54 protein-coding genes, 2 pseudogenes and 1 riboswitch (2 of these 57 cut by a window edge) are annotated in these 55371 nt (G+C 72.7%); of the genes and pseudogenes, 30 read left to right on the top strand and 26 right to left on the bottom strand.

The genetic code is table 11. From position 1 onward, the window contains the following. A protein-coding gene (locus ACFY5B_RS28340; protein ID WP_389974351.1) for a sugar ABC transporter ATP-binding protein crosses the window boundary here: on the bottom strand, positions 1-11 show its start. 1585 nt of this gene lie to the left of the window's left edge; only the first 11 of its 1596 coding nucleotides appear in the window; its start codon is at positions 9-11; its stop codon lies off the left edge, out of view. 10 nt (positions 12-21) lie between these two features. Continuing rightward, a complete protein-coding gene (locus ACFY5B_RS28335; RefSeq protein ID WP_389974348.1) occupies positions 22-1032 on the bottom strand; it encodes a sugar ABC transporter substrate-binding protein in 1011 nt (336 codons plus the stop codon). A gap of 202 nt (positions 1033-1234) precedes the next feature. Between ACFY5B_RS28335 and ACFY5B_RS28330 the strand changes: the two genes are divergently transcribed. Continuing rightward, complete coding sequence (locus ACFY5B_RS28330) at positions 1235-2266, top strand: response regulator transcription factor (protein WP_389974345.1); 1032 nt, start codon at positions 1235-1237, stop codon at positions 2264-2266. Positions 2267-2340: 74 nt separating this feature from the next. Here the strand turns inward: ACFY5B_RS28330 and ACFY5B_RS28325 are convergent, their stop codons facing one another. Beyond that, positions 2341-3282, bottom strand: coding sequence for a TIGR03619 family F420-dependent LLM class oxidoreductase (locus ACFY5B_RS28325; RefSeq protein ID WP_389974342.1), 942 nt, complete (start codon positions 3280-3282; stop codon positions 2341-2343). Between the two features lie 124 nt (positions 3283-3406). Between ACFY5B_RS28325 and ACFY5B_RS28320 the strand changes: the two genes are divergently transcribed. Then, on the top strand, positions 3407-3979 hold the full coding sequence (locus ACFY5B_RS28320) for a MarR family winged helix-turn-helix transcriptional regulator (protein ID WP_389974340.1): 573 nt from the start codon (positions 3407-3409) through the stop codon (positions 3977-3979). A 110-nt stretch (positions 3980-4089) separates the two neighbouring features. Here ACFY5B_RS28320 and ACFY5B_RS28315 read toward each other — a convergent pair whose 3' ends face one another. From ACFY5B_RS28315 to ACFY5B_RS28270, 10 genes are all read right to left on the bottom strand, one after another. Beyond that, positions 4090-4785 carry a gamma-glutamyl-gamma-aminobutyrate hydrolase family protein gene (locus ACFY5B_RS28315; RefSeq protein ID WP_389974337.1) on the bottom strand — a complete coding sequence of 232 codons (696 nt, stop codon included), beginning with the start codon at positions 4783-4785 and terminating at the stop codon, positions 4090-4092. Next, a complete protein-coding gene (locus ACFY5B_RS28310) occupies positions 4782-6272 on the bottom strand; it encodes an aldehyde dehydrogenase (protein ID WP_389974334.1) in 1491 nt (496 codons plus the stop codon). The genes ACFY5B_RS28315 and ACFY5B_RS28310 overlap by 4 nt, the downstream gene beginning before the upstream one ends. A gap of 94 nt (positions 6273-6366) precedes the next feature. Next, positions 6367-7818 (bottom strand): APC family permease, encoded by a 1452-nt coding sequence (locus tag ACFY5B_RS28305; protein WP_389974331.1) that lies wholly within the window; start codon positions 7816-7818, stop codon positions 6367-6369. Positions 7819-8109: 291 nt separating this feature from the next. Beyond that, positions 8110-8712, bottom strand: coding sequence for a TetR/AcrR family transcriptional regulator (locus ACFY5B_RS28300; RefSeq protein ID WP_389974328.1), 603 nt, complete (start codon positions 8710-8712; stop codon positions 8110-8112). A 58-nt stretch (positions 8713-8770) separates the two neighbouring features. Further along, entirely contained in the window at positions 8771-9616 is an 846-nt protein-coding gene (locus ACFY5B_RS28295; protein WP_389974325.1) for a fumarylacetoacetate hydrolase family protein, read from the bottom strand. Continuing rightward, complete coding sequence (locus ACFY5B_RS28290) at positions 9609-10538, bottom strand: 3,4-dihydroxyphenylacetate 2,3-dioxygenase (RefSeq protein WP_389974322.1); 930 nt, start codon at positions 10536-10538, stop codon at positions 9609-9611. The genes ACFY5B_RS28295 and ACFY5B_RS28290 overlap by 8 nt, the downstream gene beginning before the upstream one ends. Further along, the gene (locus tag ACFY5B_RS28285) at positions 10531-11994 is read right to left on the bottom strand and encodes an aldehyde dehydrogenase (RefSeq protein WP_389974320.1); all 1464 of its coding nucleotides are present in this window, start codon (positions 11992-11994) and stop codon (positions 10531-10533) included. Before ACFY5B_RS28285 ends, ACFY5B_RS28290 begins: the two co-directional genes overlap by 8 nt. 95 nt (positions 11995-12089) lie before the next feature. Further along, positions 12090-12902 carry an acetoacetate decarboxylase family protein gene (locus tag ACFY5B_RS28280; RefSeq protein WP_389974317.1) on the bottom strand — a complete coding sequence of 271 codons (813 nt, stop codon included), beginning with the start codon at positions 12900-12902 and terminating at the stop codon, positions 12090-12092. Continuing rightward, a complete protein-coding gene (locus ACFY5B_RS28275) occupies positions 12899-14110 on the bottom strand; it encodes an NAD(P)/FAD-dependent oxidoreductase (protein WP_389974314.1) in 1212 nt (403 codons plus the stop codon). Before ACFY5B_RS28275 ends, ACFY5B_RS28280 begins: the two co-directional genes overlap by 4 nt. Position 14111: 1 nt before the next feature. Then, positions 14112-14300 (bottom strand): ferredoxin, encoded by a 189-nt coding sequence (locus tag ACFY5B_RS28270; protein ID WP_031108213.1) that lies wholly within the window; start codon positions 14298-14300, stop codon positions 14112-14114. A gap of 340 nt (positions 14301-14640) precedes the next feature. Here ACFY5B_RS28270 and ACFY5B_RS28265 point away from each other — a divergent pair, with 340 nt between their 5' ends. The 4 genes and pseudogenes from ACFY5B_RS28265 to ACFY5B_RS28250 form a co-directional block, all read left to right on the top strand. Then, entirely contained in the window at positions 14641-15990 is a 1350-nt protein-coding gene (locus ACFY5B_RS28265) for a glutamine synthetase family protein (protein WP_389974310.1), read from the top strand. Positions 15991-16018: 28 nt separating this feature from the next. Beyond that, entirely contained in the window at positions 16019-17305 is a 1287-nt protein-coding gene (locus tag ACFY5B_RS28260; protein ID WP_389974307.1) for a cytochrome P450, read from the top strand. Positions 17306-17441: 136 nt separating this feature from the next. Further along, positions 17442-18824 (top strand): FAD-binding oxidoreductase, encoded by a 1383-nt coding sequence (locus ACFY5B_RS28255; protein ID WP_389974304.1) that lies wholly within the window; start codon positions 17442-17444, stop codon positions 18822-18824. A 5-nt stretch (positions 18825-18829) separates the two neighbouring features. Beyond that, positions 18830-19501 (top strand): annotated as a pseudogene (locus ACFY5B_RS28250) (alpha/beta fold hydrolase); the annotation flags it as partial. A gap of 73 nt (positions 19502-19574) precedes the next feature. On the opposite strand, the gene ACFY5B_RS28245 reads toward ACFY5B_RS28250, so the two are convergent. Together ACFY5B_RS28245 and ACFY5B_RS28240 are read right to left on the bottom strand one after the other, a co-directional pair. Next, a complete protein-coding gene (locus ACFY5B_RS28245; RefSeq protein WP_389974301.1) occupies positions 19575-20213 on the bottom strand; it encodes a sigma-70 family RNA polymerase sigma factor in 639 nt (212 codons plus the stop codon). Positions 20214-20430: 217 nt separating this feature from the next. Next, on the bottom strand, positions 20431-21105 hold the full coding sequence (locus tag ACFY5B_RS28240) for a hypothetical protein (protein ID WP_389974298.1): 675 nt from the start codon (positions 21103-21105) through the stop codon (positions 20431-20433). A gap of 143 nt (positions 21106-21248) precedes the next feature. Between ACFY5B_RS28240 and ACFY5B_RS28235 the strand changes: the two genes are divergently transcribed. Next, positions 21249-22388 (top strand): winged helix DNA-binding domain-containing protein, encoded by a 1140-nt coding sequence (locus tag ACFY5B_RS28235; protein WP_389974295.1) that lies wholly within the window; start codon positions 21249-21251, stop codon positions 22386-22388. A gap of 183 nt (positions 22389-22571) precedes the next feature. Here the strand turns inward: ACFY5B_RS28235 and ACFY5B_RS28230 are convergent, their stop codons facing one another. Continuing rightward, complete coding sequence (locus ACFY5B_RS28230; protein WP_389974292.1) at positions 22572-22934, bottom strand: hypothetical protein; 363 nt, start codon at positions 22932-22934, stop codon at positions 22572-22574. Positions 22935-22995: 61 nt separating this feature from the next. After that, positions 22996-23472 carry a DUF4396 domain-containing protein gene (locus tag ACFY5B_RS28225; RefSeq protein ID WP_389974289.1) on the bottom strand — a complete coding sequence of 159 codons (477 nt, stop codon included), beginning with the start codon at positions 23470-23472 and terminating at the stop codon, positions 22996-22998. A gap of 124 nt (positions 23473-23596) precedes the next feature. Between ACFY5B_RS28225 and ACFY5B_RS28220 the strand changes: the two genes are divergently transcribed. The 15 genes from ACFY5B_RS28220 to ACFY5B_RS28150 all read left to right on the top strand — a co-directional run bounded on the left by ACFY5B_RS28220 (position 23597) and on the right by ACFY5B_RS28150 (position 38685). After that, a complete protein-coding gene (locus tag ACFY5B_RS28220) occupies positions 23597-24439 on the top strand; it encodes an SDR family NAD(P)-dependent oxidoreductase (RefSeq protein WP_389974286.1) in 843 nt (280 codons plus the stop codon). A 109-nt stretch (positions 24440-24548) separates the two neighbouring features. Then, positions 24549-25346 (top strand): VOC family protein, encoded by a 798-nt coding sequence (locus tag ACFY5B_RS28215; RefSeq protein WP_389974283.1) that lies wholly within the window; start codon positions 24549-24551, stop codon positions 25344-25346. Between the two features lie 71 nt (positions 25347-25417). Beyond that, positions 25418-25954, top strand: coding sequence for a GNAT family N-acetyltransferase (locus ACFY5B_RS28210; RefSeq protein ID WP_389974280.1), 537 nt, complete (start codon positions 25418-25420; stop codon positions 25952-25954). A gap of 23 nt (positions 25955-25977) precedes the next feature. Further along, positions 25978-27489, top strand: coding sequence for an ABC transporter substrate-binding protein (locus ACFY5B_RS28205; RefSeq protein WP_389974277.1), 1512 nt, complete (start codon positions 25978-25980; stop codon positions 27487-27489). Between the two features lie 86 nt (positions 27490-27575). Then, the gene (locus ACFY5B_RS28200; protein ID WP_389974274.1) at positions 27576-29384 is read left to right on the top strand and encodes an ABC transporter permease subunit; all 1809 of its coding nucleotides are present in this window, start codon (positions 27576-27578) and stop codon (positions 29382-29384) included. After that, positions 29381-30673 carry an MDR family MFS transporter gene (locus ACFY5B_RS28195; protein WP_389974271.1) on the top strand — a complete coding sequence of 431 codons (1293 nt, stop codon included), beginning with the start codon at positions 29381-29383 and terminating at the stop codon, positions 30671-30673. Before ACFY5B_RS28200 ends, ACFY5B_RS28195 begins: the two co-directional genes overlap by 4 nt. A gap of 230 nt (positions 30674-30903) precedes the next feature. Further along, positions 30904-32349 carry a serine/threonine-protein kinase gene (locus ACFY5B_RS28190; protein WP_389974702.1) on the top strand — a complete coding sequence of 482 codons (1446 nt, stop codon included), beginning with the start codon at positions 30904-30906 and terminating at the stop codon, positions 32347-32349. A gap of 128 nt (positions 32350-32477) precedes the next feature. Beyond that, positions 32478-32663, top strand: a riboswitch (cobalamin riboswitch). 29 nt (positions 32664-32692) lie between these two features. Further along, positions 32693-33400 carry an energy-coupling factor ABC transporter permease gene (locus tag ACFY5B_RS28185; RefSeq protein WP_389974268.1) on the top strand — a complete coding sequence of 236 codons (708 nt, stop codon included), beginning with the start codon at positions 32693-32695 and terminating at the stop codon, positions 33398-33400. Continuing rightward, the gene (locus ACFY5B_RS28180; RefSeq protein ID WP_389974265.1) at positions 33397-33765 is read left to right on the top strand and encodes an energy-coupling factor ABC transporter substrate-binding protein; all 369 of its coding nucleotides are present in this window, start codon (positions 33397-33399) and stop codon (positions 33763-33765) included. Before ACFY5B_RS28185 ends, ACFY5B_RS28180 begins: the two co-directional genes overlap by 4 nt. 6 nt (positions 33766-33771) lie before the next feature. Continuing rightward, the gene (gene cbiQ / locus ACFY5B_RS28175) at positions 33772-34521 is read left to right on the top strand and encodes a cobalt ECF transporter T component CbiQ (protein WP_389974262.1); all 750 of its coding nucleotides are present in this window, start codon (positions 33772-33774) and stop codon (positions 34519-34521) included. Next, a complete protein-coding gene (locus tag ACFY5B_RS28170; RefSeq protein WP_389974260.1) occupies positions 34518-35372 on the top strand; it encodes an energy-coupling factor ABC transporter ATP-binding protein in 855 nt (284 codons plus the stop codon). The genes cbiQ and ACFY5B_RS28170 overlap by 4 nt, the downstream gene beginning before the upstream one ends. Positions 35373-35500: 128 nt before the next feature. Beyond that, complete coding sequence (locus tag ACFY5B_RS28165; protein WP_389974257.1) at positions 35501-36157, top strand: maleylpyruvate isomerase N-terminal domain-containing protein; 657 nt, start codon at positions 35501-35503, stop codon at positions 36155-36157. Between the two features lie 73 nt (positions 36158-36230). Then, positions 36231-37034: an alpha/beta fold hydrolase gene (locus ACFY5B_RS28160; protein WP_389974254.1), complete on the top strand. Its 804-nt coding sequence runs from the start codon at positions 36231-36233 to the stop codon at positions 37032-37034. After that, positions 37034-38356: a PP2C family protein-serine/threonine phosphatase gene (locus tag ACFY5B_RS28155; protein WP_389974699.1), complete on the top strand. Its 1323-nt coding sequence runs from the start codon at positions 37034-37036 to the stop codon at positions 38354-38356. The genes ACFY5B_RS28160 and ACFY5B_RS28155 overlap by 1 nt, the downstream gene beginning before the upstream one ends. Further along, positions 38353-38685, top strand: coding sequence for an STAS domain-containing protein (locus tag ACFY5B_RS28150; RefSeq protein ID WP_389974251.1), 333 nt, complete (start codon positions 38353-38355; stop codon positions 38683-38685). The genes ACFY5B_RS28155 and ACFY5B_RS28150 overlap by 4 nt, the downstream gene beginning before the upstream one ends. On the opposite strand, the gene ACFY5B_RS28145 is transcribed toward ACFY5B_RS28150, so the two are convergent. Together ACFY5B_RS28145 and ACFY5B_RS28140 are read right to left on the bottom strand one after the other, a co-directional pair. Beyond that, positions 38680-39690, bottom strand: a complete 1011-nt coding sequence (locus ACFY5B_RS28145; protein ID WP_389974248.1) for a zinc-binding dehydrogenase — start codon at positions 39688-39690, stop codon at positions 38680-38682. The genes ACFY5B_RS28150 and ACFY5B_RS28145 overlap by 6 nt on opposite strands. Next, positions 39683-40114, bottom strand: a complete 432-nt coding sequence (locus ACFY5B_RS28140) for a 4-oxalocrotonate tautomerase family protein (protein ID WP_389974245.1) — start codon at positions 40112-40114, stop codon at positions 39683-39685. The genes ACFY5B_RS28145 and ACFY5B_RS28140 overlap by 8 nt, the downstream gene beginning before the upstream one ends. Positions 40115-40234: 120 nt before the next feature. Between ACFY5B_RS28140 and ACFY5B_RS28135 the strand changes: the two genes are divergently transcribed. Beyond that, entirely contained in the window at positions 40235-40825 is a 591-nt protein-coding gene (locus ACFY5B_RS28135; RefSeq protein ID WP_389974242.1) for a TetR/AcrR family transcriptional regulator, read from the top strand. A gap of 288 nt (positions 40826-41113) precedes the next feature. Further along, positions 41114-42928, top strand: a complete 1815-nt coding sequence (locus ACFY5B_RS28130; RefSeq protein ID WP_389974240.1) for an ABC transporter ATP-binding protein — start codon at positions 41114-41116, stop codon at positions 42926-42928. Between the two features lie 12 nt (positions 42929-42940). Here ACFY5B_RS28130 and ACFY5B_RS28125 read toward each other — a convergent pair whose 3' ends face one another. Next, positions 42941-43642 (bottom strand): TetR/AcrR family transcriptional regulator, encoded by a 702-nt coding sequence (locus ACFY5B_RS28125; RefSeq protein ID WP_389974236.1) that lies wholly within the window; start codon positions 43640-43642, stop codon positions 42941-42943. A gap of 337 nt (positions 43643-43979) precedes the next feature. Between ACFY5B_RS28125 and ACFY5B_RS28120 the strand changes: the two genes are divergently transcribed. Further along, the gene (locus tag ACFY5B_RS28120; protein WP_389974233.1) at positions 43980-45476 is read left to right on the top strand and encodes an APC family permease; all 1497 of its coding nucleotides are present in this window, start codon (positions 43980-43982) and stop codon (positions 45474-45476) included. Between the two features lie 21 nt (positions 45477-45497). Next, a complete protein-coding gene (locus tag ACFY5B_RS28115; protein WP_389974230.1) occupies positions 45498-47159 on the top strand; it encodes an amidohydrolase in 1662 nt (553 codons plus the stop codon). 87 nt (positions 47160-47246) lie between these two features. Here ACFY5B_RS28115 and ACFY5B_RS28110 read toward each other — a convergent pair whose 3' ends face one another. Further along, a complete protein-coding gene (locus ACFY5B_RS28110; protein ID WP_389974227.1) occupies positions 47247-48761 on the bottom strand; it encodes an MFS transporter in 1515 nt (504 codons plus the stop codon). 231 nt (positions 48762-48992) lie between these two features. Between ACFY5B_RS28110 and proP the strand changes: the two genes are divergently transcribed. The 3 genes and pseudogenes from proP to ACFY5B_RS28095 all read left to right on the top strand — a co-directional run bounded on the left by proP (position 48993) and on the right by ACFY5B_RS28095 (position 51004). After that, entirely contained in the window at positions 48993-50489 is a 1497-nt protein-coding gene (gene proP, locus ACFY5B_RS28105) for a glycine betaine/L-proline transporter ProP (RefSeq protein ID WP_389974224.1), read from the top strand. A gap of 114 nt (positions 50490-50603) precedes the next feature. Beyond that, positions 50604-50696, top strand: a pseudogene (locus ACFY5B_RS28100) (SRPBCC family protein); the annotation flags it as partial. Continuing rightward, a complete protein-coding gene (locus tag ACFY5B_RS28095) occupies positions 50696-51004 on the top strand; it encodes a hypothetical protein (RefSeq protein WP_389974221.1) in 309 nt (102 codons plus the stop codon). The pseudogene ACFY5B_RS28100 and the gene ACFY5B_RS28095, both read left to right, overlap by 1 nt. Positions 51005-51093: 89 nt before the next feature. Here ACFY5B_RS28095 and ACFY5B_RS28090 read toward each other — a convergent pair whose 3' ends face one another. The 4 genes from ACFY5B_RS28090 to ACFY5B_RS28075 form a co-directional block, all read right to left on the bottom strand. Then, positions 51094-52275, bottom strand: a complete 1182-nt coding sequence (locus tag ACFY5B_RS28090) for a Rieske 2Fe-2S domain-containing protein (protein WP_389974218.1) — start codon at positions 52273-52275, stop codon at positions 51094-51096. Between the two features lie 146 nt (positions 52276-52421). Continuing rightward, the gene (locus ACFY5B_RS28085; protein ID WP_389974215.1) at positions 52422-52967 is read right to left on the bottom strand and encodes an AAA family ATPase; all 546 of its coding nucleotides are present in this window, start codon (positions 52965-52967) and stop codon (positions 52422-52424) included. Position 52968: 1 nt separating this feature from the next. Next, positions 52969-53439 (bottom strand): hypothetical protein, encoded by a 471-nt coding sequence (locus ACFY5B_RS28080; RefSeq protein WP_389974213.1) that lies wholly within the window; start codon positions 53437-53439, stop codon positions 52969-52971. Positions 53440-53497: 58 nt separating this feature from the next. After that, entirely contained in the window at positions 53498-54028 is a 531-nt protein-coding gene (locus ACFY5B_RS28075) for a GNAT family N-acetyltransferase (protein ID WP_389974210.1), read from the bottom strand. A 182-nt stretch (positions 54029-54210) separates the two neighbouring features. On the opposite strand from ACFY5B_RS28075, the gene ACFY5B_RS28070 reads away from it, so the two are divergent. Beyond that, positions 54211-54687 (top strand): SRPBCC family protein, encoded by a 477-nt coding sequence (locus ACFY5B_RS28070; RefSeq protein WP_389974207.1) that lies wholly within the window; start codon positions 54211-54213, stop codon positions 54685-54687. A gap of 56 nt (positions 54688-54743) precedes the next feature. Here the strand turns inward: ACFY5B_RS28070 and ACFY5B_RS28065 are convergent, their stop codons facing one another. After that, positions 54744-55371: the 3' portion of a hypothetical protein gene (locus ACFY5B_RS28065; protein ID WP_389974204.1), read on the bottom strand. It continues 2312 nt past the right edge of the window; the window shows 628 of its 2940 coding nt (coding positions 2313-2940); the start codon falls outside the window, past its right edge; its stop codon occupies positions 54744-54746.

The raw sequence follows: 55371 nt of genomic DNA, 5'->3' as shown, positions 1-55371 counted from the left end.
GTGGTCGTCATGACGCCCGCCCTAGGAGTTCTGGGCGAGCAGGGCGTCGATCCGGGCGGTGTCGGCGCGCTGGACGAGCGTGATCGGCACCTGGGCGCTCGGGGTGGCCTTCCCGGCGGCGACCGCGCGCGGCACGTCGACGACGGCGGCCGCGATGTCCTTCGGGGCGAGGGCGGCGGAGGCCCGGTAGAACGTGCCCTGCTTGACGGCGAGGAGGGAGGGGACGGCGCCGTCCTGGCCGCCGACGAAGGTCCTGGCGTCGTCCTTGTCCCGGCCCGCCTGCTGGAGGGCCTTGAACCCGCCGTACGCGGCGGCGTCGGTGACGCCGAGGACGAGGTTGAGGTCGGGGTGCTTGGCGAGGATCGCCTTCGTCTTGGACAGGCCCGTGTCCGGGTCGATGGACTGCTCCCGCGCCACCACGTCGACACCGGGTGCCGCCTTGGTGAACGCGTCGATCATGCCCTTGGTGCGTTCGCGGCCCAGCTCGATGGTGTCGTCCGTGAGGAAGGCGATCTTGCCCTTGCCGCCGAGGTGCTCCTGGGCCCACTTCGCGGCCGCCGCGCCGAGCAGGGTGCCGCCCTCGCGGAAGCTGAACCGGATGTCGGCGCTCTGGTGTTGCAGGGAGCCGCCGTAGGTCACCCAGATCAGTCCGGCGTCGAGGGCCGCCTCGGCGATGGGTTCGGCTGCCTCGAACACCATGGGAAAGGACACGATCGCCGGGACCTCGCGGGCGACCCAGGTGTTGAGGTTGGTGGCCTGGGTGTCGGCACTGGCGTTGTCGCTCGTCGTCAGCACTGAGATGCCGTGCCGCTTCGCCTGTGCGGTGGAGAGTTTCACCAGCGTGGAGTAGAGCGGGAGCTGGGTGAAGGGGTAGTCGAGGCCGATCTTCGTCAGGCGGGTGCCGGCGGAGGGTGAGGGCTTGGCCGAGGCGGCCGTGTTCTCCGGTGCCGAGCATCCGGCGGCCGTCAGGGCGGTGGCGGCGGACAGGGCGAGGAAGTGTCTGCGCGAGGCGGTGTACGAGGGTGGGGTCATGGCGGGGACTCTCCGAGGGGCGGGCCCGACTGGGGCGTCCGGCTGTGCCGAACAGGAAAGACCCGCCGGGCCCGCCGCACCATCCGTACAAATACCGACTGCGGGATGGGAGGACTCCGGTGAGCACCTTGCCGGACACGGACGCGAGCCCTATCGTTAGGCCCCAAACGACATTGCTGTCCGAGCCGCCCGGAGGCTCGCCATGACCCGCCACCACCAGATCGCGGCAGCCGCCCGCATCGGCATGCTCACCCGCGAGCGCGACACGACCTCGGCCTCCGCTCAGGCGCTGCGCGAACTCGCCCGGGCGCTGCCCCTGGACGCGGCGACCCTGCTCACGATCGACCCGCTGACCGGCTCCCACGTGCAGATCGCGAGCATCGGCTACACGGCCGAGGCCTCGCAGGCCATGGCCGGGGAGTTCGTCGCCACCCCGTGGTACCGCAACGTCGTACGGCGGGAGCTGCCGCCGTCCATCTCGGAAGACGCGGAGGACGCCGAGGACGCCGGGCTCCGTTTCCGGCACGGCTGGTTCTACGCCGAGCGGGTCCGCCCGGCCGGTTTCCGGGACGGTGTCACGGGTGCGCTGCGGCAGCGGGGCCGGCTGGTGGGTCTGGTGCACCTGTCCACCGAGAGCGCGGACGCCTACGACACCGACGCGCGGCGGCTGCTCGCCTCCGTGATCCCCGCCCTGGCGGCCTTCGCCGACCCTCTGACGCACGCCGGCGACCTGCACGGCCTGGCGGGAGAGGACGCGGCGTGCCTGGTCACCGGCGACGGCCGCGTCCTCGACCTGCCCGGCCGCGACCGGCCCCGGGTGCTGCGGGAGGAAGACGGGTTCGGTGCGCTGCTCAGCGCCTTCGCCGGCGCCGGCGGGCAGCGGCTGAGGCTGTTGTGGCCGGCCGGCGGAGTCTGGCGGCGGGTCGTGCTGCACCGGCACCCCGCCGGACCCGGCCTTGCCGCGGACGCGGTGCTGGTGCGCGAGACGCCCACGGAACTGCCGTACGGGCTGAGCCCCCGGGAGCTGGAGGTGCTCACGCGGGCGGCCACGGGGCAGACGAACCAGGCGATCGCGCAGGCCCTGTTCCTGTCCCCCCGGACCGTGCACAGCCATGTCGAGCACCTGCTGCGCAAGACCGGCTGCGCCTCGCGGGCCGAGGCCACCGCGCTCGCGGTGCGCGACGGGCTGTTGCGGCCCGACCCGGATCACCTCGCGCGGTTCGTCGAGCGGTGATCCGGGCGTCCGGGAGGCGGCCCGAGCCCGGACACGGCACGGCTCGCACCGCATCCGGCGACCCGGCCGGCGCGTCAGGACGTCAACGCCTCGACGCGCCGCACGACCTCACGGCAGAACTCCCCCACACCGTCGGGGTCGTCGATGAACTGGTTCGGCTTGACACAGAACGTGGTGAAGCCCTGCTCCACCTGTTCCGGGATCACGGACAGCGCCGCGCCGAGGTCCGCCGGTGAGCGGTCGTCGGGGAAGACGGCCTGCGTACCGCCGATCATCTCCAGGTCGGCGACGTCCCGCCCGGCCGCGGACATCGCCTCCTTGAGCCCTCGCAGGTCCTCGGGCGTGGGCCGGCCGAGCGGGTGGAAGCCGTGGCCGTGGGCGACGAGGCGGCGCAGGACCGGGCCGTGCAGGCGCTGGCCGCCGAACCAGAGCCGGGGGCCGTCGGGGCGGTGGGCCTTGGGTTCGAAGTACACGTCCCGGAAGGGGTAGTGCGGCCCGTCGTGGGAGACCGGGGACGGCCCCCAGGCTTTCGCCCAGATCTCCAGGTGCTCGTCGAGGAGCCGCCCGCGCCGGGTGAAGGGCACGCCGAGGGCGTCGTACTCGTCCTTGCTCCAGCTCACCGTGGGCTGTACGACGAGCCGGCCCTCGCTGATCAGGTCGAGGGTGCCGAGTTCGCGGGCGAGCAGCAGGGGGTGACGCAGCGGGGCGAGGACGGCCGCGGCGGCCAGGCGCAGCCGGGAGGTGACGGAGGCGATGGCTCCGAGCAGCAGCAGGGAGCTCGGCCAGGGGGTGTACGGGTCCTGGTTGCCCGGGAGGGCGTAGTCGCGGGGGTTGCCCATGATGCCGGCGGCCGCGGCGTCGGGGCCGAGGACGATGTGCTCGCTGACCATGACCGCGTCGAAGCCGGCGTCCTCGGCCTCGCGGGCCCAGCGGACGGCGGCGGGCAGATCGGCCCGGCCGCCGGTGAGGGTCCAGTTCTCGCTGAGGACGAGGAGCATGCGGGGAGGGCTGGGCATGACGGGGTTTTCCTTTCGGCTCGTACAATTTGAATCCGAACGATCGGGCGGCGGGTCGAGCCGCCCGTGTGTGACGCGTCGCGACCGGACGAAGGCCAGTCGCGACCAGACGAAGGAGCCGCCCGTGCCGGGGCACCGATCCATCACCGAAGCCGAGAAGCTCGCCGCGGCGAAGCTGGGCGGCATTCCGATCCGCCGGGAGCAGATGGCGGCGGTGGCGAACATCTACCGGGCCGCGTCCGCCGTGCGGCAGCACCTGGAGAACTCGGTGCTGCGCGGTTCCGACCTGACGTGGACGGCCTTCGTGGTGTTGTGGGTGGTCTGGGTGTGGGGCGAGTCGGAGACCCGGCACGTGGCCGAGGAGGCGGGGATCTCCAAGGGCACGCTCACGGGTGTGGTGCGCACGCTGGAGTCCCGCGGTCTGCTGCGGCGGGAGGGTCATCCCAGCGACGGGCGCCTGGTGCTGCTGAGCCTCACCGCCGAGGGCGAGGAGTTCATGACGCGGGTGTTCCCGGCCTTCAACGAGGAGGAGGCCTTCGTCACCGCCGGGCTCAGCGACGCCGAGTGCCGCAGCCTCGCCGAAGGGCTGCGGAGCGTGGTGCTCCAGGTGGAGGAGCACGGCGAGGAGCGGCGGCAGTCCCTGCTGGGCGGCGCCGAGCCCGCCCCGCGGCGCAGCGGGCGGCGGCCCCGCGCCTAGGGGGCTTCTGATGGATCTCCGCAGCGTCGCGACGCCCGGCACGCACGCACCGAACGCCGCTCCTTCTCCTGCGGAGATCAAACAGAAGCCCCCTGGCTCCCGCCGCGGCCTCACCGGGTCGCGGCCCGCACGAGCGCGTCGAACAGTCCCTGCTGGGCGGGGTTTTCGTGGGCGGTGTCCTCCGGGTGCCACTGGACGGCCGTGAACCAGCCGTTGGAGCCGGGGAGTTCGAGGGCCTCGACGGTGCCGTCGGCCGCCCGGGCCGTGACGCGCAGGCCCACGCCAGGGCGGTCGACGCGCTGGTGGTGGTAGCAGGACGCGTCCACCTTCTCGGCGTCGGCGGCCCGGGCGACGAGCGAGCCGGGTTCCAGGGTCACGGGGTGCACGAGGTGCCGGTGTTCGCACTCGGGGCCGCCCATGTCCTGCTCCAAGGTGCCGCCGAGGGCGACGTTGACGACCTGGAGGCCTCGGCAGACCGCGAGCAGCGGCATCCCCGACTCCAGGGCGTGCCGGGCTACGTCGAGGTCGAAGGTGTCCTGGAGGGTGTCCACGTCGTAGACGGTGTCGTGGGTGTCGGTGGCGCCGTAGCGGGAGGGGGCGAGGTCGCCGCCGCCGGGGAGCAGGACGCCGTCGAAGCGGGCGAGCCGTGCGGCGGTGCCGCTGTCCGCCGGGTGGATGCTCGCCGGTTCGCCGCCTGCCCGCCACACGGCCTCGACCAGGGCGCGGGCGTTGACCTCGGCGGCGTACCGGAGCGCGGAGGTCGTGGCCGAGAAGCGGGCGGGGATCGCTATCAGGGGCCGGGTCACAGCTGGATCCAGGTGGTCTTGAGCTCGGTGTACTTCTCCAGCGCGTGGGCGGACTTGTCGCGGCCGTTGCCCGACTGCTTCATCCCCCCGAAGGGCACGGTCAGGTCGCCCTCCTCGTAGCAGTTGACCCAGACCGTTCCGGCCTTGAGGGCGCGCGAGACCCGGTGGGCGGTGGACAGGTCGGAGGTCCACAGGCCGGCGGCGAGGCCGTACTCGGTGGCGTTGGCCAGCCGGACCGCCTCGTCGAGGTCGTCGAAGGCGAGCACGGACAGGACGGGTCCGAAGATCTCCTCCCGCGCCAGGCGCGAATCCGGGTCCACCCGGTCGAAGACGGTCGGCTCCAGGTACGTCCCGCCGGTCTCGGCGAGGAGGCGGTCGCCGCCGGTGCGCAGCCGGGCGCCCTCTTCGACACCGTGGCGGATGTGGTCGCGTACGCGGTCCAGGTGCGCCCGGCCGACGAGGGCTCCCATCTCCGTCTCCGGGTCGAGCGGGTCGCCCACCCTCAGGGCACGGGCCCGCCGGACCACGGCTTCGGTGACCCGCTCGGCGATCGAGGTGTGCACGAGGAGCCGGGAGGGGGCGGTGCACATCTCGCCCTGGTTGAAGAAGATGCCCCAGGCGGCGGTGGCGGCGGCCTGTTCCAGGTCGGGTGCGTCGGGCAGGACGATGTTGGGCGACTTGCCGCCGAGTTCCAGCCAGACGCGCTTGAGGTTGGAGTCGGCGGCGTAGCGCAGGAAGTGGCGGCCGACTGCGGTGGAGCCGGTGAACGCCAGGACGTCGACGTCCGGGTGGAGGCCGAGGGCGCGGCCGGCCGTGGGGCCGTCGCCGGTGACCACGTTGAGGACACCGGGTGGGATGCCGGCCTCGGTGGCGAGACGCCCGAGGAGCAGGGCGGAGAGCGGGGAGTTCTCCGAGGGCTTGAGGACGACCGTGCAGCCGGCCGCGAGGGCCGGGGCGATCTTCCAGCCGGCCAGGGTCAGCGGGAAGTTCCAGGGGACCACCGCCCCCACCACCCCGGCGGGTTCCCTGGTGACCAGGGCGAGGGCGTCCGGGGCGGTGTGCGGGGACTCGTCGGTGAGTTTGTCCGCGAGCTGGCCGTACCAGCGGAAGGTGGCGATGACGGCGCGCAGTTCGATGCCGTACGCGTCCGAGATCGGTTTGCCCATCTCCAGGGTGACCGTGAGGGCGAGTTCCTCGCGCCGTTCCTCCAGCAGGTCGGCGAGGCGGAGCAGGGCCCGGCCGCGCTCGGCGGGTGCCAGGCGCGGCCACGGGCCGGTGTCGAAGGCGCGCCGGGCGGCGGCGACGGCCGCGTCGACCTCGGCGGCCCCGCCGTCCGCGACCTCGGCGAGGACCCGGCCGTCACGCGGGGACACGACCGGGAACGTCGCCCCTGCCCCGGCCTCCTCGGCGCCGTCGATGTGATGGGCACCGGAGAGCTGGAACGCCTTGGCGCGGCGCAGCCACTCCTCGTGGGGGACGGCCGGCATGAAGATTCTCCTTTGGTCTCAAACGACATGGGCGGGGCTGTCCGTGGGCGGCCGCGACATGGGCGGGGTTGTCCGCGGACGACCGTGCTCGCGGTCAGCCGTCGGCGGCCCTGCCCCGCACCCTTGCGGCGACTAGGCCCAGCGCCATGACGACCGGGACGGAGAGGGTGAGCCACAGGGCGGTGGCGCGTTCGCCGCCGATCAGGGTGGTGAAGTTGGCCAGGATGAGCCAGATCGAGCCCGCGATGCCGAGCGCGCCCAGGGCGGGTGCGATCAGGGTGTTCCACGGGCGGGTGTCGAGACGGGCCCGGCGGAAGAAGACGACGACGGACACCGAGGTCAGCAGGTACAGCAGCATCATCGCCAGGACGGCGACCCCGCTGAACCAGGAGAACAGCGTCAGCACCGGGTCCTTGCCGGCCAGCGCGAAGGGCACCACCAGCAGGACGGCCAGGACCGTCTGGACGCACCCTGCCGTCCAGGGGGCGTGACGGCGGTTGAGCCGGCACAGCCGCGGCGGCAGCAGCCGGTCACGGCCGAGGGAGAACAGGTAGCGGTTGGCCGAGTTGTGGAAGGTGAGGATGCCGGCGAAGAGGGACGTGGCGAGCAGGACGGGCAGCACGTCGCCCACCCAGCCGCCGAAGTCGGCCGCGATGGGCGCGAAGACGAACCCGGCGCCGTCGCCGCCCTCCAGGGCCTTGCCCGCGGCCGCGGTGGCCCGGGAGGCGCCGTAGGAGGAGATGAGCATCCAGGAGACGAGGGCGAAGAAGCCGGTGACCACGGCGACCGCGAGGTACGTGGCCCGCGGCACGGTCTTCCTGGGCTCGCGGGCCTCCTCGCCGTAGATGGCGGTGGCCTCGAAGCCGAACATGGAGGCCACGGCGAACATCACGGCCACGCCCGGGGCGCCGTCCAGGGCCGCGGACGGGGAGAAGCTGTCGGCGAGGCCGAGCCCCTCGGGGCCGCCGCCCTTGAAGAGGGTGACCAGGGCGAAGACCGACAGGATGCTGAACTCCGCGAGGACGAACACGGCGAGGACCTTGGCACCCATCTCGACACCGGCCGCCCCGAGCGCCTGGACGGCGGCCATGGTGGCCAGCGTCCAGACCCACCACGGCAGGTCGAGGCCGGTGTGGGTCGCGACCAGGCCGCTCACGATGGCGCCGTAGAGGCCGTACATCGCGGCTTGGATGGTGCAGTAGGCGAAGAGCGCGAGGCCCGCGCTGCCGGTGCCGGTGGTACGGCCCAGGCCCTTGCCGATGTACATGTAGAAGGCGCCCGCGTCCACCACGTGGCGGCCCATGGCGACGAAGCCCACCGAGAACAGCAGGATCACCAGGCCCGCCACCAGGTAGGCGGCGGGCACGCCGGGGCCGTTGCCGAGGGCCACGGCGATGGGGGCCGCGCCGGCGATGCCGGTCAGCGGGGCCTGGGCGGACAGGACGAAGAAGAGGATGCCCAGGACGCCGAGGGCGTTGGGCTTGAGCGTGCCTGCGGTGGGCGCGTCCGGTTTCGCCGCGTGCCGGGAGACCGTCTGACTGTCCACTCGGATCACCTGCCAGAGGGGAGGAAGGATCGTTTCAGGCCAAACGAGTTGCCTCATCGTGAGGCGGAACTATCCGTTTGGCAAGGGGTGAGGGGCGAGGAATTCCGGCGCCGCGGGACGGAGGGCCGGGGCACGGGACGAAGGGAGCCTGAGGCCGTCACGGCGGGAGCCCTGAGGCCGTGCAGGCGGAGGGCTGAGGCCGTGCAGGCGGAGGGCTGAGGCCGTGCAGGCGGAGGGCTGAGGCCGTGACGGCGGGAGGACGGAGCCGTGACGGCGGGAGGGCTGAGTGGGTCAGGCCTTGTCGTCGCGCCGCTCGGCGAGCAGCCGCAGCACCGAGCGCAGCTCGTCCAGGGCCTCGTCGATGACCTCGCGCTCACCGAAGACCAGCTGGTGCAGGACGAGCCCCTCCAGCGTGGCGAACACCATCCGGGACAGGCCCTCCCCGATCGGGCCGGGCAGCATCTGGGTGAGCTCGCGCCGGGTCGCGTCGAAGTACTCGTCGTACAGCGACCGCAGGTGGGCCAGGAGCTCGGGGCGCCGGCGGGCTTCCAGGAGCAGTTCGTACTGGAACGCCTGGAGGTCCGGCCCGGCCTCCACCATGTCCGTCAGCCCCACCGAGAAGTCGTCGGCCTTGCCGGTCCCGGGTTCGAGGGCGCTGCTGTTGAGCGAGGAGCGGATGGCGTGGGCCACGGCCTCCTCGATCAGGGCGTCGCGGGAACCGAAGTGGTGCACCACCAGTCCGTGGGTGACGCCGGCCTCCTCCGCGACGGCCCGGTAGGTGAGCCTGCGCAACCCGCCCCGGGCCACGACCCGCACGGCGGCCTCCAGCAGGGCCTCACGGCCCGTGCCGTAGTTCACGCGTTTTCGGGGGCGGCGCCCGGCGGGCTCGGTCATGCCCGTGACCCTACCCGGGGAGCCCCGCTCCGCGACGCGGCGGCCGGACGCCACGTCATCAGCGGCGCGGCGGCCGGATGCCGCGGAACTCCCAGTCGCCGCCGAGTGCGGTCGACAGCACCTCCTCCGACTCGGTGGGCTGGGCGCCCACGTCCGTGCGGATGGCGGTCGGCCCGGTGACGATGTGGTTGGTGAGCCTTCCCAGTCCCTCGACCTCCACCTCCACCACGTCTCCCGGCTGGACGGGCCGCGAGTTGGCCGGCGTGCCGGACAGCAGGACGTCCCCGGGGTACAGCGTGATGGTGCGGGCGATGTCGGCGACGAGGTAGTGCATGTCCCAGGTCATCTCGTCGGTCGAGCCGTCCTGCACCACCTCCCCGTTGACGTACGTCCGCAGCCGCTTGCCGTGGAAGTCCCAGTCGGTGACCAGGCCGGGGCCGAGTGGGCAGAGGGTGTCGGAGCCCTTCACCCGGAGCATCGACCCGGCGTCGGTGTCGCGGAAGTCGTGCAGCCCGTAGTCGTTGGCGACGGTGTACCCGGCGATGTACTCCCCCGCGTCGGCCGGCGAGATGTTCCGCGCGGTCTTCCCGATGACGATGGCCACCTCGCCCTCGTAGTTGAGCCACTTGCAGCCCTCGGGGCGGACGATCGCGCCCTGGTGGGCATTGAGGGCGGAGGTCGGCTTGTGGAAGTAGGTCGGGGTGCCGGGAAGCCCGATAGCGAACTCGTCCACCCGGCTGCGGTGGTTGAGGTGAACGGCGATGACCTTGGACGGTACGACGGGCGGCAGATGCCGTGCGTCGTCGGTCTTCACCCGGCGGCCGTCCCCGGCGACGAGTTCGTCACCGTCGACGGTGACCTGGACGGCTGCGCCGTCGAGGAGGATACGGCGGTACTCAGGCATGGGCGGACTCCTGCGCGGTGGGGTGGTCTGCGGTCCAGCCGCCGGCCGGGCGGTCGAACCAGAGGTGGGCCTGGCCGGTGCCGACGGAGTTCTCGTAGGCGCCGTACTGGCGGGCCCGGGCGACGCAGCGCCGCTCACCGAGGGCGCCGGCCATCATCAGGTAGTGGAAGAACTTCGCCTCGGGCTTGAACTTCCAGAACTCGTCCATGGTGTCGAGGACCTTGTCGTGGCGGCCCTCCTTGAACCAGGTGATGCGTTCGTGGTCGGCCGCACGGGCTTCGGGGGTGCGGATGTGCACCGGGTCGCTCGCCTCGTGGTCGCGCAACTCGCGCAGCGGCCAGAAGGTGTGCGAGAGGGCACCGGAGGCGATGACCAGTACGCGTCGCCCGGGCGTCGCGGCGATCCCGTCGGCGAGGGCCCGCCCGAGCCGCAGGTGGTCCTCCATGTCGCCGGTCTGGCAGACGCCGATGGTGACCCACCGCTTGTCGGGCAGCCCCTCCCCCAGGTACTTCCAGAGGTTGAGGGTGGCGTAGTAGATCGGCAGGTACTCGTCGTCGATCGGGGTGATCCAGGTGCCGTGCTTGTCGGCGAACGCGGCCACGTTGTGGGCGAGTTCGGGATCGCCGGGGAAGTCGTACGGCATCCTGCACATGCCGCGCGGCAGTTCCTCGGAGGTGAAGAGCCCGGCACGGCGCGTTTGCGCGGTCACGACGAACTCGACGGTGGTCGCCCAGTGCGAGTCCAGGACGACGACGGTGTCGTAGTCGTTGGCGGCATCCCGCTCGAACACGTCCCGGCGCAGCTCCCGCAGCCCGGTGACGAGGGTGATCTCCTTGCCCTCGTTGAGCTCCAGCCGGTCGGCCTCGGGCAGCACGATGGTGGGCACGTGGGCGAGCAGCCCGGCCCCGACGATCTCACCCATGGTCCTGGTCCCATCCCTTCGGGGCGGTGACGGTGTTCTTCAGGTCGCAGTAGAAGTCGAAGCTCCAGGTCCCGCCCTCGCGTCCGACCCCGGACCGGCGGGAGCCGCCGAAGGGGGCCTGGAGGTCGCGCACGAAGAAGCAGTTGACCCAGACGGTGCCGGCGACGAGCCGCGCGGTCACCCGCTCCGCCCGCTCCCGGTCGCCGGTCGCGACGGTGGCGGCCAGCCCGAACCGGGTGTCGTTGGCGAGCCGTACGGCCTCGTCCTCACCGGCGAAGGTCTGGAGGGTCAGGACCGGCCCGAAGACCTCCTCCTGCACGATCTCCGAGTCCTGGGCGACATCGGTCAGCAGGGTCGGCGCGTAGTACTGCCCCTCCTTGCGGTGCCCGCCGATGACCGCCCGCGCCCCGGCGGCGAGGGCCCGCTGCACGAAGCCGTCGATCTTCTCCAGCTGGCGCGGGTGGATGTTGGGCCCGATGTCGGTGCCCTCCTCACGCGGGTCGCCCTGCCGCAGGGCCGAGGCCTTCTTAACGAACCGGCGGGTGAACTCCTCGGCGACCGGCTCCTCGACGAGCAGCCGGGTCGCCGCCAGGCAGACCTGCCCGGCGTTGTCGTACTGCTCCACGGCGAGGTCGACGGCCAGGTCGAGATCGGCGTCGGCGAACACCAACAGGGGTGACTTCCCGCCGAGTTCGAGACTCAGGGGCGTGAGGTTCGCCGCGGCCGAGGCGGCGATCCGCTGGGCCGTCGGCACCGACCCGGTGAAGCTGATGCGGCGCACGTCGGGGTGGGAGGTGAGCGCGTCGCCGACCTCGGAGCCGTACCCCTGGACGACGTTGAGGACACCGGCCGGCAGTCCGGCGTCGGCGGCGATGTCGGCCAGCAGGGAGGCGGTCAGCGGCGACCACTCGGCGGGTTTGAGGACGACGGTGTCGCCGGCGGCGAGGGCGGGGGCGACCTTCCAGGTGGCCAGCATCAGGGGCGCGTTCCACGGCGTGATCAGCACACAGGGCCCGGCCGGGTCCCAGCTGACGTGGTTGGTGTGCCCGCGCGTCTCGAAATCCTCGTGCTCGAGGCGCAGCAGCCAGTCGGCGAAGAAGCGGAAGTTGTGGGCGACGCGGGGCATGACACCTCGCCGGTGGGAGCGCAACAGCGCTCCGTTGTCCGTGGTCTCGACGATCGCCAGCTCCTCGATCCGCTTCTCGACACCGTCGGCGATGGCGTGCAGGATGCGGGCGCGTTCGGCGCGGGGGGTGGCAGCCCAGCCGGGAAACGCGTCCCGGGCGGCGGCGACAGCGGCTTCGGCTTCGGCGGGCCCGCCCCGGGCGATCTCGCCGAGCGCGGTGCCGTCGATGGGAGAGTGATCGGTGAAGGTCCCGGCGGAGGCGACGCGACGCCCCCCGATCCAGTGCCGGGTGTCGACGGATACACCGGCGACGGTGATGTTGTCAGGCATGAGAAGAGTTCCATTCAACGAGGGGCATTGCACTTCCCTAGGGGCGCGGGGACTGCGCGATCAACCACGACGAGGCCCGCACCCGCCCACATATGTCACCCGGCAACCACCCCGGACGTACCACTCTCCAGCAGCCGCCCCCCGTCCCAAACCACCCCGACCTGCCGGTAATACGCCGCGATCGGCTCCCGTACCTCCAGCCGCGCCAGCTCCTCCGTCGGCGCCTCGAACAGCTCCAGCTGCGCATCGCCCACCCACGGTCGCCCACCCTCGAAGGACGCGGCCCCGGACTCGATCAGCTCATCGAGGGCGAGCCCCTTGCCCTTCTCGATCGACGGCAGCCACCGGTGATGCGCCATGGGATGCGCGTTGACGAACCCGCCGCTCCCGGACGGCTCGCGCAGGGTCACCACGGCCTGCGCGAGACGCCGGTCCGCGGCCGCCAGGGTCGCCCCGAACCGCGCCCCCGCCTCGATCCGGGGAGCGGGCCCGTAGGGATGCGGCCGCGTCTGGTGGATGGAGCCGAGCTTCTTCGGATACCCCTGGTGCAGCCCCCGCGCGATGGCGAAGTCCTTGTCCACCCAGATGTAGACGCACCGCGAGTACGTCCGCCCCCGGAACCGGCACCGCACCACCGCGAAGGCCTCCTTGTACTGAGCCCGCACGGGATCCAGCAGTTCCTCCCCGGAAGCCGAGCACGACTGCCAGTCGGCCCAGATCAGGGCGACGGCCCCTGGATCCTCCTCCGCCAACTCCAGTGGCTCGGGCAGCAGTTCGCGCACGCGAGCGGGATCCGTCCGGTACTCGACGGTGAGCAGGTCACCGGAGTAGCGCCAGGGCGGGGAGGGGATCAGCGACGACGCGCCCGTCGCCGTCTTGGGAGGGAAGTAACCACGAAGACCGGTCACGAGAGGGCTCCTTGCGAGGTGAGGGCGGGCTGCTTCAGCAGTTCGGTGCGGTACCGGGCGGCGGCCCGGGCCGCTGAGGGTCCACCGAGCGCTACGACACCGACCAGCGGACCGTCGCGGTGGTAGCCGACCAGCACGTCCCCCGCGAGGTCGCCGTCCAGGACCCGGACGTCGCCGAGCCCCAGACCGGGCGCCCCGAAGGACTGCAACCGGAAGTCGTGCTGATCGCTCCAGAAGGTGGGCAGGGGTGCGAAGGGCTGCAGAGGGGCGTCGCCACCGACCAGCACCTTCGCCGCGTGCCTGGCCGAGTCGGTCGGCACGGACCAGTGCTCGACCCGCCGGGGCACACCGTCGTAGCGGGCGTTCGGGAAGCGGGCGACATCGCCGACCGCGACGACGTCGCGACGGCCGCCGACGCGCAGGTGCTCGTCGGTGAGCACGCCGTCGCTCAGGTCGAGCCCGTTGCCGTCGAGCCACTCGGTGTTGGCGACCGATCCCACGGATTCCACCACCACGTCGGCGGGCAGCGCGGTCCCGTCCGTGAGCACGACACCGGTGACGCGGTCGCCGCCCTCGAACCCGGCCACGCCCGCACCGAGCACGAAGCGGACCCCGCGCTGCTCGTGCCGCCTGCGCAGTTCCCGCGCGAGCAGTTCCCCGAGCGGACCGATCATCGGCAACGGCAGCGGATCGACCACGGTCACCGCGGCGGCACCGAGCCCGACCGCCGTGGCGGCCACCTCGCAGCCGATGAACCCGGCGCCGATCACGACGACCCGTGCGCCGGGCCTGGTCAGCTCGCCCCGCAGCAGCTGGGCGTCGTCGATGGTCCGGACCGTGTGACGGCCCGCGACCGGCCCGGGGCAGGGCAGCCGCCGGGGCCGCATCCCGGTGGCGACGACCAGGCGGTCGTAGGAGAGCACCGAGCCGTCATCGAGCTCGACGGTTCGCCCGGCGAGCCGGGCCGAGACGATCCTCGTGCCCAGCCGCCATTCCACGTCCGTGGCGGACGCCTTCGGGGTGAAGGCGAGTGACGCGAACGATGCCTTGCCCGCGAGAACCTCCTTGGACAGCGGGGGCCGGTTGTACGGAGGGTGCGGCTCGTCGCCGATCACCGTGATGCCGCCGGTCCAGCCCGCGGCGCGCAGCTGCTCGGCGGCGCGCAGTCCGCCGAGGGAGGCGCCGGCGACGACGATGCGCCCGCTCATGTCAGTCCTCGATCCGGATGGCCTGCAGCGGACAGACGTCCGCGGCCTCCTCGACCTCGTCGCGCAGGGCGTCGTCGGGGTCGGGGACGTAGGCCAGGCGGCCGTCGTCGTCCATCCGGAAGACGTCGGGTGCCGAGAAGACGCACTGGCCGTGGTCCTGGCACTTGTTCATGTCGACGACGACCTTCATGGCCGGTCCTCCTGAATGTGAGGGCGTCGAAGCGGAAGGGAAAGAGGGGCCCGGCCGGAAGGGGCCGGGCCCCGGCCAACGGGGTGCGGTCGAACGCGCCCCGAACTCGTTTGGCTTCAAACAAGGTAGGCAGGGGCAGGGGTCTGGTCAAGAGCTATCCGGATGGATAAATTCTTGCCCCGGCCCTCTTGCGGGACCCCGCACCCACCCATACCGTTTGGCATCAAACAAGCACCGGGCGGTCCTGGCTCCGCCGCGCCCGGACGCTCGCTCTCACGCCACCCGCCTCCCCGGCCCCCGTGTCCCGGAGGTGTCCCGACGTCCGCCCGAGGAGACAACGGTGAGCGCTCACGATTCCGAAGAAGTCCGCCGCCACATGGACCGGCTCGCCGCAGACGGCATCGACGTGGTCCGGGTGACCTATCCCGACCTGATCGGCACCGACCGGGCGCGTGACGTGCTGCTCGAAGAGCTGCCCCGGGCCTGTGCGCACGGCCTGGCGTTCTGCCGGGCCGTCTACCACACCAGCCCGCAGGGGGACGTGGTCCCGGTCAGCGGCGGGCTGGACGCGGGGCTGCCGGACATCTGCGTCCGCCCCGACCTCGACACGCTGGTGCCGCTGCCCTGGGAGCCGGGGGTGGCCGCCTGTCTGGGCGAGGTCGTCGACCCGGCGACCGGCGCGCCGGCCCCCGAGTCGCCCCGCGATCTGCTGCGCTCCGTCCTCGCCCGGTGCGCCGAGCACGGGCTGCGGCCGGTGGTCGGACCCGAGCTGGAGTACTTCCTGTGCGAGCCGGACGGGTCCGGCGGCTGGCGCCGCTACGCGCCCCACCCCGGGGTCGTCTACACCGCCGGTCTGCGCGCAGACCCGGACAACCACCTGCTGCGCACCCTGCGGCACGTGCGTGATCTGAAGGTCGGGGCGATCAGCGGCAACCACGAGTTCGACGGCGGCCAGATCGAGATCAACCTGGCCCACTCGGACGCCGTGTCGGCCGCCGACCGCTCCTTCCGCTTCAAGGCCGCGATCAAGGAACTGGCCCGCAAGGAGGGCCGGCTGGCCACCTTCATGGCCAAGCCCTTCAACGACGCGGGCGGCTCCGGCTTCCACCTCCATCTGTCCTGCGACGACGAGGAGGGCCGCAACACCTTCGACGACCCGTCGGGCGCGTACGGCCTGTCCGCCACCGCCCGGTACGCCGTCGCCGGTGTCCTCGCCCACGCACCCGCCCTGGCCGCGCTGCTCAACCCCACGGTCAACTCCTACAAGCGCTTCGGCCCGGACACCCTCGCGCCCTGGCTGATCGACTGGGGGCTGGACAACCGCAGCGCCATGGTGCGCATCCCGCCCGAGCGCGGCACCGGTGCCCGGCTCGAACTACGCCTCGGTGACGCGAGCGCCAACCCCTATCTGGCGATCGCCGGCACGACGGCCGCCGCGCTGCTGGGCGTGCTGGCCGGTGAGGAGCCGCCCGCCCCGCTGGAGGGCTACGGCTACGACACCGCCCGGTCCGCCGTCCTGCCCCAGACCCTGTCCGCCGCGCTGGACGCGCTGGAGGCGGACACGGCCCTGACCGGCCTGCTCGGCAAGGGGTTCACCACGTCCTTCCTCTCCTACAAACGCGACGAGGTCGAACGCTTCCACCGGCACGTCACGGACTGGGAGTTCACCGAGTACGCCTACCACCTGTGACGCCCCCTGTGACACCGAGGAGCTGCCGATGACCACCGAGACCCCGACCGACGCCCTGCGCGAGCCGCTGCCCCTGGCCGACGTGGACCTCTCCGACCTGGACCGCTTCACCGACGGTGTGGCGCCGTGGCGGATGTTCCACACCCTGCGCCACGAGGACCCGGTGCACTGGCAGCCCGAGGAGGCGCCCAACTCCGGCTTCTGGGCGGTGACCCGGCACGAGGACATCGTGCGGGTCGACCGTGACGCGGAGACCTTCACCTCGACGAAGTTCGTCAACCTGGAGGAGGTCGACGACGACCAGATCAAGAAGCGCGCCTCGATCCTCGAACTGGACGGGGTGCGCCACCGGGCGCTGCGGAGCCTGATCCAGCGGCAGTTCGGCGCGAACGTGATCAACGGCTACACCGACTTCCTGCGCGGGCTGACCGCGAGGACCCTCGACGCCGCCCTCGCCAAGGGCCGCTTCGACTTCGTCGAGGACATCTCCGCGGACTTTCCCATCAACGTGCTCGCCCGGCTGCTGGACGTACCGCCGGAGGACAACCAGAGGCTCATCGACTGGGGCAACCGCATCATCGGCCACACCGACCCCGACTACGCGGACGTCCTGCTGCACAGCGAGGAGAGCGAGCGCTACCGCGATCTGCCCTTCCGCTCCCCCGCCTCGCTGGAGGTCTTCGAGTACGGCCGGGAGCTGGCCCGGCAGCGGCGCGGCGGCGACGGCACGGACCTGGTCTCCCGGCTGGTCAACACCACACCCCGGGACGGGGTGCCGCTCTCCCCGCAGGACTTCGACAACTACTTCCTGCTGCTGGTCGTCGCCGGCAACGAGACGACCCGGCACACCATCTCCCACTCGATGCTGGCCCTCCTCCAGCACCCCGAGCAGCTGGCCCGCCTCCAGGAGGACCCCTCGCTGATCCCGGTCGCGGTCGAGGAGTTCCTGCGCTGGGCCTCCCCCGTCTACCACTTCCGCCGCACCGCCACGCGCGATGTCGAGCTGGGCGGCAAGCGGGTGAGGGAGGGCGACAAGGTGGTGATGTGGTTCGCCTCCGGCAACCGCGACGAGGAGGTCTTCGGCAACCCCTACGACTTCGACGTCGCGCGCCGCGACAACGACCACGTCACCTTCGGCAAGGGCAGCCCCCATCTGTGCCTGGGCAATCTGCTCGCCCGCACCGAGATCCGCATCATGTTCGAGGAGCTGATCCCGCGCCTGGCGGACATCCGCCTGGCCGGTGACGTACCCCGGGTGCGCTCCAACTTCGTCAACGGCATCAAGAAGCTGCCCGTGGAGGTCACCCCGGCCTGACGCGAGCCTCCGGGCGGAGGGACCGGAACCGGCACGGCCCTCCCCCGGCGGCGGCGCATGCTCCGGACATGCGACGCTCCGCGGTCGGCGAGAGGCTGGTGATGTCGGCACGGGCCCGCGTCCCGAGGAGATCGTCATGGACACCGCCATCCTGGAAGAGATGCGGACCACGCTGCGGGGGCCGGTGATCGGCCCGCGGGACGCCGGGTACGACCAGGCCCGCAAGATCTACAACGCGATGATCGACAAACGGCCCGCCGCCCTCGTGCCCTGCGCGGACGCCGCCGACGTGATGGCCGCGGTCGCCTACGTCCGTGACCACGGCCTGGAACTCGCCGTGCGGGGCGGCGGGCACAGCGGCCCCGGCCTGTGCCTGGTGGACGACGGCGTGACGGTCGACCTCTCGCCGATGCGCTGGGTGCGGGTCGACCCCGAGGCGCGCACCGCCGAGGTCGGCGGCGGCAGCCACCTGGGCGACCTCGACCACGCCACGCAGGCCTTCGGGCTCGCCACCCCCACGGGCATCATCTCCATGACGGGCGTCGGAGGCCTGACCCTCGGCGGCGGCCACGGCTACCTCACCCGCAAGTACGGGCTGACCGTGGACAACCTGATCGCCGCCGACGTGGTGCTGGCCGACGGCAGCTTCGTCACCGCGAGCGAGACCGAGCACCCGGACCTGTTCTGGGCGCTGCGGGGCGGCGGCGGCAACTTCGGCATCGCGACCTCCCTCACGTACCGTCTGCACCCGGTCGGCGCGGTCGGGGCCGGGGTGACCGTGTGGCCGGTCGAGAGCACGCGCGAAGTGCTGGCGTGGTACCGCGAGTTCCTCCCCCAGGCACCCGAGGACGTCTACGGCTTCTTCGCCGTCCTCGTCGTCCCGCCCGGCCCGCCCTTCCCCGAGGAGCTCCACGGCAAGAAGGTGTGCGGCATCGTGTGGTGCTGCACGGGCGACCCGAACGGGGCCGCCGAGACCCTCTCGGTGGTGAACGACGCGGGCCGGCCGGCCTTCCACTTCACGACGCCGATGCCGTACGACGCGCTGCAGGGCATGTTCGACGAGCTGATCCCGACGGGCTACCAGTGGTACTGGCGGGGCGACTTCTTCGACGGCATCCCCGACGCCGCCCTGGACGTGCACCTCGCATACGGCCGGAACAACCCGACGCCGCTCTCGCTGATGCACCTCTACCCGATCGACGGCGCCGCCCACCGGGTCGGCCCGGACGACACCGCGTGGAGCTACCGGGACGCCCTGTGGTCCGGTGTCTTCGCCGGCGTCGACCCCGACCCGGCCAACGCCGAGACGATCCGGCGGTGGTGCGTGGGCTACCAGGAGGAGCTGCACCCGTTCTCTATGGGCGGCTCGTACGTGAACTTCATGGGCTCGGGCGAGGGCCAGGAGCGGGTCCGGGCGACGTACCGCGGCCACTACGACCGGCTCGCCCGGATCAAGCGCACCTACGACCCGGACAACCTCTTCCACGCCAACCAGAACATCGAACCGGCGCGAGGGTGACGGCCATGGGCCGGACGGTCGACGCCGCCGGCGTGGAACTCCGGGTGGAGCAGCGGGGCGAGGGGCCCGACCTCCTGCTCGTCGCGGGGCTCGGGGACCCCGCCGAGGCGTGGCAGCTTCAGCTCGACGGGCTCGGGGACCCCGCCGAGGCGTGGCAGCTTCAGCTCGACGGGTTCGCGGACCGCTACCGGCTCACCGCGTTCGACAACCGCGGCGCGGGCCGCAGCCCGCTGCCGGACGGCCCGCTCTCCGTAGCGGGGATGACCGACGACGCGGCGGCGCTGCTGCGTGCGCTCCGGGTTCCGGCGGCGCACGTCGCGGGCTTCTCCGGCGGCAGTTTCATCACCCAGGAACTGGCCCTGCGTCACCCCGGCCTGGTGCGCAGCCTCGTCCTCATGAGCACGATGGCCCGCCCGGATCCCTACTTCCGCACCATGACGGGCTTCTGGAACTGGATGGTGGAACGCGCCCCGGACGAACGGGCTGTGCTGGAGGCGTTCTACCTGTGGGTCTACACCCCGCGCGCCCACGCCGACGGCATGGTCGACCGCTTCGTCGACGAGGCGCTGGCCTTCGAGCATCCGCAGTCCGCCGAGGCCTTCCAGCGCCAGCTCGCGGCGTTCGCCGGCCACGACACCCTCGACCGCCTCGGCGGCATCAGCGCCCCGACCCTGGTGCTCGCCGGTGAACTCGCACCGGCTGGTGCCCGCCGGGCGGAGGCGGCGGGCACCGTGCGGTTGCCGACGGGTGTCAGGCCGCGACGAGAGGTCGGCCCGCACCCTGCGTGGACGCGGCGGAGTCCGGTTTCTCCGCGGCGGCGAGCAGGGCGAGGAGCGTCGCCCGGGCGCGTGCCACGCGGGAACGGACCGTGCCGACGGGGCAGTTGCTCAGCGCGGCGGCTTCCGCGTAGGGCAGACCGAGCAGCTGCGTGAGGACGAACGCCTCGCGGCGTTCGTACGGCAACCCCGCCAGCAACTCCAGCAGCGCCACGCCGTCGTCGAAGCCGGGCAGACCGCGCGGCTGGGCGAGTTCGGCGGCCGGCTCCCAGTCCGGCAGGTCGGCCGGGCGGGGGCGTACGGCGGTGGACCGGATGCTGTCGGCCACCGCGCGCCGGGCGATCGACAGCAGCCAGGTCCGCGCCGAGGAGCGGCCCTCGAACCGGTGCAGGCTGCCGAGAGCCCGCAGGAACGTGTCCTGCGCCAGATCGTCCACCGCCTGGGGGTCGGCGCACAGATGGGCGACGTACCGGGTGACGTCACGGTGCAGGGCGCGTACGAAGTGGTCGACGGCCACGGAGTCGCCGCCGCGGGCGGCCAGCGCCCAGGCGGTTATCGACTCGTCGGCCGACGCCGGTCTCGTGTGCGAAAGGGGCAGGGCAGGAGTGATCACCTGATGTCCTTCTCGGATTGCGGGACCACGAGGACGCGCGTGAGCAGACCCCGAGGTCCGACGTGCGCGCAGGGGTGCGCGGTCCCGTGAGCGGGGAAGGGGGCGTGGCGTTCCGTACGGCGCGGCGCGAGGCGTGAGCGCCTGCGGGTGCGCGGGTACGGACGCACGACCCCGACCGGGGCGCGCAGGGGCTGCCCCGGGGTGCCACCGGCTGCCGTCAGGCGGCAGCGGCCCCCGCGGGCGGTCCCCGGGTGGTGATCGTGTGGACGAGAAGGAGTCGGTGCGGCCTGCGGTGCGACGGCCGCCGCCGTTCGCGCACGGGCGGGGGCGGCGGTGCGATCAGGGCGGACAGGAGCCGCAGCGGTGCGGCGAGTCGGCTGCCCACGGCGCGCAGCAGCCGGAAGACCGCCCGTTCCCCGTGACCCAGCCACAGGCCGCACAACAGCGCGGCCAGGAGGTGGGCGGCGAGCATGCCGAAGGACGAGTCTCCGCCGGGAACATGCCCCGTGTGCGGGGCCGCGGAGCCCATGGAGTCCCACGTGCCCGGGCTCGTGACGTGGCTCATGTCATGGCCCATGGATCCCATGCCATGACCCATGGGCGGCATGTCCATGGAGTCGGCCCCCGATGCGGCCGGCGCCGGCGGCCCGAATGAGAAGGCCGAGTGCAGCGCCGTCTGGACGGCCACGGCGACGGTAACGACCGGCCGGAGTCCGCGCTCGCGGCCCGCCAGGCACCAGCCCACCAGGCCCGTAGCGGCCCAGCCGGCCAGCAGCGTCGAGAGGGGCACGTGGTCGCCGGACATCATGACGTGCCCGAGGGCGGCGAGCACGACACAGACGGCCGCGAACACCGCGGCCCGTATCGCGCGAGCACACCACCCGACTGTCATGGCGCCTCATCCTCGCATCCGGCACCGCCCCGACACCCATGAGTACGGACATCTCCCCCGCCGCGCACTCAATCCGAGCCATGTGATCCAGGCCACGACGACGGAGTCGGTGCCTCCGGTGGGGCCACGGCAGAATCCCCCGCGTGGACGTCACCGCGCAAGAACTCAATCGGGCCACGCTCGGACGCCAGTTGCTGCTGGAGCGGGAGGCGATGGACGCCGGGGAGGCGGTGCGGCGCGTGGTGGCGTTGCAGGCGCAGCACCCCGCTTCGCCGTACGTGGCGCTGTGGAACCGGCTGGCCGGCTTCGCACTGGAGGAGCTCGACGCCGCCTTCGCGGGGCGTGCGGTGGTCAAGGCGACGCTCATGCGGATCACGCTGCACGCGGTCCACCGGGACGACTACCAGGTCTTCCGGGAGGCGATGCAACAGACGCTGTACGCCTCCCGGCTCGGGTACCGCTTCGCCGCGGCGGGACTCACGCCGGCCGACGGCGAGGCGCTCGTCCCCGAGTTGCTGGACTTCGCGGACCGGCCCCGGACGGCCGCCGAGATGCAGGACTGGCTGGAGAAGCGGGTCGGGGCGGAGAAGAAGGCCGGGGCGTGGTGGGGGCTCAAGGCGTACGCGCCGATGCTGCACGTCCCGACCGGCGGGCCGTGGTCCTTCGGCCCCCGGTCGTCGTTCGTCGCGGCGCGGACCGGTCCCGCGCCCCGGGGGCGGGAGGTGGTGCCGGAGGCGCTGTGCCACCTCGTCCTGCGCTGTCTGGAGGGTTTCGGGCCCGCGTCGGTGGCGGACATCGCGCAGTTCACCATGGTGCCGCGAGCACCCGTACGCCAGGCCCTGGCGGCCCTCGGCGACGGGGTGGAGCAGCTCCGGGGACCCGAAGGGATCCTGCTCTACGACGTGCCGGGCGCCTGGCGCCCACCGGCCGACACGCCGGCACCACCCCGGCTCATGGCCATGTGGGACAGCGTGCTGCTGGCCCACGCCGACCGCAGCCGCGTGATTCCCCCGGCGTATCGCCGTCTGGTGATCCGGGTGAACGGCGACGTGCTGCCCACGCTCCTGGTCGACGGCCGGGTCGCCGGCGTGTGGCGGGCGGTCGACCATGGTGTCGAGGCCACGGCGTTCCACGACCTGCCGACCGCCGTGTGGGACGGACTGGCCGCGGAGGCCGCGTCGCTGACGGCATTCCTGGCAGGCCGCGACACCGAGGTCTACCGCCGCTTTCACCACTGGTGGCCGAAACTCCCCGACGGGCAGGTGCGCCTGCTCCGGGGCTGAGCCCGTGCGGCACGGCAGCCGCTGCCGGGATTCCGACGCGCAGCCGCCGGCGTGCAGACCATCGTCGCCCTCGGCATCCTCGCCCTCGGCGCCGCGTACGTCCTCGTCGCCCCCGGCCTCATCCTCGCCCTCGGCGCGGTCCACGCCCTCGTCGCCCTCGGCTTCAGGCCGCGCACCAGCCGGTCACCTCCCGCGAACGGCCCTCCGCCGCCATGCCCTGAGACGGCGGCGCACTCCGCTCCGGTGGCCGGGGCGCCGCTCCCGCCCGGTCCCGCCCGCGGTGTCCCGGGCGGGACGCCAAGGGTCGCCGGGGGCTTCGGCGGGGCTTTGCGCCTGCGCCTGCGCCTGGATCTCGTAGTGGGCGTCGTGGGCCGTCACCCGGAAGGCCTCTTCGTACGAGGCCATGGCCGCGCGGAATCCGGATCCGGCGAGGCCGCGACGCCGGACCACGGACGCGAGCCAGGCGAAGAGGCCCATGACGACGGCCAGGGCGCCTGCGACGATCAGAAGCGGCAGCAGTTGCCCCGCCCACACGGTGTGCCTCATGCCCGGACAACGGCCCGTGACGGCGGCCGGTTCCCGCGGCGGCAGACATGGTGACGTCGCGTCAATGGTGGGCGTGGACCACCGCGTGGCCCCGGCCGCGGCCGATCATCCACCGGTTGACCGGGGTGGTGATCAGGAAGGCGACGGCGAAACCGCCGAGGAGCGCGGCCCAGAAGAGACCCTCCGACAGATGGGCGTCCATCGCACCCGGCGTGAGCGCGATGATCGCGTTGTCCACGAGCTCCATGATCGCGATGGAGACCGTGTCCGCGGCGAGGGCGACCCGGATGGAGGCCTTGAGTCCGAGGCCGGCCCGCAGGACCGCGAACAGGGTGAACGAGTAACCGAACAGGAACGCGAGCCCGATCGCCGCCACCATGGTGGGCGCGTTGTCCCACCCCAGCGCCGTGCCGATCACCATGCCGAGGATCTCCCCGATGGCGCACCCGGTCAGACAGTGCAGCGTCGCCTTCACGGCGGTCCCCCAGGAGGCGGCCCCGTGCGTTTGCTTCTCAGGTTCGTGAGCGGTGTGGTCCATGACCGGAATCATATACCCCCTGGGGGTATATGCACGAGACTCGGCACGCCCTCGTGGCGCGGGCACCGCCGGGCATGAAGCACCACCCGCGGGGTGGTCGGATGATCGACTTAAAGTGGTGGCCATGACGACGCACCCCACCCCGCCCACGGAGCCGACCCCGCCGAGCGGGGAGACTCCGTCGTCCCGGGCGGCCCAGGCCTACCTCTCCGAACTGTTCTCGCTGGAGGGCCGGGTCGCCGTCGTCACCGGCGGCAGTTCCGGCATCGGCCGCGGCATCACCGACGCCCTGGCCCGCGCCGGGGCGAGCGTGGTGGTCGTGGCCCGTGGCGAGGCGCGGCTGGCCGCGACCGTCGAGGAGCTGACGGCGCTCGGCTGCCGTACCGCGTGGGTCGGCGCGGACCTGAGCACCCGCGAGGACGTGCGGACGGCCGCCGAGCGGGCGGCCGAGGTGTTCGGCGAGCCCGACATCCTCGTGAACAGCGCCGGGATCAACCTGCGGCCGCCGATGGACGAACTCGGCGAGGACGTCTGGGACGCCACGATGGCCGTCAACCTGGAGGCGCCGTTCCTGCTGGGGCAGCGCTTCGGCCCCGCGATGGCGGAGCGCGGGTACGGACGGATCATCCACATCAGCTCGCAGCAGGCGCACCGCGCGTTCGTCCACAGCGGCGCCTACGGCGCCTCCAAGGGGGGACTGGAGGCGCTGGCGCGTTCCCAGGCCGAGGCGTGGTCGCCGCGCGGGGTCACCTGCAATCTGCTCGTGCCGGGTTTCGTCATGACACCGCTGAACGCGCGGCTGTCGTCGGACCCGGAGAAGGTGACCGCCCTCGCCGCCCGCACGATGGTCGGCCGGAACGGGCTCGCCGAGGACTTCGCGGGGGCGGCGGTCTTCCTGGCGAGCGCGGCGTCCGCCTACATCACCGGGCAGTCGGTGTTCGTCGACGGCGGACTGTCCGTCCACTGAACCCTCCCTCCGCGTCCGCCGGGTCCCCCGAACGGAGAGCGGCCACGGGCGACGGCCGGTGCCCGGTGTCACGCTGGGCACACAGGACCCGCGGAAGGGAAGCATCGCCATGATCACGACGGAGTACGTCCCCGGTTCCCCCTGCTGGCTCGACCTGGGCGCTCCGGACGTCCGGACCGCCGCCGCCTTCTACGGCGCCGTCCTCGGGTGGGACTACGAGCCCATGGGTGAGAGCGAGGACTTCGAGGGCGGGATGTTCAAGAAGGACGGCAAGAACGTCGCTGGGCTCGGCAAGCTCACCGAGGAGGGGGCGCGTCCTGCCTGGATGCTCTACTACAGCGTCTCCGACGCGGACGCCACGACGGAGGCCGTGCAACAGGCGGGCGGCACCGTACGGGTCGCGCCGATGGACCTCGACGACTGGGGCCGGATGGCGCAGTACAGCGATCCGCTGGGTGGCCAGTTCGCGGTCTGGCAGCCTGGCACCAACAAGGGCCTGGAGCTGGTGGACCAGCCGGGCTCGCTGTCGTGGACCGAGCTGTACACGACCGACGCCGGGGGCGCGCGGGAGTTCTACGGCTCTCTCTTCGGCTGGCAGTTCAGCGACATGCCGCTGCCGGGGGGCGCGGGCACGTACACCCTGATCACCCCCTCCGGCCTCGCCGAGGACCGGATGCACGGCGGGCTCATGCAGGTCGGCAGGGAGGACCTGGCACTGACGGGCGGGCGGCCGTACTGGCACCCGGTCTTCGCCGTCGACGACTGCGACGCCGCGGTGGCCCAGGTCACCTCGAACGGCGGCACCGTGCAGATGGGGCCGGCGGACATGGAGGGCATCGGCCGGTTCGCCGTCTGCCTCGACCCGGCGAACGCGGACTTCGTGCTGCTCGCCCCGTCCGAGGGCTGAACCGGCACGCGGACGCCCGGCCCGGCCCCCGCCCCCGCTACCGGACCGGGCTTATTGCATATGATGTGCAAATGCGTGAGTACAGCGTCAGGGAAGCCGCGGCGGCCGACATCGACGGAGCCCGGGCGGTGATGCTCGACGCCGTGTACCGCGACTTCGGCACGGGCTACGTGCCGCGCTGGCACGCCGACATCATCGATCCGGTGCCGTTCTACGTCACGCCGCCCCGGCACACCCTCCTGGTCGCCGTGGACGAGCACGACGGGACGGTGGCGGGCACGGCGGCACTGGACGCACGCGGACCGGCCCACCCGCCGAACCCCCGCTGGCTGGCCGAGCGGTTCCCCTCGGGCGAGACGGCACAGCTCCGGCGGGTCTACGTGCGCCCCGAACACCGGCGGCGCGGTCTGGCCCGGCGACTGGTGGACGGCCTCCTGGAGTTCGCCCGGGCCGACGGCGGTTACCGGTCCGCCTACCTGCACACCTATCCGCACTCCCCCGGCGCGATGGGCCTGTGGAAGGCGCTGGGCAAGGTGCTGTGCGACGAGCGCGAGGAGGTGCCGGGCGGGGGCAGCGGCGTCGTGCACTTCGAGATACCGCTCGCTTAACGAAAATGGTATTCATACACACTATGAGAATCCCCCGCCGCCGGCTCACAGCCGGCTTGTTGCTCCTGCCGCTGCTCTCCGGCTGTTTCGCGTCCTCCGGTGACGGCTCCGCCGAGACCTCGGACTCCTCCGGATCCGGGGACGGCGGACGGCTGCGCGTGGCCCTGGCCTTCCCGCCGACACAGAACTACTCGCCGTACGGGTACGACGCCTACAACCTGTCCCGGCTGGGTGTCGCCGAGGGGCTGACCCGCCTGGACGCCAACGGCACGGCGGTCCCCGCCCTCGCCGAGTCCTGGAGCAGCGAGAAGGGCGGCGAGAGCTGGCTGTTCACCCTCCGGGACGCGAAGTTCCAGGACGGTGAGGACCTCACCGCCGAAGCCGCCGCCTCCGCCCTCACCCACGCCGCCGCGGCGAAGCCGGCACCCGCCGCGATATCCGGCGTGAAGCTGACCGCCGAGGCCGTCGGCGAGAACCGGGTGCGGGTCTCCACCGGCGGAGCCGACCCGGTGCTGCCGCTGCGGCTGACCAACCCCAGCCTCGCGGTGTTCTCCCCGAAGGCGTACGGGAAGAAGGGCACGGTGAACGCGGTCGGCACCGCCACCGGCCCCTTCGAGCTCACCGAAGTCACCGGTGACCGGTCGGCCGCGCTGGACCGCTTCGACGGCTACTGGGGCGGCCGGGCCCAGGCCTCTGGCGTCGACGTCAGGTACGTCTCCGACGGCACGGCCCGCGCCAACGCCCTGCGCACCGGGGACGTCGACATCGCCGAGGCTGTCCCCGTCGCCCAGGCCGCCTCCCTGGGCAAGGGCACCGTCCACGAAGCGAACACGGCCCGCAACACCAGCCTGTACCTCAACACCGGGTCCGGTGCCTTCACGAACGCCGGTTTGCGGGCCGCGGCACGTGAGGCGGTCGACGGTGCGACCGTCGCCAAGGGCGTCTACGAAGGGTCGGCCGAACCCGCGCAGGGCATCTACGGGCCGGCCCTGACCTGGGCCGCCGGCAAGCGCGTCCAGCCGTCCGGGCGGGCCGCTGCGACCGACCCCGGCGGCAAGAGCATCACCATCGGCAGCTACAACGACCGGCCCGAACTGGCGGAGACCGCGCAGGTGCTCCAACAGCAGCTCGAGAAGGCCGGGTTCGAGGTGAAGCTGGAGGTGCGGACGTACGCGCGCCTCGAAGGGGATCTGCTGGCCGGGAAGTTCGACGCCGCCGTCGTCGCCCGCAACATGATGACGGACACCGGCGACCCGGTCACCGTGCTCGACAGCGACTTCACCTGCGACGGTTCCTACAACCTGGCGTTCCTGTGCGACCGGGACGTCGACCGGCTCGTCGCGACCGCCCGGGCCGAGTCCGATCCCGCGAAGCGGCAGGACGCCGCCATGAAGGCGGAGGCCGCGATCCTGGGTACCGACGCGGTGATCCCGCTGGTGCACCTGAAGGCCGTCACAGGGGTCCGGGCGTCCGTGCAGGGCGCTCGACTCGACCCCTACGAGCGGGAGTTCGTCGGCGTCGGGACGCGGCCCTGAACACCAAGACCTCCTTCCCGGTCAGGGGCCTCACCGCCCTGCGCGTCCTCGCGCGGGGCGGCGGCCCGACGCTGCTGTGGCGGGCCGTGCTCACGGCCGCCCTGGTGGGCGCGATCGGCCTGCTCCCGTGGCTGTCACGCACCGACCCGGCCCTGACCGTCCTCAAGGCCCGCTCCGCGGACCGCGATCCGACACCGGAGACCCTGCGCGCGATCCGCGCCGAACTCGGTCTGGACGACGGGCCGTCGGTCCTGCTCGGCCGCTGGTTGGGCGGCCTGCTGCACGGAGACGCGGGCTCGTCCTGGGTGTCCGGCGCCCCGGTGCTGCCGGGTGTCGTGCAGGCGCTCGGCGTGTCACTGCTGCTGATGTGCGGAGCTCTGGTGGTCGCCGCGGGCACGACCGCCGCCGTCTGCGCCCCCACCCTCCGGCTGGGCGCGCGCGGCCGTCTCGGTGCGCGCCGTCCCGGCGGGACGGCGACCGCCGTGCTGGCCTCGCTGCCCGAGTTCCTCGTCGCCTCGGTACTGGCCTCGGTGATCGCCGTGCAGCTGGGCTGGCTGCCCGCGCTGGGCTGGTACGGCCCGCAGTGGATGGTGCTGCCCTCGCTCGCCCTCGGCCTGCCCGCCGGGGCGGTCCTGGGCCGGATGCTCGACGACCTGCTGCCCGGCGCGTTCGCGGAACCCTGGGCCATGGCGGCCGCGGCACGCGGTGTTCCGCCGAGGTCGCTGGCCCGGCAGGCGGTGCGCCGCTGTGTGCCCGGACTGCTGCCGAACCTGGGGCTGTTCGTGGTCGGGCTGACCGGCGGATCGGTCGCCGTCGAGCAGATCTTCGACATCCCGGGCCTCGGCCGGCTCACCCTGCACGCCGCACTCGCCCAGGACCTGCCCGCCCTGCAGACCGGCACACTCGCCCTCGTCCTGCTCGCCGCGGCCGCGGGGCTCCTCGCCCGGGTCGCCGCCCGGCTGCTGATCGGACCGGCGCTGCGCGACGGCGCTCTGCAGTCCCTGCACCGGCCCCGGCCCCCCGCGCCCCGGACGCTCCCGCTGCTCTACGGGGGACTGCTGGCCGCCGTGATCGGGGCCGGTCTGCCCCGCGACCCGCTCGCCCTGGACACGCTCGCCCGGCTGCACGCACCCTCCGCGGAGCACCCCTTCGGCACGGACGCGCTCGGCCGGGACGTCCTCGCCCGGATCTCCCACGGGGCGGTGACCACCCTCGGCACCGCCCTCGCGGTGAGTGCCGCCGCCCTCGTCGCGGGGCTGCTGCTGGGACTGCTGCCGAGGCTGTCCGGGCCGCTGGCCGACACGCTCAGCGCCGTACCGCCCGTACTGGCCGGGCTGCTCGTCACCGGCATCGCCGGGAGCGGCCCCTGGACGCCCGCGCTCGCCGTGGCCGTCGTGGCCTGGTCCCCGCTCGCCGCGCACACCTCCTCCCTGCTGCTGCAGGAGCGTGCGACGACCCATCTGGTCGCCACCCGGGCGCTGGGCGCCGGCCGTTGGCACCTGCTCCGGCACGAACTGCTGCCCGCCGTGGTGCCCCCGGTCGCCCGGCACGCCCTGCTCCGGCTTCCGGGCGTCGCACTGAGCCTCGCCGCCCTCGGCTTCCTCGGCCTGGGCGCCCAGCCGCCCTCCCCCGAGTGGGGCCTGCTGCTCGCCGAGAACCAGCCCTACGCCGAACGGGCCCCGTGGGCCGTCCTCTTCCCGGCCGCCGTACTCGCCCTGCTCGGGGCACTCGCGGTCACGGCCGCGGGCGGGGTACGGCTGCCCCGGCGGCGCACACGGCCCGCGGGCCCGGCCGTGCCGCCGGTGGATCAGGGCCTGCCGGCCCCGCGGCGGCGCCCGGAGCGCCCCGACGACCTCCTGACTCCCGTGTCCGCCTCACAGACAGACGAACGATGAACGACTCCGTTTCCCGGATACCGACCCGCAAGGCCGCCCGTACGATCCGCGCCGAAAGCCGGGACGGCACCTGGCGTCTCATCAGGCAGCTGTCGCCGCTGCTGCGGCTGCTGATCCTCACCCAGCTCGCTTTCAACATCGGCTTCTACGCCGTCCTGCCGTTCCTCGCCGAGCACCTCGGCACCGCGATCGGCATGGCGGGATGGCTGGTCGGGTTCGTGCTCGGGCTGCGCACCTTCAGCCAGCAGGGGCTGTTCGTGGTCGGCGGCTGGCTCGTCGACCGGTTCGGGGTGCGGCCGGTCGTGCTCGCGGGCTGCGGCCTGCGGATCGCCGGGTTCGCGTGGCTCGGCTTCGCGGAGACGAGCGGAACCGTGATCGGTGCGGTGCTGGTGATCGGTTTCGCCGCGGCACTCTTCTCCCCCGCCGTGGAGTCCGAGGTGGCCCGTCAGGCGGTCGTGTGGGAGGAGGACGGGCACGGCCCGCGCACCCGGGTCCTCGCCCTGTTCAGCGTGGCAGGGCAGGCGGGGGCGTTCGTGGGGCCGTTGCTCGGCGCGCTGCTGCTCGCCGTCGACTTCCGTACCGCGTGTCTGGCCGGTGCCGGAGTCTTCGTGCTCGTCCTCGCCGGGCACCTGTGGCTGATGCCGCAGCACATCCCCGGCCGGGTTCGCGTCCAGGAGCGGGGCGGGGTCCGCGCCCTGCTCCGCGACCGCCGCTTCCTCGCCCTGTGCTGTGCGTACGGCACCTATCTGCTCGCCTACAACCAGCTGTATCTGGCGCTACCGGACGAGGTGCAGCGCGCGGCGGGCTCCCAGGCGCCGCTGTCCTGGCTCTTCGCGCTGTCCTCGGTGCTGGTGGTGTTCACTCAGCTGCCGGTGACCCGCTGGGCGGGCGACCGGCTGGATCTGCGCCGCTCCATGGCCGCCGGGCTGCTGCTGGTCGCGTCCGGTTTCGCGGTGGTGGCCGCGGCCCGTCCCGCCGGCTGGACGGGCACGGCCGGGCTGCTCCCGGCCGCGGGCTTCGTGATCTTGCTCACCGTGGGGCAGATGCTGGTCGTGCCCGCCGCCCGCGCCTGGGTGCCCGACCTCGCCGAGGAGGGCCGGCTCGGGCTCTACATGGGTGCGCTGTCGTCCGTCTCGGGGCTGATCGTCCTGGCCGGCAGCGCGGCCACCGGCTTCCTGCTCGACCTGGGCCTGCCGACCGCCGTGCCGTGGCTGGTCCTGGCGGCCGTACCGGCCCTGGCGGTGGCCGTGCTGCCGCGCCGGGAGAAGGGGGCGGGCGCGGCGGCCTGACACCCTGCCGGCCTCCCGGGGCAAGGGGGCGCCGGGAGTGTCACCCCCGCGGGCGACTCCTCAGCCCGGGTTTTCCGCGCCGGGCCCCCCGAGGACACCGCCGCGGAGATCGGCGGTCGTGTCGCGCCAGTATCCTGGGTCGGCTGCGGCACCCCCCATCAATACCCGTGCACAAGCGGGGAGTTCGGCCTGCGGCGACGACCTTCCCCCTATGCGTGAGACGAGGACGAGTGCTGCTAGCGGGCCGCTACCGGCTGGATGTGGAGATCGGGCGCGGTGGAATGGGAGAGGTCTGGCGTGCGTACGACGAGACGCTCGCCAGGGCGGTGGCCCTCAAGCTGCTGCTGCCCCAGGACACCGACGCCACGGCGGCCTCCCGGTTCCGTCTGGAGGCTCAGACCGCCGGACGTCTCAACCACCCCAACGTGGTCGGTGTGCTGGACTTCGGTGAGTACGACAACCGGCTGTACCTGGTGATGGAGCTGGTCGAGGGCGACAGTCTCGCCGGGGTGCTGACCGCCTCCGGCGCGCTGCCCGCCGAGCGGGTGGCCCTGCTCGCCGCGCAGGCGTCCGCGGGGCTCGCCGCCGCGCACGCGCAGGGCATCGTGCACCGGGACGTCAAACCCGCCAACCTGCTGCTGGACGCGGGCGGCACGCTGAAGATCGGCGACTTCGGCATCGCGCGGTTCCTCGACGACCCCGGCGCCGCGCTCACCGCCACCGGCCAGATCATCGGCACCGGCCTCTACCTCGCGCCGGAGCGGGCCCTGGGCAAGCCCGCGGGGCCCGCGTCCGACATGTACTCCCTGGGTTGCGTGCTCTACCAGCTCCTCAGCGGACGCCCCCCGTTCGAGGCCGACACCGCCGTCGCCCTGCTCCACCAGCACCTCGACTCGGCTCCCGTGCCGCCGCGCGAGCTCGGTGTCGCCGGACTTCCGCCGGCGTTCGAGAACTACCTCCTCGGTCTGCTCGCCAAGCAGCCCGAGGACCGCCCCACCGCCCGGCAGGCCGCCGAGTGGTTCGCCGGGGGCGCCTGGCGGGGCCTGCCCGAGCCGCTGCCGGAGGTCTCGCCGCCGCTGCGGCCGAACACCGCGTCCACGGCGATGCCCGCCGGGCCGGGACCGTACGCCGCTGCCGAGACCGGCCATCCGACCACCTACGCGCTGCCCGCCACCACGGGCCACCGCACCGCCGCCCGGGCGGCCCAGGCGGGGCGTTCGGGCCGCTCGCGCGGGCGCGGCGGTCACGGCAACCGGTCGAAGCTGGCCGCGACGGCCGCCGCCGCGGCACTGTTCATCGCCGCGATGCTCATCGGCATGCGCTGGTTCTCGCCCGACACGACCGCGGAGGGCACGGAACCCGACGCGTCCCCGAGTGCGAGCAGCCCCGCCGCCACGCCGTCCGCCGGCTCCGCCACGTCCGACTCCTCCGATCCGCAGGCCGACCCGGCGGCCGGCCCGGGGGCAGCCGACACGCCGGCCACCGGCACCGTGGCCGATGTCACTCCGTCCACGCCGCCCCCTTCCCCGACTCCTCCCGCGCCCGCTCCGAGCGCCGCGACTCCCACGGCGGAACCGGTCGACGGCGGCCCGGAGCAGCCGCAGCCGGAGAAACCGCGCCAGGCCGGGGAAGACGGGGAGGGCGACGACGGCGGGGACGACGGGGGCGAGGACTGACACGGCCCGGACGTCGCGCGGCGAAGCCCTGCGCGGAGCGCGTGGATCAGCCGGGGGATGCGCCGGTGTGCGAACGGGCGCCCCCTCACGCGCCCCTTGGGTGGCTTGTCATCGCCCTTACCCCGGCCTTATTGTCACCAGGCCTTGGTGAACGGGAAATCCGGTGTGATGCCGGTGCGGCCCTCGCCACTGTGAATCGGGAAGTCCGGCTCCGGCCCTCACGGGCAGCCACTGGGTCCTTGCGACCCGGGAAGGCGGAGTCCGGGCGGTGGTACCCGTCAGCCAGGAGACCGGCCAAGGCGCGTCAACCATCCACGAGGTGCTGGAGAGGGTCTGCTGAGCCATGCACATAGCCGAGGGTTTCCTTCCTCCGGCGCACGCGGTCGCCTGGGGCGTCGCGTCGGCGCCGTTCGTCGTCCACGGGGTCCGGTCACTCACCCGTGAAGTGCGCGAGCACCCCGAGAGCACCCTGCTCCTCGGTGCGTCCGGCGCCTTCACGTTCGTCCTGTCCGCCCTGAAACTGCCGTCCGTCACGGGCAGTTGCTCGCACCCCACCGGCACGGGCCTGGGAGCCATCCTGTTCCGGCCGCCGATCATGGCGGTGCTGGGCACCATCACCCTGCTGTTCCAGGCTCTGCTGCTGGCGCACGGCGGCCTGACCACGCTCGGCGCCAACGTCTTCTCCATGGCGATCGTCGGGCCCTGGGCCGGATACGTCGTCTACAAGCTGCTGCGGCGCTCCAACGCGCCGCTGATGGTGGCGGTGTTCTTCGGCGCGTTCGTCGCCGACCTGTCCACCTACTGCGTCACCAGCGTGCAGCTGGCCCTCGCGTTCCCCGACCCGGGCAGCGGATTCCTGGGCGCGCTCGGCAAGTTCGGTTCCATCTTCGCCGTCACACAGATCCCGCTCGCCGTGAGCGAGGGCCTGCTGACCGTGTTCGTGATGCGGCTGCTGGTGCAGTCCAGCAAGGGCGAACTGACCCGGCTGGGCGTGCTCCTCGCCAAGAAGCAGGCGCGGACCGGGACAGGGAGCGAGGTGGCGGCCCGATGAAGAAGAACACGAAGATCAACCTGCTGCTCCTGTTCCTCGTGGCCGCGCTCGCCGTGCTGCCCTTGGCGCTCGGTCTCGGCGACCACAAGAAGGAGCCGTTCACCGGTGCCGACGCCGAGGCGGAGACGGCGATCACCGAGCTGCAGCCGGACTACGAGCCGTGGTTCTCACCGCTGTACGAGCCGCCGTCCGGCGAGATCGAGTCGGCGCTGTTCGCTCTCCAGGCGGCCCTGGGCGCCGGTGTCCTCGCCTACTACTTCGGCCTGCGCCGGGGCCGCAGGCAGGGCGAGCAGCGTGCCCTGGAGCGGGAGGCGGAGAGCGCGCTCTCCGACACCGCCGGGAAGTCCGCCGCGGAACGGGACTGAGCCCGGGTGCTGCCGATCGACGCGGCGGCGCACAGCAGTCGCTGGCGCCGCCGCCACCCCGTGGACAAGGCCGTGCTCGGGCTCGGTCTCACCCTGCTCGCGATCTCCCTGCCGCCCTGGCCGGGCGCGGCCCTGGTCCTCCTGACGGCCCTGGTCGTGCTGCTGGGTCCGGCCGGTGTGCCCGGTCGTCGGCTGTGGCGGGCCTACCGCGTGCCGCTGGGCTTCTGCGTGACCGGCGCGCTCACGCTGCTCGTCCAGGTGGGCGGGCCGGGCGGCTTCGTCTCCCTCGCGGATGACGGGGCGGTCCGGGCCGGGGAGTTGCTGCTGCGGACCTCGGCGGCCTCCCTGGGGGTGCTGCTGTTCGCCTTCACCACGCCCATGTCCGACCTGCTGCCCCGACTGGTCCGGGCCGGGATCCCGGCGCCGGTCGTCGACGTAGCGCTCGTGACGTACCGGATGAGCTTCCTGCTGCTGGACTCGATGCGGCGCATCCGGGAGGCCCAGGCGGCCCGGCTCGGGCACACCGGCCGGGCCGCGGAGTGGCGGTCCCTGGCCGGGCTCGGCGCCACCGCGTTCGTCCGGGCCTTCGACCGGGCCGGCCGGCTTCAGGCCGGGCTCGCCGGGCGGGGCTACGACGGCACCCTGCGGGTCCTGGTGCCCGAGGCCCGGGTCTCCGTCCGCTTCACGGCGGCCAGTTGCGCGCTGCTCGTCGCACTGGCCGTCCTCACCCTCGTACTGGAAAGGCCGCTGACATGAGCGAGCCCGCCCTCGTCGCCCTGCGGGGCGCGTCCTTCGCCTACGAGGACGGCCCGGCCGTGCTCAGCGGCCTCGACTTCGAGATCCGCGAGGGCCGCGCTCTCGCTCTGCTCGGCCGCAACGGCAGCGGCAAGACCACGCTGATGCGGCTGCTCAGCGGCGGGTTGAGGCCCCAAGAGGGGCGGCTGACGGTCGAGGGGCGGCCGGTGGCGTACGACCGAAAGGGCCTGACCCGGCTGCGGACCACCGTGCAGCTGGTGGTGCAGGACCCGGACGACCAGTTGTTCGCGGCGTCCGTCGAGCAGGACGTGTCCTTCGGTCCGCTGAACCTCGGCCTGGACGACACGCGGGTACGGGCGCGGGTGGCGGAGGCGCTGGCAGCCCTGGACATCACGGCCCTGGCCGACCGGCCGACCCATCTGCTCTCCTACGGACAGCGCAAACGCACGGCCATCGCGGGCGCGGTCGCCATGCGGCCGCGTGTCCTCGTCCTGGACGAGCCGACGGCCGGACTCGACCCCGACGGCCAGGAGCGGCTCCTCACCACTCTCGACGGGCTCCGGGCCACCGGCACCACGGTGGTGATGGCCACCCACGACGTCGATCTCGCCCTGCGCTGGGCCGACGACGCCGCGCTCCTCACGCCGTCCGGTGTCCGCACCGGGCCCGCGGCCACGGCACTGGCCCGCACGGATCTCCTCCGGGAGGCGGGGCTGCGTCTGCCGTGGGGTGCCGCGGTGACGGAACTTCTGCGATCCCAGGGGCTGTTGACGGAAACGGAGCCGGGCCCGCGTACAGCGGACGAGCTCGCCGCGCTCGTGGGAGGACGGTTGGGGGCGCCCGGAGCGTGAGAGCCACGTTCTCGGCGAGCAGCAGACCCCTATCGGGGGAGGGCGGCTGGGCGCCCAGGCCGCGGCGGTGAGCACGGCCGGCCGAAACGCGCTTGTGCGGTGTCGCCGCGCGGCTCTACGTTGCCGGGGTGGATCTCTTCTCCCGCACCTGGGCGGCGTTGCGCGCGACGGTGGCCGATCTCTCCGACGAGGACTTCGGGCGGCCCTCCGGCTGTACGGGCTGGCTGGTGCGGGACCTGGTGTGCCATCTGATCGTCGACGCCCAGGACGTCCTGATCACCCTGGCCACGCCCTCCGACCGGGAACCGACCCGTGACGCGCTGACGTACTGGGACGTCTCGGACACTCCGCCGACCGGCGACGACCCGCTCGACGCGCTGACCGTCAGGCTTGCCGCCGCGTACGAGGATCCGGGCCTGCTGAAGTTCCACCTGGACGACGTCGGCTCCGCCGCCGGGCGTGCGGCCGTGTTCGCCGATCCGTCCGGCCGGGTCGGCACCCGTGACGAGGTCCTCACCGTGGGCGACTTCCTCTCCACGTACGTCATGGAGTGGACGCTGCACCACCTCGACCTGATCGCTCACCTGCCGGGCGCGGAGCTGCCGCCCGCGGAGGGGCTCGTCCGCTCCCGCGAGATGCTGGAGCGGATCGCGGGCGGCCCGTTCCCCTCCTCCTTCCCCGACGTGGACGCACTGCTGATCGGCACCGGGCGGCGTGCGCCGACCGAGGCGGAGCAGGCCGAGCTCGGTCACCTGGCCTCCAGGGTGCCGCTGTACCTGGGCTGACCTTCACAGTCGCGAAGCCGCTGTTCGCAGGGCCGCCGTCGTACCACTCCGTCCGGGGTGGGAGCATGGCCGCATGGACATCCGCCGCAGGAACAACGTCAACGTCATCGGCCCCGACGGCGCGCCGGTGCTGCTCCTGGCCCACGGGTTCGGGTGCGACCAGAACATGTGGCGGCTGGTGGTACCGGCACTTGCCGAGCGCTACCTGGTGGTGCTGTTCGACTACGTCGGTTCCGGCGGCTCGGACCTCGGGGCGTGGAGCGAGGAGCGGTACTCCTCGCTCCAGGGTTACGCCGCCGACGTGGTCGACGTCTGTGAGGAGCTGGACCTGCGGCAGGCGGTGTTCGTGGGGCACTCGGTCAGTGCCATGGTCGGAGTGCTGGCTGCGCAGACCGCGCCGGAGCGGATCGGGGCGCTCGTGATGGTGACCCCCTCGCCGTGCTACATCGACGACGAGGGCTACCGCGGCGGCTTCAGCACGGAGGACATCGACGAGCTGCTCGCCTCCCTGGAGGCGAACTACCTGGGCTGGTCGTCCGCGATGGCCCCGGTGATCATGGGCAACCCGGAGCGGCCGGAGCTGGGCCAGGAACTCACGAACAGCTTCTGCGCCACCGACCCCGACATCGCCCGGGTCTTCGCCCGCACGACCTTCCTCACCGACAGCCGCGATGACCTGAAGGGCGTGTCCGTGCCGACGCTCGTGCTGGAGTGCGAGCAGGACGCCATCGCGCCCCGCGAGGTCGGCGCGTACGTGCACACGGCGATCCCCGCCTCCCGCCTGGTCACGCTCGACGCCACCGGGCACTGCCCGCAGCTCAGCGCACCGCAGGCCACCGCCGGGGCGATCCTCGACTTCCTGGAGTCCCTGAAGTGATGTGTCGCACCGGCGGCCTGCCGGAGCCCGCCGGGACGGGGGGCGAGGCCAGCACGGACGCGGCCTTCTCCGCGCTGCTGGAGGACAGCTCGGAAGACCTGTACGAGTCCGCCCCCTGCGGCTACCTGTCCACGATGATGGACGGCACCATCGCCAAGATCAACACCACGCTGCTGGACTGGCTCGGCCTGGACCGTGCGGACGTCGCGGGCCGCAAGCGCTTCACGGACCTGCTCACCGTCGGCGGCAGGCTGTACCACGAGACGCACTTCGCTCCGCTGCTGCGCATGCAGGGCGAGCTGCGCGGCATCGCCCTGGACATGCGACGCCGGAGCGGCGGCCCGCTGCCGGTGCTGGTCTCCGCCGTGATCAAGCACGGCTCCGAGGGCGAACCGCTGCTGATCCGCATCACCGTCTTCGACGCCTCCGACCGCCGCGCCTACGAGAAGGAGCTCCTGCACCGCCGGCAGGAGGCCGAGCGGGCCCGCGCCGAGGCCGACGAGGCCCGGCGGCAGGCGGAGGCCGACCGGGCCAGGCTGGCCGACGCCCTGGCCGTCCTGCAGCGCTCCCTGGTGCCGGACTCGCTGCCCGCCGTACCGGGCCTGGAGACGGCAGTCCACTACCACACGGCGTCCCCGGACCAGCTGGGCGGCGACTTCTACGACCTGTTCCCCGTGGCCGGTGACCGGTGGGCGTTCTTCCTCGGCGACGTGTGCGGCAAGGGCCCCGAGGCCGCCTCCCTCACGTCGCTGACCCGCTACACCCTGCGTGCCGCCGCCCACCACGACCCGGATCCGGCCTCGGCGCTGAGCACGCTGAACGCCGTCCTGCACGAGCGGTACACCGGCGACGGCAACCCGCGGTACTGCACCTGCATCTTCGGGACGGTGGAGCCGGGCGGCGAACACGGCCGGACCGTGGTGCGCCTCGCCTCCGGCGGCCATCCGCCGGCTCTCGTCCTGCGGGCGGACGGCCGAGCCGAGTTCCTGCCCACTCCCGGCGGCCTGCTGATCGGCGTCGTCCCCGGCGCTCCGATCGGCACGGCCGAGACCGTCCTGGCACCCGGTGACACGCTCGTGCTGTACACGGACGGCCTCACCGAGGCCCGCATCGGCGCCGGCCGCGACGACCTGTACGGCGAGGACGCCCTGCACGCCTTCGCCACCCAGCAGCCTCCCGCCGCACCGCACGAGGTGATCACCGCCCTCACGGGGCTGCTCGAGAGCTTCGGCGACGGCCTCGACGACGACACCGCCCTGCTCGCCCTCGGCGTCCCCGCCACCCCTTCCCTCACAGCCCCGGCAACGAGTCACACCTCATGAACGCGCTCACCATCAGACAGCTCGACACCGCCACGGGACCCGTTCTGCACGTGGCCGGCGACCTGGACTTCGACCAGGCCCCCGTCCTGCGCGGCCGGCTCGACCAGCTGCCCCTGTCGCCGGGGCAGTGCCTCGTCCTGGACCTGTCGGGCCTGGCGTTCTGCGACTCCTCGGGCATCACCGCCCTGCTCGCCGCACGCCAGCACGCCCTGGCCGCCGACGCCGACATCGTCCTGGCCGCCGTACCGGCGAACCTGCTGCGTGTCCTCACCCTGGTCGGCCTCGATCAGGTCTTCACGTTGCGCCCGGACTCCAGCGCCGCGTCATGACCCGGCCCGGACGAAGACCGGTTTCAGGTGCTTCTCCGGCAGCGCGGCCGGCAGGTCCTCCCAGTCGATGACGTGGGAGACGACCTTCCCGGGTGAGACGGTGCCCGAGGCGGCGAGCTCCAGGGCGTCGGGGATGTGGGCGCGTACGCTGTCGCGGGCGACGCGCAGGGTGACTCCGGTGAGGTACATGTCGAGCAGGGGGAGTTCGCCGGGGCGGAAGTGGTTGCCCGCGCTCTCGCAGATTCCCTCGGGCGTCAGGCACTTGACGGCGAGGCCGAGCTGGTCGACGCGGCCGGTCGCCTCGACCGCGATGTCGAAGCTCTGCGGCAGGGGTTCCAGGACCTCGGCGGTGGTGGCGCCGAAGGACCGGGCGAGGGCGCGGTGTCCGGGGTCGGGGTCGACGTAGAGGATGTCGGAGGCGCCGAGCGCGCGGGCGATGTCGCAGACGTACAGGCCGATGCTGCCGCGGGCGACGACCAGGACCCGGGCTCCCGGGCGCGCGGCGAGGTGCGGGGCGACCAGGCGCCAGGCCAGGGACCAGTTGTCGCTGGCGGAGGCCAGGGCGACGGGGTCGAGGCCGGTGGGCAGCGGCACCAGCATGGCGTCGGCGTAGGGCACGCGGACCAGGTCGGAGAAGAGCCCGCCCCAGCTGCCGCCGATCGGCGCGCCGTACATCGCCATGTACGGGACCGTGGTGCAGTGCGCGGTGAGTCCGGCCCGGCAGCGGTCGCAGGTGCCGCAGTTGATGGACCAGGGGACGACGACGAGGTCGCCCGGGGCCACGGCGGTGACGGAGTCGCCGGTCTCGACGACCCGGGCGACGCACTCGTGGCCGAGGGCGAAGGGCGGCTCGATGAACCCATGCCCGGCCAGGATGGAGGAATCCACGTCGCAGGGGGTGGCGGCGACCGGGGCCACGATCGCCTCGCCGTCGGACCGGAGCTTCGGGTCGGGCACCTCGCGCCACTCGACGGTGCGCTTGGCGACGTAGGTCAGTTCACGCATCGGCCCGCTGCCCCTTCGCCATGGCGACCAGATCGGCGTGGCGGACGACGGAGCCGCCCGCGCCCCAGGTGCCGTCGGGCTGTTCGCGCACCAGGACCCACACGCGCAGGGCGTGGTCCGGGGTGAGTCCGGCGGCGGACAGGACGGTCTGCGTCACCTCCTCGGTCAGGCCCGCGGTGCGGCGCTCGGACAGGGCGCCTTCCGGGACGGTGACCTCCACCAGGAAGCGCGGCGCGTCGTCCTCGGCGGTCGTCTGGGCGCCTTCGGGCAGTTCGACGAGGTAGCTCCACGCCTGGGCGCGGAAGAACGCCGTGTCGGGTGCGCCCTCCCAGCGCAGCAGCGTCGCGGCGAGATCACGCTGGACGCTGCCGCGGCCCTCCTCGGTCAGGGCACCGGCGGGAACGGTGAGCCGGATCATCGGCATGGCGGACCTCTCTCCTTCGCCGCGTCGGACAGGGGGCGACGCAGCTTTATGACAGTCGTTATAAAGCACGGCCACGCTAGACTATGACGACTGTTATGACCAGCAGGGCCGGAAGGGATCATGCACGTGACCAAGCCGAGTCCGACGGCGCGTGAGCGGATCGTGGCCGGTGCGGCCGACATGATCAGCCGACGCGGCCTGCACGCGACGAGCATCCGTGAGACGGCCAAGCACGCCCGGGCGCCGCTGGGCTCGACGTACCACTACTTCCCCGAGGGCAAGCAGCAACTGGCCACCGAGGCGGTGCGCTTCACGGGGGCCTGGGCCGCCCGCGGTCTGCGCAAGGAGCTGGAGGCGGGGCCGGTAGCCGGACTGCGGGCCTTCCTCGCCCTGTGGCGCGCGATCGTCGTGGACAGCGACTTCCGGGCGGGCTGCCCGGTCCTCGCCGTCTCGATCGAGGAGCCCCCGGCCGACGAGACGCCCACCGCCCTGGCAGCGGCCGCCGGCGTCTTCGAGGAGTGGGAGGGCCTGCTGGCCGGGTCGCTGCGCGAGCGCGGTGCCGAGCCCGAAGAGGCGAGCCAGATCGCGACACTGATCGTCGCGGCGGTCGAGGGAACGGTGGCCATGTGCCGCGCCAAGCGCAGTACGCAACCGCTGGACCACACGGCCGCCCAGCTCGAGGCACTCATCGTCGGCGCGATCACCGACTGACCGCTCCCGCAGCCCACTCGCCCTCCGGTGCCGCGGCCTCGGTCCTTCCCGGCCGGCCACCCTCACCCCCGAGGGCTCTGCGGCCTCGCCCCGGCGTACGGGCAGCCCGTCGCCGCGCCTCCTGGCGCTCCCCGCACACCTCCGCCCGGCCGGAAAACGCTTGGACTGCGCGGCCGGCATCGCGGGACACTTCCGGACTCGACCCGAAACCTCACACATCCGTTGCGGCGATGGCCCCTGCCCGCACGCGCAGCGTGGCGGGCGGCCACAGAACGACACAGGGGTGGGATGGAAACGCCGGAAACACACAGGGTATTACCGGGCAAGCGCTCGGTGCTTCTCGCACTTCGCTACTACGGACGGGAGTTGTCGCGGCTGCGCCGGTGGACGGCACCCGCGATGCTGCTCTCGGCGCTGGGCAACATCGGAATCAACTACGTAGCGCCGCTGATCGTCGCCAAGCTCGTCGCGGACATCGCGGGGAACAAGGAGGTCACGGCCGACTCGACGCTGCCGTACGTGCTCGCCTTCGCGGGTGTCCTGCTGGCCGCGGAGGCACTGTGGCGCGTCGCCCTGCACTGCCTCAACCGTCTCGACGCCCTGGGCATCGAGCACCTGTACGTGATCGGGATGGACGAGCTGTTCGCCAAGGACGCCGCGTTCTTCCACGACAACTTCGCCGGTTCGCTGACCAAGCGGGTTCTCAGCTTCGCCTCCCGTTTCGAGCAGTTCGTCGACACGCTGACGTTCCAGATCGTGGGAAGCTTCGTGCCGCTGACGTTCGGGGCGGTGGTGCTGTGGCGCTACGAACCGCTGCTCGTCGTCGGACTCCTGGTGATGATCGCGGTGACGGCGGTGCTCGTCGTGCCGCTCGTCAGGCGCCGCCAGGCGCTCGTGGACCAGCGTGAGGAGGCGATCGCCCGGGTGTCGGGCCATGTCGCCGACAGCCTGATGAACATGGACACGGTGCGGGCGTTCGCCGCGGAGGGGCGTGAGGCCGCCGAGCACCGCTCCCGGGTCGCGACGTCCCGCCGGCTCACCATGCGGTCGTGGGACTACGGCAACCTGCGCATCGACACCCTGGTCGCGCCGATCTCCGTGCTGACCAACGCGATGGGCCTGCTCCTCGCGGTGACGCTGGGCGGCGGCGCGCACGGGGTGGAGGCGGTCGTGGTCGCCTTCGCCTACTACAACAACGCGACCCGGATCATGTTCGAGTTCAACCAGATATACCGCCGGCTGGAGAGCTCGATGACGGAGGCCGCGCAGTTCACCGAACTGCTGCTGACGCCGCCGACCGTGCTCGACCCACCGGCCCCGGAGCCGCTGCGGTCCCGGGCCGCCGACGTCCGCTTCGAGAAGGTGACCTTCGCCCACCGAGGTGGCCGTCCCCTGTTCGAGGGACTCGACCTGGCCGTGCCGAGCGGATCCAAGATCGGCCTCGTGGGCCGGTCCGGCGGCGGCAAGACCTCACTCACCCGGCTGCTGCTGCGGATGACCGACATCGACGGCGGCCGCATCCTGATCGGCGGCCAGGACATCAGCCGAGTGCGCCAGGCCGACCTGCGCGGGCGGATCGCGTACGTCCCGCAGGACCCGGCGATGTTCCACCGCAGCCTGCGGGACAACATCGCCTTCGCCCGGCCGGACGCCACCGACGCCGAGATCCTCCGGGCGGCCGAGGCGGCCCATGTCACGGAGTTCGCCGACGCGTTGCCGGACGGTTTCGACACCATGGTGGGCGAGCGGGGCGTCAAGCTGTCCGGCGGTCAGCGCCAGCGGGTCGCCCTCGCGCGGGCGATCCTGCGGGACGCGCCGATCCTGCTGCTCGACGAGGCGACCAGCGCCCTGGACTCCGAGAGCGAACTGCTGGTCCAGGAGGCGCTCTGGCGGCTCATGGACGGACGGACCGCGCTGGTGGTGGCACACCGGCTGAGCACGGTCGCCGGCATGGACCAGCTCGTCGTCCTCGACCGCGGCCGGATCGTCGAGCAGGGCACCCACCAGGAGTTGCTCGCGATCGACGGCGCCTACGCGAAGCTGTGGCAGCACCAGTCGGGCGGTTTCCTCGACGACACCTCCGGGCGGGCCGAGGCGCTGTAGCACGCGGGCTGCTCACTTCCGTCCGAGGGCCCGTGCCCGGGCCGCCAGGGCCTCCAGCAGAAGCTCCACCGCCTGCTCGAAGGAGCTGTCCGCCATGGCGGGCAGCTCCTGCCGTACCGCGGTCAGGGACGGGTACGTCGCCGGATCGAGGTCCTGGTAGACGTCGCGCCACGACCGGCGGTCGGCCTCGCGCTGCTGCGGAGGGAGGGCCTGGAAAGCCGCCTCAGCGGCGGCGTGGCTCAGCACGGTGTCGATGAAGGCCAGGTAGAGCCGTGCGGCGTCGGCCGACGGAAAGCCCGCGGCGAGCAGCAGGCCGATGCCGGTCTCCACGGCACGGATCTCGTTCCGGCGCCGGGTCACGCGGTGGGCCGCCATGGCCGCCGCTCGCGGATGGGCGAGGTATCCCGCACGGACCCTGAGGGCCATCTCGCGCAGCGACGCCACCCAGTCGTCTCCCGGGGCGAAGCCGGCCATGGCGTCGCCGATGATCCGGTCGGCGATGGCGAGCACCAGGTCGTCGGTGCCGTGGAAGTAGCGGTACAGGGCGGTCGGGTCGCAGCCCAGGGCCGCGCCGAGCCGGCGCACGCTCAGCGCCTCGGGTCCGTGCTCGCCGATGAGCCGCAACGCGGTCTGCACGATCAGGTCCTCCGACAGCAGGACCCCCGAGCGGGTCGGTCTGCGCCGTCTGCGTTCCTGCGGGACACGGGTGGTCATGACCGGGACTCCTCTCCTGGCGGACCCACGGTCCGGCACACCGGCGGTCTCACGGATCAACGGTTGGCACGCACCGAGGGCCGGACGCACCGGCGGTCTCGACAGCGTCGGTCTCGCACAGCGTCGGTCTCGCACAGCGTCGGTCTCGCACACCGGCGGCTTCGCTCGCCGACGGCCTCGCACACCGACCGCTTCGTGCTCGCCGGCGGTTCCTCGCGTACACGCAGTGAACGACCCCCGCCGCCTTACGTCAACAGGGTTGACCCAATGTTGCCCTCGGCTGTTCCATCACAGTCCCGCGCGGCTCTTCCCACCCCGTCCCCCCGAGGAGCCCTTCATGTCGTCCGCACCGCCCTCCTCCCGCCCCGCGCTGCGCCGTTCCCTCGGCGTGGTCGACGGCGTCGCCATCGCCGCGTCCAGCACCGCGGCCACCACCAGCATCGCCATCGGCATGGGCACGATCGCCACGGTCGTGGGCCTGCAGGCCCCCGCGCTCCTGCTGCTGGCCTTCCTGCCGGTACTGGGCATCGCCCTCGCCTACGCCCGGCTCAACCGCTCCGAACCCAACTGCGGCAACGGCTACACCTGGGTCGGCAGATCCCTCGGCCCCTGGCCCGGCTTCCTGACCGGCTGGGTCACGCTGGTCGGCTCGGTCATCTTCTGCGCCTACACCAGCGCGATCATGGGCTCGGTCGTGCTGGCCTTCGCCGACAAGGCGGGGCTGCGCAGCCTGGCCGGCATCGCCCTCGACCCGACGTCCACGGGCGTCTGCACGGCGGTCGGGCTGGTGATCCTGCTCGCCCTCACCGTCCTCGCCGTCACCGGAGTCCGGGGCGCGACCCGGTTCCAGTTCGCCCTGCTGGTGTTCGAGTACGCGGTGCTGCTCGGCTTCTGCGGCTGGGCCCTGATCACCGGCGACCACGCCGTGTCCCTGTCCTGGTTCAACCCGTTCGAGATCTCCAGCGGCACCCACTTCGCCCAGGGCATGGTGCTGGCGGTGTTCTTCTTCTGGGGCTGGGACGCGGCGTTCAGCGTCAACGAGGAGACGAAGAACCCGGGCGACTCGGCCCGCGGCGGACTGATAGCCCTGTTCGCGATGCTCGGCCTGTTCCTCTTCGCCTCGGTCGCCTTCCAGCGGGAGATGAGCCTGGCCGAACTCGTCCGCAACGGCCCGCAGGCGCTGCCCTACCTCGGGGAGAAGCTGGCCGCCGAGCCGTGGGCCACCCTGCCCCTGGTCGCCCTGATGTTCTCCGCCGTCGCCTCCGTGCAGGCCACGCTGATCCCCACCGCGCGCGGCCTGCTCGCCATGGGCCGCGACCGCACCATGGGTCCGCTGTGGACCCGCGTCCACCCGCGCTACGGCACACCCGCCGCGGGAACGGCCCTCGTGATGTCCGTCGCCGCCGTGATCGCCGTGCTCGCCTTCGCGATCCCCAGACTGAGCGACATGCTGCTGGCCGCCGTCAACGCGATCGGCCTGATCGTGGCCCTCTACTACGGCCTCACCGCGCTCGCCTGCGCCGTGCGCTTCCGCTCCGCACGGCACGAGGGCGCGCGCGAGGCGCTGCTCGCCGTCTGCGTGCCCGCCGTGTCCGGGCTGGTGCTGCTGGGCCTGGGCGGCTACCTCGGGTACTCGTACCTCACCATGAGCGACCACTTCGAACTGAGCCCGGACAACGGCTGGTTCATGTTCTCGCTGCCCGCCGTGATCGTGCTCGCCGGCCTCGGTATGGCCGCCGTCGCCAAGTACGTCCGGCGCTCGCCCTACTTCACCACCGGGCGCGGCACCGACGCCGAAGCCCTCACCCTGCCGATGGACCGCACGGCGGTCTGACCCTCCATGGAGCTCACCCTCATGTCGCACCCCCCTGCACCGGGATCCGCCGACCTCGTCCTCACCGGCGGACCCGTGCACACCGTCGACCCTGCTCGCAGCCGTGCCACCTCGGTGGCCGTGCGCGGCGGGTGGATCGTCGCCGTCGGCCACGACGAGGTGCGCGAGCTGATCGGGCCGCGCACCGAGGTCGTCGACCTCGCCGGGAAGCTGCTGCTGCCGGGCTTCCAGGACGCCCACGTCCATCCGATGGGCGCGGGCCTCGAACTCGGCCTGTGCCATCTCGGCGACACCACCGACGCGGAGGCGTACCTGCGCAGGATCGCCGCATACGCGCGGGAGCACCCTGACGTCGAGTGGATCACGGGGGGCGGCTGGTCCCTGGAGGCGTTCCCCGGCGGCTCCCCCACGGCCGCCGCCCTCGACGCGATCGTCCCGGACCGGCCCGTCTTCCTGCCCAACCGCGACCACCACGGCGCCTGGGTCAACAGCCGGGCCCTGGAGCGCGCCGGCATCGACGCCCGGACCCCCGACCCCGCCGACGGACGGATCGAGCGCGACGCCGAGGGCAACCCCACCGGGATGCTCCAGGAGGGCGCCGTCCACCTGGTGGGCCGGCTGGTGCCGGACCCCACGCCGGAGGAGCAGCTCGCCGGTCTGCTGCGCGCCCAGGCCGTGCTGCACTCCCACGGCGTCACGGCCTGGCAGGACGCCATCGTCGGCACGTACGCCAACCTGACGGACCCGGCCCCGGCCTACCTGACGGCCCTGGACCGGGGGCTGCTCACCGCGAGGGTCGTCGGCGCCCTGTGGTGGGACCGCGAGCGGGGCGCCGAGCAGATCGGCGAACTCGTCGCCCGCCGGGAGGAGTTGGGCCGGGAGCGGTTCAGGGCCGGCACCGTGAAGATCATGCAGGACGGCATCGCCGAGAACCACACCGCCGCCATGCTGTCCCCCTACCTGACCGGCTGCGGTTGCGCCTCGGACAACAGCGGGATCAGTTTCGTCGAGCCGGGTGAGCTGCGGAAGTACGTAACGGAACTGGACGCGTACGGCTTCCAGGTCCACTTCCACGCGCTCGGCGACCGCGCGGTGCGCGAGGCGCTCGACGCCGTCGAGGCCGCCCGGGCCGCCAACGGCAACCGCGACACGCGGCACCACCTGGCGCACCTCCAGGTCGTCCACCCCGCCGACCTGCCGCGATTTCGCGCACTGGGCGCGAGCGCCAACCTGCAGATGCTGTGGGCCGCCCACGAGCCGCAGATGGACGAACTGACCCTGCCCTTCCTGGGCGCGGAGCGGGGTGCGTGGCAGTACCCCTTCGGCGATCTGCTGCGGGCCGGTGCGACCCTCGCCGCCGGCAGCGACTGGCCCGTCAGCAGCCCCGACCCGATCCAGGCCATCCATGTCGCCGTCAACCGTGTCTCCCCCGAGGCGCCCGGGGGCACCCCTGCCTTCTTCCCAGAACAGCGCCTCGACCTGGGCACCGCCATCGCCGCCTGCACCGCGGGGAGCGCCCATGTGAACCACCTCGACGACGTCACCGGCAGCATCACCGTCGGCAAGGCGGCCGACCTGGTGGTCCTCGACCGCGATCCGTTCGCGGGTCCGCCCGAGGAGATCGCCGCCACCCGGGTCCTGGAGACCTTCGTCGAGGGCAGGCGGGTCCACGCCGGCGCCTGACGCCCTCGGCGCGCTGTGCGGCGAGCTGGACGACGACCCGCCCGCCCGGCAGGAGCCGCAGCCGCAGGTCCCGTGAGCGCCTGAGGCTCAGGTCTGCCGGGCGTGCACGGGACTGTGGGCGACATCGTCCGGGCACGGGCGGTGCGGCTGAGGGGTCCGCCGGTCGCGCCGCCAGTCGTAGGCCGCGAGGGCGAGGGACGCGGCCATGCCGACGAGCCCGGCGGCCATCGCGAGGAAGAGGGCGCCGCGGTAATCGTCGCTCCTGCTGCCGAGGACCATGTAGTAGAGACCGGGCAGGGCTGCGGTGCCCACGGCGGCGCCGAGGCGCTGCCCGGTCTGCAGGGCGCCGCCCGCCGCTCCGGCCATGTGCACGGGCACGTCCCGCAGCGTCATGGTGATGTTCGGGGAGATCACGCACCCGCCGCCCACGCCACCGACGAACAGGACCGGGGCTGCGATCCAGGGCGCGATGTCGAGGGGCGCGAAGCGCAGCAGCAGTGCGGTGCCGCCCAGGCCGAGGATCACGCCCGTGAGTCCGCCCACGGTGAGCAGCCGGCCGAGCCGGTCCACCAGCCGCCCGGAGACCCCGGCCGCGAGGGCCGAGCCGAGGGCGAAGGGGGTCACGGCGAGGCCCGACTCGAGCGGGGTGAAGCCCAGGCCGTGCTGGTAGAAGAGGGCGAAGACCAGCCAGACGCCGGCGAAGCCGATGAAGTAGAGCGTGCCGACGCCGGCGCCCACGGCGTAGCCGCGCACGGTGGTGAACAGCCGCGGGTCGAGCAGCGGCTGGGTACCGCGGTCCAGCAGCCGGCGCTGCCACCGGGTGAAGACGAAGAGGAGCGCGGCACCGGCGAGGAACATCCACCACAGCCGGGCGAGGCCGCCGGTCTCCGCCTGGACCAGTGGGTACATGAGCGCGAGGACACCGAGGCCGAGCAGAGCGACGCCGGGCAGGTCGACGTGTTCCCGGGCGGAGCGCCGGGTGCGGGGCAGCAGGCGGCGGCCGAGGAGGACCGCGAGGATGCCGATGGGGACGTTGACGTAGAAGATCCACCGCCAGCCCTGGGCGCCTTCGGCCAGGGCGAGGATCAGGCCGCCGGTGAGGGGGCCGACGGCGGAGGAGATGCCGACGGTGGCACCGAAGAAGCCGAAGGCGCGGCCCCGTTCGCCGCCCCGGAACATCTGCTGGATGAGCGCGGAGTTCTGCGGTGCCATGAAACCGGCGGCCAGGCCCTGGGCGAGCCGGGCCACCACCAGCAGGTTGATGCTCGGGGCCGCTCCGCAGGCCGCGCTGAAGAGCACGAAGCCGCTGAGGGCGATGAGGAAGATGCGCCGCCGGTCCAGGGCGTCGCCGAGGCGGCCCGCGGTGACGAGGGCGAGGCCGAAGGAGAGGGCGTAGCCGGACACCACCCACTGGACCTCGGCCGCGGAGGCGTGCAGCTGCTGCTGGATGGTGGGCAGGGCGACGGCCACGATCGACACGTCCAGCAGGCTCATGAAGCCGGCCACAAGCGTGACCCACAGGGCCCGCCACCGCTTCGGGTCGGGCTCGTACCCGTCCTCCCGCGCACCCTGGTCGTGGCCGTCCGCCGCCGACGCCGTCACTTGGGCTCCTCTCACCAGGAACGCACCCGGCGACTCAAGTTCCCCCGCCGGGGCAGGGGCACACCCGCCCCGGAGATCCTCTCGGACGGCGCGGCGTCCCGCCTCTCGCCCTGAGCACCCGTGCGTCACGTTCCGTGATCAACCGGCCGCCGTGTGAAGGGGGTTGTTTGAGCGCGCGAGATCTGTGCAGGCGTGGTCTTCGGGAATGCGAACGGCGAAAGGAACCACGTGATGGCGGAGCCCGACAACGACGAGTCGGTGGATCCCGCGGCGGTGAGACGGCACCGGGTGCTGTTCCGGGCGATCGAGAAACGACGCAACCCGAAGCTGCGCCGCAGCGACATCACGGTGACCGACGATGCGGCGGTCAAGCGCGCCACCAAGGCCGCCGCCCTCGGCAACGCGATGGAGTGGTACGACTTCGGCATCTACAGCTATCTGGCGTCGACCATCGGGCGGGTCTTCTTCCCGTCCACCAACGACACCGCCCAGCTGCTCGGCTCCTTCGCGACCTTCGCGGTGGCGTTCCTGGTGCGTCCGCTCGGCGGCATGGTCTTCGGGCCGCTCGGGGACAAGGTCGGCCGCAAGCGCATCCTCTCCCTCACCATGATCATGATGGCGGTGGGGACCTTCGCGATCGGCCTGGTCCCCTCGCACGCCGCGATCGGTCTGTGGGCCCCCGCCCTGCTGATCTTCTTCCGGCTGGTGCAGGGCTTCTCGACCGGCGGTGAGTACGGGGGCGCCTCGACGTTCATCGCGGAGTACGCACCCGACAAGCGGCGCGGCTTCTTCGGCAGCTTCCTGGAGCTCGGCACGCTCGCCGGTTACGTCGGGGCCTCCGGCCTGGTCGTCGTCCTGCAGATGCTCCTCAGCGACGACCAGATGCTGTCGTGGGGCTGGCGCGTGCCGTTCCTGGTGGCGGCCCCGCTCGGTCTCATCGGTCTCTACCTGCGGCTCAAGCTGGACGAGACGCCCGCCTTCCAGAAGCTGGAAGGAGGCCAGGCCAAGGCGAGCGAGGCGGCCGACGCCGTGGAGACCTCGGCGGCCGCCGACCTCGGCAAGATCTTCACCAGGTACTGGCGGCCGCTGCTGCTGTGCCTCGCGCTGGTCGCGGCGTACAACGTCACCGACTACATGCTGTTGTCGTACATGCCGACCTACCTGTCCGACGAGCTGGGCTACGGCACCAACCACGGGCTGTTGATCCTGCTCGTCGTGATGGTGCTGCAGATGTGTGTGATCAACCAGGTGGGGCGGCTCTCGGACCGCTTCGGGCGCAAGCCGCTGCTGATGGCGGGGATGCTCGGGTTCCTGTTCCTCTCCCTGCCGTCGTTCCTGCTCATCCGGCAGGGCAGCGTCGTCCTCATCACCCTGGGGCTGCTGCTGATGGGGCTCTCGCTGGTGGCGATGCTCGGCACCATGTCGGCGGCGCTCCCGGCGATCTTCCCCACGCAGGTGCGCTACGGCTCGCTCTCGGTGGCCTACAACCTGGCCACCTCGATCTTCGGCGGCACGACACCACTGGTGATCACTGCTCTGATCAGCGCCTTCGACTCGACGCTGATGCCGGCGTACTACGCCATGGGCGCCGCGCTCATCGGCGTCATCGCGGTGCTGTGCATGCGGGAGACCGCCAACCAGCCCCTGGCCGGCTCCCCGCCGTCCGTGGAGACGGAGGCCGAGGCGGAGGAACTCGTCCAGGCGCAGTCCCCCCAGCCCCGGTTCTGACCGATGTGAAGAGGCCCCGTCCGCGGCCGTGCGGGCGGGGCCTTCGCGGTTGGGGTCCGGGCCAACCGGGAACACGGTGCGCGCTACGACCCCCGAGGCGAGACCGGTAAGGCGATGACCGAGTACGAACGCTCCCGCACCATGTCCGCACAGCCCGAGCACGTCGTCGACCAGGCCACGAACGTCGGACGGCCGGATGACCCGCCGTGGCACGCGTGAGGCGGTACGCGGTCGCGGCGTCCGGGCAGTGGACCGACGAGGAGGAAGGGCGGCGCCGGCTGCCCTCCGGTGAGGTGCACGCCTGGGAGCCGGGCCGCAACGAGACGGTCTGCGGCCTGTCCCTCAGCCGTTCCCGGCTGGCCCGCTTCCCGCACGTGGGCTGGCAGGACACCTTCCCGGAGTCCGGTGGCGCCGCGGACCGGGTGCGGCGCCTGTGCCCGCGCTGCGCGTCGGTTGCGGGACGGCGCGGCCCGGACACCCGCCCGCGCTGGCACCGCACCGACCCCCGCCCTTGAGGGACCGACCGCCCACCCTGCGACCCGCAGAACTCAAGCGGCTGCTGCGGGAGTTCTTCGCCTGAACCGGCAGGTCCGCGTCCGCAGCGCTAGGGAGTGTCCGGCACCGCCGCCGGACCGCGGTCCTGCCCGGTGCACACCGAGGCGGCGCCGCACGCGGCAGTCCGGGGGCGGATGGGGACGCCGTTGGTGCGCAGCACCTCGCGGACGTCCAGGATCAGGGAGAACACCTCGCGATTGCGGTCCTCGCCCTGCTCGTCCCAGGCCCGCTGCTCCGCCTCGACGGCCATCCGGTCCTCGGCGAACACCCGCTCGGTGAACCGCCTGATGAGGGGCCAGGCCAAGTGCAGAGCACCGGGAATCCGCGGCTTCTCGATCATGAGCAGTCCGAAGGTGTGGCAGCGGCGCTGCTCGGCGTCCTCGGGCACGTAGGCGACCCAGAGGCGGAAGGCCGGCCGCTCGGCGTTCTCCGGGACCAGGTCGAGGGTCTGGTACGGGTACTCGGTGCGGATCGTCATGACGTCGCGGGAGTCGTTGCCGCCGATCCCCTCGGCGGCCAGCAGGCTGGCCCCGCGGTTCCGCTTGCCCCCGGCGTGGCTGAACAGGTACCTCGCCTCCACCGACCGCTCGTCGGTGCGGGAGTCGAGCAACTCGGGGTGGAGTCTTCCGACCACGCCCCGGTGCAGGAACTGGTGGTTCATGTCGAGGAGGTTCTCGTGCATGAAGGAGTAGTGGCAGCGCACGGTCCGGGAGTAGGTCATCGTCCTGTACCGCGGCGAGCCGAACGCCGGCAGGTCGGGCAGCGGAGCGGCGGCGGCCTTGTCCGGGTCGCCGGGGAACACGAAGACCAGGCCGTAGGCCTCACGCACGGGGTAGCCGCGCACGCCGCGCGGGGGCCGGCCGTCGCCTTTGGAGAGGTACGGGATCCCTGAGATGCGGCCATCGCCGCGATAGGCCCAGGCGTGATAGCAGCAGCGGAGTGTCTCGCCCTCCACGACGCCCATGCTCAACGGCACCTGCCGGTGGGCGCACCGGTCCTCCAGCGCGTACACGGTGTCGCTCTGCCCGCGGTAGAGCGCGATGCGCTCGCCGGCGAACGTCGTCGCGAATGCCCGCTCGCGCCGCACGTTCTTCGACAGGGCGACCGGATACCAGAAGTCCGGGTTCGCCCCGACGCGCCGGAGATCGACCATGCCCGCACTCGGGTCACGGTGCGCCGCCGGCCACTCGGCCCCGGCAGAGATGGCCCCGGCCTCGTCGGTCTCGGTCATACCTCTCCCTCGCGCGTACGGGCAGCGACAACCGCACGTCCCCTCAGGCAGCACCGAGCCGCCGGTGCGGACGCCCGGCACGGCCCCATCCTCACCGCGCCGCACCGCGCACGCCCTGCCCGGCACGTACGGACGGGTGAGCCGGGCTAGCGGTCCCTCTCGGGCAGCCCGCTCAGGCCCGTGTCGACCATGATGCGGTCCACGGTCTGCGGGAGGGTGCTGTCGGCACCGATGACGGTCTCGATGCCGCCGGGCAGCAGATCCAGTTCCCGGTACCACTCGCGCAGCTGCGGCTCGCCGACCTCGTGCGCGATCGGCTTGGTGGCGTGACGGACGAGGGTCTGCTCGAACGGCACGTGCAGGTAGTACGCGTGGGTCGGCCCGCGGTGGTCGGCGCGCAGCCGGGCGAGCATCTCGCCGTAGTGGTCGGCGTACAGGATCCCCTCGACCACGACGTGGTACCCGGCGTCGAGGGCGTAGCGGGCCGTCAGGTCGATCAGACCGATGTTCGCCGCGCCGGGCCGGTCCCTCTCCCGCAGCACGACGCGGCGCAGGTTGTCCTGCCCCACCAGCGCCAGCCCCCGGCCGAACCGCTCGCGCACCCCGGCCGCGACGGACGACTTCCCCGCCCCGCTGTTGCCCCGCAGCACGATGAGCCGGGTCTCTGCGGTCCCCACCCTCACGGAGGGCACCCTACGAGGGACCGTGAAGGCGTTCGGGCAGTGCGCCGACGGCCGTCGGCGCCGGTCTGCGACCGGGTGGCCACAGCCAGGTGCGCTTGCGGGTGCGGCCCGCGATGTCCGTACTGTGCAGTGCCGCCACCGCCGTCATGAACGGCCAGGCGAGGAAGGTCGTGCCGAGCTGGGCGACGGCCCCGTCCGTGCCGATCGCGACGACCAGGAACTCGGCGGGGAAGACGAGCGCTCCGAGCAGTGCTCCCACGAGGGTGAGTCCCCACCTGCGGGTGAGGACACGAGCCGCGAGGGCCAGCCCGCCGGCGAGGACCAGGCCCATCAGCACACCGGCCAGCAGGCTCCCTCCCGTGAGCAGCCCGCCATAGCGCAGGTCCCGGGCGGCGAGCCGGGTGTCCCCTCCCCGGAGGAACTCCACCAGGGCCACCCCCAGGGCGAGAGCGGCCCACGGGAGGCCCGGAACGCATGCCATCAGCAGGCCCACTTTGACAGCGCGCCCGAGTCTGCCCTGTCTCTCCACGCGATCCACCTCAGGCCCGTACCAGTCCGCCGACCCACCAGTCGTGCGGCTTGCCGTCGTTGGCGATGCCGCGGTTGCGCAGCGTCCCTTCGACGGTGAAGCCCAGCCTTTCGGCGACGGCACGCGATCCGGTGTTGCCGGTCATGGCCCACCATTCGATGCGGTGGACGTCGAGCGTGGCCCACCCCCAGTCGCACAGCGCTCGCGCGGCCTCGACCGAATAGCCCCGGCCGCGCTGCTCCTTGACCGCCCAGTAGCCGAGTTCGTAGACGCCCGCGCTCACCTTGGTCAGGCAGTACGAACCGACGAGCGCGCCGCTGTCCTTGCGGAACGCTCCGAGGACGTAGTCCTTGTCGGCGGCCCAGCCATCGGGCCACTCCTCGTGGACCCTCTTCTCGGCGTCCTGCCGTCCGAAGGGCACCGGCACCGGCGTGTAGAACTGGATGTCCTCGTCCTGGCAGGCGTCGTGCACCGCCGCCACATCGCCCGGCTCGAAAGCCCTCAGCACCAGGCGTCCGGTCTCAAGTGTCACTGGCTTCACCGCGTCAGTATGAGCGCCGCCCAGGGCCTGCGACCAGGGAATATCGCCACGGGATTCGCCACCGCGCGTTGCTCTGCGGGTGCCGGAGCCGTGTGGCCCGCCTAGTGTGCGAGGAGGTGTTCCGCGACGGACAGGTCGGCGCGGGCGCCGGTTTTCCCCCCAAGACGAGGAGCGTGGTCGGTGTGGCCCGGAACCGCCGGTTGATCCTGAGCTCGCCGTCCGAGGTCTGGGACCTGCTGTCCGACGGCCACCGCTACGGGGAGTGGGTCTCCGGCACGCAACAGGTCACGGCCGCCGACCCGCACTGGCCCGAGGTGGGCGCCCGTCTGCAAGTCCGGGTCGGGGTGGGCCCGTTGGTCCTGGACGACACCTGCGTCGTGCGCATCTGTGAGCCTGGACGCCGTCTGGAACTGGAAGCGAAGGCGGACCCCTTCGGCGCGGCCCGCATCGCCATGAACCTGATTCCCTGGGGTGAGAACACGCTCTTCGTCCTCGACTGGCACCCCCTGCGCGGCCCCGGTACCCGGATGCACGGGCTTCCGGTGGACTACCTCGTCTCGATCCGCAACGGCATGATGCTGACGAAACTGGCCCGGATCGCCGTGCGCGAGCATCGTGACAGCGCCGACGGCGCACCGCGGCGCACCCGGAGCGGCTGAGGCCGGCGGAAGGCCCGGGGGGGGCGGGGCAGCGATCCGCCCCGCACCCGTCGCCGTCACTCCTCGTCGCGCAGCCGGGCCGCCAGTGAGGTCAGCGACTCCGTCTCCTCGGTGTGACCCAGGGCGGTCAGGCGGACGACGGCCGCGTCCAGCCGGGTGAGCGCAGGGCTGGGACGCTCCAGGTAGATGCCCTCCACGACACCCGCGAGGCGCACGCACTCGGCCCATTCGCCGGCCCGGTCGTCGTCCCTTCCCGGTTCGCCGAGCAGGGCGAGTGCCTTGTCAAGAGCCGCCAGGGCGTCCTCGTACGCGCCGGCGAAGGCGTTGACCCGCCCGTGCTCGTAGGCCAGGGCCGTGTCCAGGGAGCGCCCGTGGGCCTCGTACCCGGCGGCGCGGGCCTCGTCGGCGACCCGGCCGGCATCGGCGAGGACGGCGAGGGCGTCGGACAGTCCGTCCGCGCCCTGCTGCTGCGCCTGCAGACGGGCGAGTTCACGCAGGGAGTTGCTGAGGTGCTCGTAGCGCGGGTCCTCGGCGTGCGCGGCGAGCGCCTGGTCGGCGGCCTCCCGGGCCCGGCCGAACTCACCGGACTCGGCGAGGAGTACGGCCGTCTCCGCGGCGATCATGGCGTGGCTGCCCGGGTCGTCGTCCCAGCCGGCCGACTCGGCCGCGAGTGCGACGAACTCG

The organism is Streptomyces sp. NPDC013187 (assembly GCF_042899705.1).
In the GTDB taxonomy this organism is placed as follows: Bacteria; Actinomycetota; Actinomycetes; order Streptomycetales; family Streptomycetaceae; genus Streptomyces; species Streptomyces hawaiiensis_A.
The sequence above is the reverse complement of the archived record's forward strand: the minus strand, read 5'-3'. Positions and strand labels throughout refer to the sequence as shown.

Bases quoted from the DNA above. Each gene is read 5' to 3' on its own strand.
- ACFY5B_RS28335 (WP_389974348.1), bottom strand. From the start codon at position 1,032: ATGACCCCACCCTCGTACACCGCCTCGCGCAGACACTTCCTCGCCCTG.
- ACFY5B_RS28330 (WP_389974345.1), top strand. From the start codon at position 1,235: ATGACCCGCCACCACCAGATCGCGGCAGCCGCCCGCATCGGCATGCTC.
- ACFY5B_RS28325 (WP_389974342.1), bottom strand. From the start codon at position 3,282: ATGCCCAGCCCTCCCCGCATGCTCCTCGTCCTCAGCGAGAACTGGACC.
- ACFY5B_RS28310 (WP_389974334.1), bottom strand. From the start codon at position 6,272: ATGCCGGCCGTCCCCCACGAGGAGTGGCTGCGCCGCGCCAAGGCGTTC.
- ACFY5B_RS28300 (WP_389974328.1), bottom strand. From the start codon at position 8,712: ATGACCGAGCCCGCCGGGCGCCGCCCCCGAAAACGCGTGAACTACGGC.
- ACFY5B_RS28295 (WP_389974325.1), bottom strand. From the start codon at position 9,616: ATGCCTGAGTACCGCCGTATCCTCCTCGACGGCGCAGCCGTCCAGGTC.
- ACFY5B_RS28290 (WP_389974322.1), bottom strand. From the start codon at position 10,538: ATGGGTGAGATCGTCGGGGCCGGGCTGCTCGCCCACGTGCCCACCATC.
- ACFY5B_RS28285 (WP_389974320.1), bottom strand. From the start codon at position 11,994: ATGCCTGACAACATCACCGTCGCCGGTGTATCCGTCGACACCCGGCAC.
- ACFY5B_RS28275 (WP_389974314.1), bottom strand. From the start codon at position 14,110: ATGAGCGGGCGCATCGTCGTCGCCGGCGCCTCCCTCGGCGGACTGCGC.
- ACFY5B_RS28270 (WP_031108213.1), bottom strand. From the start codon at position 14,300: ATGAAGGTCGTCGTCGACATGAACAAGTGCCAGGACCACGGCCAGTGC.
- ACFY5B_RS28260 (WP_389974307.1), top strand. From the start codon at position 16,019: ATGACCACCGAGACCCCGACCGACGCCCTGCGCGAGCCGCTGCCCCTG.
- ACFY5B_RS28255 (WP_389974304.1), top strand. From the start codon at position 17,442: ATGGACACCGCCATCCTGGAAGAGATGCGGACCACGCTGCGGGGGCCG.
- ACFY5B_RS28240 (WP_389974298.1), bottom strand. From the start codon at position 21,105: ATGACAGTCGGGTGGTGTGCTCGCGCGATACGGGCCGCGGTGTTCGCG.
- ACFY5B_RS28230 (WP_389974292.1), bottom strand. From the start codon at position 22,934: ATGAGGCACACCGTGTGGGCGGGGCAACTGCTGCCGCTTCTGATCGTC.
- ACFY5B_RS28225 (WP_389974289.1), bottom strand. From the start codon at position 23,472: ATGGACCACACCGCTCACGAACCTGAGAAGCAAACGCACGGGGCCGCC.
- ACFY5B_RS28220 (WP_389974286.1), top strand. From the start codon at position 23,597: ATGACGACGCACCCCACCCCGCCCACGGAGCCGACCCCGCCGAGCGGG.
- ACFY5B_RS28215 (WP_389974283.1), top strand. From the start codon at position 24,549: ATGATCACGACGGAGTACGTCCCCGGTTCCCCCTGCTGGCTCGACCTG.
- ACFY5B_RS28210 (WP_389974280.1), top strand. From the start codon at position 25,418: ATGCGTGAGTACAGCGTCAGGGAAGCCGCGGCGGCCGACATCGACGGA.
- ACFY5B_RS28205 (WP_389974277.1), top strand. From the start codon at position 25,978: ATGAGAATCCCCCGCCGCCGGCTCACAGCCGGCTTGTTGCTCCTGCCG.
- ACFY5B_RS28195 (WP_389974271.1), top strand. From the start codon at position 29,381: ATGAACGACTCCGTTTCCCGGATACCGACCCGCAAGGCCGCCCGTACG.
- ACFY5B_RS28185 (WP_389974268.1), top strand. From the start codon at position 32,693: ATGCACATAGCCGAGGGTTTCCTTCCTCCGGCGCACGCGGTCGCCTGG.
- ACFY5B_RS28180 (WP_389974265.1), top strand. From the start codon at position 33,397: ATGAAGAAGAACACGAAGATCAACCTGCTGCTCCTGTTCCTCGTGGCC.
- ACFY5B_RS28170 (WP_389974260.1), top strand. From the start codon at position 34,518: ATGAGCGAGCCCGCCCTCGTCGCCCTGCGGGGCGCGTCCTTCGCCTAC.
- ACFY5B_RS28160 (WP_389974254.1), top strand. From the start codon at position 36,231: ATGGACATCCGCCGCAGGAACAACGTCAACGTCATCGGCCCCGACGGC.
- ACFY5B_RS28155 (WP_389974699.1), top strand. From the start codon at position 37,034: ATGTGTCGCACCGGCGGCCTGCCGGAGCCCGCCGGGACGGGGGGCGAG.
- ACFY5B_RS28150 (WP_389974251.1), top strand. From the start codon at position 38,353: ATGAACGCGCTCACCATCAGACAGCTCGACACCGCCACGGGACCCGTT.
- ACFY5B_RS28145 (WP_389974248.1), bottom strand. From the start codon at position 39,690: ATGCGTGAACTGACCTACGTCGCCAAGCGCACCGTCGAGTGGCGCGAG.
- ACFY5B_RS28140 (WP_389974245.1), bottom strand. From the start codon at position 40,114: ATGCCGATGATCCGGCTCACCGTTCCCGCCGGTGCCCTGACCGAGGAG.
- ACFY5B_RS28135 (WP_389974242.1), top strand. From the start codon at position 40,235: ATGCACGTGACCAAGCCGAGTCCGACGGCGCGTGAGCGGATCGTGGCC.
- ACFY5B_RS28130 (WP_389974240.1), top strand. From the start codon at position 41,114: ATGGAAACGCCGGAAACACACAGGGTATTACCGGGCAAGCGCTCGGTG.
- ACFY5B_RS28125 (WP_389974236.1), bottom strand. From the start codon at position 43,642: ATGACCACCCGTGTCCCGCAGGAACGCAGACGGCGCAGACCGACCCGC.
- ACFY5B_RS28120 (WP_389974233.1), top strand. From the start codon at position 43,980: ATGTCGTCCGCACCGCCCTCCTCCCGCCCCGCGCTGCGCCGTTCCCTC.
- ACFY5B_RS28115 (WP_389974230.1), top strand. From the start codon at position 45,498: ATGTCGCACCCCCCTGCACCGGGATCCGCCGACCTCGTCCTCACCGGC.
- proP (WP_389974224.1), top strand. From the start codon at position 48,993: ATGGCGGAGCCCGACAACGACGAGTCGGTGGATCCCGCGGCGGTGAGA.
- ACFY5B_RS28090 (WP_389974218.1), bottom strand. From the start codon at position 52,275: ATGACCGAGACCGACGAGGCCGGGGCCATCTCTGCCGGGGCCGAGTGG.
- ACFY5B_RS28080 (WP_389974213.1), bottom strand. From the start codon at position 53,439: ATGGCATGCGTTCCGGGCCTCCCGTGGGCCGCTCTCGCCCTGGGGGTG.